This window comes from Pseudomonas sp. P5_152, assembly GCF_033989915.1.
Classification (GTDB): Bacteria; Pseudomonadota; Gammaproteobacteria; order Pseudomonadales; family Pseudomonadaceae; genus Aquipseudomonas.
In genome coordinates, this window is record NZ_JASFAH010000003.1 from 1 (window position 1) to 50744 (window position 50744).

At 52.4% G+C, this 50744-nt stretch carries 51 protein-coding genes; 19 read left to right on the forward strand and 32 right to left on the reverse strand.

What is annotated here, in order from left to right:
- The 11 genes from QMK50_RS27055 to QMK50_RS27105 form a co-directional block, all read left to right on the forward strand.
- Positions 1-193, forward strand: a 193-nt coding sequence (locus QMK50_RS27055) for a plasmid replication protein RepB (RefSeq protein WP_320334563.1), incomplete at its 5' end; no start/stop codon positions are given.
- A 185-nt stretch (positions 194-378) separates the two neighbouring features.
- Positions 379-1755, forward strand: coding sequence for a replication initiation protein (locus QMK50_RS27060; protein WP_413787333.1), 1377 nt, complete (start codon positions 379-381; stop codon positions 1753-1755).
- Between the two features lie 787 nt (positions 1756-2542).
- Positions 2543-3232 (forward strand): ParA family protein, encoded by a 690-nt coding sequence (locus tag QMK50_RS27065; protein WP_320334564.1) that lies wholly within the window; start codon positions 2543-2545, stop codon positions 3230-3232.
- On the forward strand, positions 3229-3594 hold the full coding sequence (locus tag QMK50_RS27070; RefSeq protein ID WP_320334565.1) for a stability/partitioning determinant: 366 nt from the start codon (positions 3229-3231) through the stop codon (positions 3592-3594). The genes QMK50_RS27065 and QMK50_RS27070 overlap by 4 nt, the downstream gene beginning before the upstream one ends.
- Before the next feature lie 623 nt (positions 3595-4217).
- A complete protein-coding gene (locus QMK50_RS27075) occupies positions 4218-4685 on the forward strand; it encodes a TrfB-related DNA-binding protein (RefSeq protein WP_320334566.1) in 468 nt (155 codons plus the stop codon).
- 100 nt (positions 4686-4785) lie between these two features.
- Positions 4786-5058 carry a hypothetical protein gene (locus QMK50_RS27080; protein WP_320334567.1) on the forward strand — a complete coding sequence of 91 codons (273 nt, stop codon included), beginning with the start codon at positions 4786-4788 and terminating at the stop codon, positions 5056-5058.
- Between the two features lie 1436 nt (positions 5059-6494).
- Positions 6495-6956 (forward strand): hypothetical protein, encoded by a 462-nt coding sequence (locus QMK50_RS27085; RefSeq protein ID WP_320334568.1) that lies wholly within the window; start codon positions 6495-6497, stop codon positions 6954-6956.
- 198 nt (positions 6957-7154) lie between these two features.
- Positions 7155-7334, forward strand: a complete 180-nt coding sequence (locus tag QMK50_RS27090; RefSeq protein WP_320334569.1) for a hypothetical protein — start codon at positions 7155-7157, stop codon at positions 7332-7334.
- A gap of 54 nt (positions 7335-7388) precedes the next feature.
- Positions 7389-8186 carry a DUF3560 domain-containing protein gene (locus tag QMK50_RS27095; protein WP_320334570.1) on the forward strand — a complete coding sequence of 266 codons (798 nt, stop codon included), beginning with the start codon at positions 7389-7391 and terminating at the stop codon, positions 8184-8186.
- 52 nt (positions 8187-8238) lie between these two features.
- Positions 8239-8430 (forward strand): hypothetical protein, encoded by a 192-nt coding sequence (locus QMK50_RS27100; protein ID WP_320334571.1) that lies wholly within the window; start codon positions 8239-8241, stop codon positions 8428-8430.
- 565 nt (positions 8431-8995) lie between these two features.
- A complete protein-coding gene (locus QMK50_RS27105; protein WP_320334572.1) occupies positions 8996-9307 on the forward strand; it encodes a helix-turn-helix transcriptional regulator in 312 nt (103 codons plus the stop codon).
- A gap of 50 nt (positions 9308-9357) precedes the next feature.
- On the opposite strand, the gene QMK50_RS27110 is transcribed toward QMK50_RS27105, so the two are convergent.
- Positions 9358-9747: a type II toxin-antitoxin system RelE/ParE family toxin gene (locus QMK50_RS27110; protein WP_320334573.1), complete on the reverse strand. Its 390-nt coding sequence runs from the start codon at positions 9745-9747 to the stop codon at positions 9358-9360.
- Positions 9748-10199: 452 nt separating this feature from the next.
- On the opposite strand from QMK50_RS27110, the gene QMK50_RS27115 reads away from it, so the two are divergent.
- A complete protein-coding gene (locus tag QMK50_RS27115) occupies positions 10200-10322 on the forward strand; it encodes a hypothetical protein (RefSeq protein WP_320334574.1) in 123 nt (40 codons plus the stop codon).
- A 180-nt stretch (positions 10323-10502) separates the two neighbouring features.
- On the opposite strand, the gene QMK50_RS27120 is transcribed toward QMK50_RS27115, so the two are convergent.
- Positions 10503-11465, reverse strand: coding sequence for a tyrosine-type recombinase/integrase (locus QMK50_RS27120; RefSeq protein ID WP_320334575.1), 963 nt, complete (start codon positions 11463-11465; stop codon positions 10503-10505).
- Between the two features lie 354 nt (positions 11466-11819).
- On the opposite strand from QMK50_RS27120, the gene QMK50_RS27125 reads away from it, so the two are divergent.
- Entirely contained in the window at positions 11820-12443 is a 624-nt protein-coding gene (locus QMK50_RS27125) for a hypothetical protein (protein ID WP_320334576.1), read from the forward strand.
- A 31-nt stretch (positions 12444-12474) separates the two neighbouring features.
- On the opposite strand, the gene QMK50_RS27130 is transcribed toward QMK50_RS27125, so the two are convergent.
- The 3 genes from QMK50_RS27130 to QMK50_RS27140 all read right to left on the reverse strand — a co-directional run bounded on the left by QMK50_RS27130 (position 12475) and on the right by QMK50_RS27140 (position 15301).
- Positions 12475-13146 carry an RES family NAD+ phosphorylase gene (locus QMK50_RS27130; RefSeq protein ID WP_320334577.1) on the reverse strand — a complete coding sequence of 224 codons (672 nt, stop codon included), beginning with the start codon at positions 13144-13146 and terminating at the stop codon, positions 12475-12477.
- Between the two features lie 459 nt (positions 13147-13605).
- Positions 13606-14883 carry a translesion error-prone DNA polymerase V subunit UmuC gene (umuC, locus tag QMK50_RS27135; RefSeq protein WP_320334578.1) on the reverse strand — a complete coding sequence of 426 codons (1278 nt, stop codon included), beginning with the start codon at positions 14881-14883 and terminating at the stop codon, positions 13606-13608.
- Positions 14876-15301: a S24 family peptidase gene (locus QMK50_RS27140; RefSeq protein ID WP_320334579.1), complete on the reverse strand. Its 426-nt coding sequence runs from the start codon at positions 15299-15301 to the stop codon at positions 14876-14878. The genes umuC and QMK50_RS27140 overlap by 8 nt, the downstream gene beginning before the upstream one ends.
- A gap of 143 nt (positions 15302-15444) precedes the next feature.
- Between QMK50_RS27140 and QMK50_RS27145 the strand changes: the two genes are divergently transcribed.
- Positions 15445-16080, forward strand: a complete 636-nt coding sequence (locus QMK50_RS27145; RefSeq protein ID WP_320334580.1) for an SOS response-associated peptidase — start codon at positions 15445-15447, stop codon at positions 16078-16080.
- An 87-nt stretch (positions 16081-16167) separates the two neighbouring features.
- On the opposite strand, the gene QMK50_RS27150 is transcribed toward QMK50_RS27145, so the two are convergent.
- Positions 16168-16938 carry a hypothetical protein gene (locus QMK50_RS27150; RefSeq protein ID WP_320334581.1) on the reverse strand — a complete coding sequence of 257 codons (771 nt, stop codon included), beginning with the start codon at positions 16936-16938 and terminating at the stop codon, positions 16168-16170.
- A gap of 800 nt (positions 16939-17738) precedes the next feature.
- On the opposite strand from QMK50_RS27150, the gene QMK50_RS27155 reads away from it, so the two are divergent.
- Entirely contained in the window at positions 17739-18272 is a 534-nt protein-coding gene (locus QMK50_RS27155; RefSeq protein WP_320334582.1) for a hypothetical protein, read from the forward strand.
- A gap of 50 nt (positions 18273-18322) precedes the next feature.
- Here QMK50_RS27155 and QMK50_RS27160 read toward each other — a convergent pair whose 3' ends face one another.
- The 4 genes from QMK50_RS27160 to QMK50_RS27175 form a co-directional block, all read right to left on the reverse strand.
- Positions 18323-18526: a hypothetical protein gene (locus tag QMK50_RS27160; protein ID WP_320334583.1), complete on the reverse strand. Its 204-nt coding sequence runs from the start codon at positions 18524-18526 to the stop codon at positions 18323-18325.
- A gap of 178 nt (positions 18527-18704) precedes the next feature.
- Positions 18705-19079, reverse strand: coding sequence for a histone-like nucleoid-structuring protein, MvaT/MvaU family (locus QMK50_RS27165; protein ID WP_320334584.1), 375 nt, complete (start codon positions 19077-19079; stop codon positions 18705-18707).
- A gap of 817 nt (positions 19080-19896) precedes the next feature.
- A complete protein-coding gene (locus QMK50_RS27170; RefSeq protein ID WP_320334585.1) occupies positions 19897-20190 on the reverse strand; it encodes an addiction module antidote protein in 294 nt (97 codons plus the stop codon).
- The gene (locus QMK50_RS27175) at positions 20187-20489 is read right to left on the reverse strand and encodes a type II toxin-antitoxin system RelE/ParE family toxin (protein WP_320334586.1); all 303 of its coding nucleotides are present in this window, start codon (positions 20487-20489) and stop codon (positions 20187-20189) included. Before QMK50_RS27175 ends, QMK50_RS27170 begins: the two co-directional genes overlap by 4 nt.
- 207 nt (positions 20490-20696) lie before the next feature.
- Here QMK50_RS27175 and QMK50_RS27180 point away from each other — a divergent pair, with 207 nt between their 5' ends.
- From QMK50_RS27180 to QMK50_RS27190, 3 genes are all read left to right on the forward strand, one after another.
- Complete coding sequence (locus tag QMK50_RS27180) at positions 20697-22577, forward strand: ParB/Srx family N-terminal domain-containing protein (RefSeq protein ID WP_320334587.1); 1881 nt, start codon at positions 20697-20699, stop codon at positions 22575-22577.
- 60 nt (positions 22578-22637) lie between these two features.
- The gene (locus QMK50_RS27185) at positions 22638-22937 is read left to right on the forward strand and encodes a hypothetical protein (protein ID WP_320334588.1); all 300 of its coding nucleotides are present in this window, start codon (positions 22638-22640) and stop codon (positions 22935-22937) included.
- Positions 22938-23016: 79 nt separating this feature from the next.
- On the forward strand, positions 23017-23334 hold the full coding sequence (locus QMK50_RS27190; RefSeq protein ID WP_320334589.1) for a TrfB-related DNA-binding protein: 318 nt from the start codon (positions 23017-23019) through the stop codon (positions 23332-23334).
- 17 nt (positions 23335-23351) lie between these two features.
- Here the strand turns inward: QMK50_RS27190 and QMK50_RS27195 are convergent, their stop codons facing one another.
- Complete coding sequence (locus QMK50_RS27195) at positions 23352-23873, reverse strand: lytic transglycosylase domain-containing protein (RefSeq protein WP_320334590.1); 522 nt, start codon at positions 23871-23873, stop codon at positions 23352-23354.
- Between the two features lie 564 nt (positions 23874-24437).
- On the opposite strand from QMK50_RS27195, the gene QMK50_RS27200 reads away from it, so the two are divergent.
- A complete protein-coding gene (locus QMK50_RS27200; RefSeq protein ID WP_320334591.1) occupies positions 24438-24785 on the forward strand; it encodes a hypothetical protein in 348 nt (115 codons plus the stop codon).
- A 55-nt stretch (positions 24786-24840) separates the two neighbouring features.
- On the opposite strand, the gene QMK50_RS27205 is transcribed toward QMK50_RS27200, so the two are convergent.
- The 21 genes from QMK50_RS27205 to QMK50_RS27475 all read right to left on the reverse strand — a co-directional run bounded on the left by QMK50_RS27205 (position 24841) and on the right by QMK50_RS27475 (position 49914).
- Positions 24841-25596, reverse strand: a complete 756-nt coding sequence (locus QMK50_RS27205) for a TraX family protein (protein WP_320334592.1) — start codon at positions 25594-25596, stop codon at positions 24841-24843.
- Complete coding sequence (gene traI / locus QMK50_RS27210) at positions 25593-30626, reverse strand: conjugative transfer relaxase/helicase TraI (RefSeq protein WP_320334593.1); 5034 nt, start codon at positions 30624-30626, stop codon at positions 25593-25595. The genes QMK50_RS27205 and traI overlap by 4 nt, the downstream gene beginning before the upstream one ends.
- The gene (gene traD / locus QMK50_RS27215; protein WP_320334594.1) at positions 30626-32863 is read right to left on the reverse strand and encodes a type IV conjugative transfer system coupling protein TraD; all 2238 of its coding nucleotides are present in this window, start codon (positions 32861-32863) and stop codon (positions 30626-30628) included. Before traD ends, traI begins: the two co-directional genes overlap by 1 nt.
- Positions 32864-32965: 102 nt before the next feature.
- Complete coding sequence (locus tag QMK50_RS27220) at positions 32966-33325, reverse strand: hypothetical protein (protein ID WP_320334595.1); 360 nt, start codon at positions 33323-33325, stop codon at positions 32966-32968.
- Positions 33326-36160 (reverse strand): conjugal transfer mating-pair stabilization protein TraG, encoded by a 2835-nt coding sequence (traG, locus tag QMK50_RS27225; protein ID WP_320334596.1) that lies wholly within the window; start codon positions 36158-36160, stop codon positions 33326-33328.
- Complete coding sequence (locus QMK50_RS27230) at positions 36160-37527, reverse strand: conjugal transfer protein TraH (protein WP_320334597.1); 1368 nt, start codon at positions 37525-37527, stop codon at positions 36160-36162. Before QMK50_RS27230 ends, traG begins: the two co-directional genes overlap by 1 nt.
- Positions 37527-38051 (reverse strand): conjugal transfer protein TraF, encoded by a 525-nt coding sequence (traF, locus tag QMK50_RS27235; RefSeq protein WP_320334598.1) that lies wholly within the window; start codon positions 38049-38051, stop codon positions 37527-37529. Before traF (QMK50_RS27235) ends, QMK50_RS27230 begins: the two co-directional genes overlap by 1 nt.
- 10 nt (positions 38052-38061) lie before the next feature.
- Complete coding sequence (gene traF, locus QMK50_RS27240) at positions 38062-38826, reverse strand: type-F conjugative transfer system pilin assembly protein TraF (RefSeq protein ID WP_320334599.1); 765 nt, start codon at positions 38824-38826, stop codon at positions 38062-38064.
- Positions 38823-40640 (reverse strand): conjugal transfer protein TraN, encoded by a 1818-nt coding sequence (locus QMK50_RS27245; protein WP_320334600.1) that lies wholly within the window; start codon positions 40638-40640, stop codon positions 38823-38825. The genes traF (QMK50_RS27240) and QMK50_RS27245 overlap by 4 nt, the downstream gene beginning before the upstream one ends.
- 38 nt (positions 40641-40678) lie before the next feature.
- Positions 40679-41311, reverse strand: coding sequence for a type-F conjugative transfer system pilin assembly protein TrbC (gene trbC / locus QMK50_RS27250; RefSeq protein ID WP_320334601.1), 633 nt, complete (start codon positions 41309-41311; stop codon positions 40679-40681).
- The gene (gene traU, locus QMK50_RS27255; RefSeq protein WP_413787334.1) at positions 41308-42279 is read right to left on the reverse strand and encodes a conjugal transfer pilus assembly protein TraU; all 972 of its coding nucleotides are present in this window, start codon (positions 42277-42279) and stop codon (positions 41308-41310) included. Before traU ends, trbC begins: the two co-directional genes overlap by 4 nt.
- 8 nt (positions 42280-42287) lie before the next feature.
- The gene (gene traW / locus QMK50_RS27260) at positions 42288-42926 is read right to left on the reverse strand and encodes a type-F conjugative transfer system protein TraW (protein WP_320334603.1); all 639 of its coding nucleotides are present in this window, start codon (positions 42924-42926) and stop codon (positions 42288-42290) included.
- Positions 42923-43279 carry a type-F conjugative transfer system protein TrbI gene (trbI, locus tag QMK50_RS27265; RefSeq protein ID WP_320334604.1) on the reverse strand — a complete coding sequence of 119 codons (357 nt, stop codon included), beginning with the start codon at positions 43277-43279 and terminating at the stop codon, positions 42923-42925. Before trbI ends, traW begins: the two co-directional genes overlap by 4 nt.
- The gene (gene traC / locus QMK50_RS27270) at positions 43266-45842 is read right to left on the reverse strand and encodes a type IV secretion system protein TraC (protein ID WP_320334605.1); all 2577 of its coding nucleotides are present in this window, start codon (positions 45840-45842) and stop codon (positions 43266-43268) included. The genes trbI and traC overlap by 14 nt, the downstream gene beginning before the upstream one ends.
- Entirely contained in the window at positions 45839-46432 is a 594-nt protein-coding gene (locus QMK50_RS27275) for a TraV family lipoprotein (protein WP_320334606.1), read from the reverse strand. The genes traC and QMK50_RS27275 overlap by 4 nt, the downstream gene beginning before the upstream one ends.
- Entirely contained in the window at positions 46429-47739 is a 1311-nt protein-coding gene (locus QMK50_RS27280; RefSeq protein ID WP_320334607.1) for a TrbI/VirB10 family protein, read from the reverse strand. Before QMK50_RS27280 ends, QMK50_RS27275 begins: the two co-directional genes overlap by 4 nt.
- A 1-nt stretch (position 47740) precedes the next feature.
- Complete coding sequence (locus QMK50_RS27285; protein ID WP_320334608.1) at positions 47741-48457, reverse strand: type-F conjugative transfer system secretin TraK; 717 nt, start codon at positions 48455-48457, stop codon at positions 47741-47743.
- Positions 48444-49010: a type IV conjugative transfer system protein TraE gene (gene traE / locus QMK50_RS27290; RefSeq protein ID WP_320334609.1), complete on the reverse strand. Its 567-nt coding sequence runs from the start codon at positions 49008-49010 to the stop codon at positions 48444-48446. The genes QMK50_RS27285 and traE overlap by 14 nt, the downstream gene beginning before the upstream one ends.
- A gap of 4 nt (positions 49011-49014) precedes the next feature.
- Positions 49015-49308: a type IV conjugative transfer system protein TraL gene (gene traL, locus QMK50_RS27295; RefSeq protein WP_320334611.1), complete on the reverse strand. Its 294-nt coding sequence runs from the start codon at positions 49306-49308 to the stop codon at positions 49015-49017.
- A gap of 22 nt (positions 49309-49330) precedes the next feature.
- Positions 49331-49651 carry a type IV conjugative transfer system pilin TraA gene (locus tag QMK50_RS27300; protein ID WP_320334610.1) on the reverse strand — a complete coding sequence of 107 codons (321 nt, stop codon included), beginning with the start codon at positions 49649-49651 and terminating at the stop codon, positions 49331-49333.
- A 56-nt stretch (positions 49652-49707) separates the two neighbouring features.
- Positions 49708-49914, reverse strand: coding sequence for a TraY domain-containing protein (locus QMK50_RS27475; protein WP_413787335.1), 207 nt, complete (start codon positions 49912-49914; stop codon positions 49708-49710).
- Positions 49915-50744 lie beyond the last annotated feature (830 nt).

Consider the following 50744-nt stretch of genomic DNA (forward strand, 5'->3'; position numbering starts at 1 on the left):
CGTAGCCCCTGCTCCGATGCAAAGTGGGTGGGAACTGATCGTCGTTCGAACTGACGGCACGCTTGATTATATGACTGTCGCACGGTCGGATCGGCGCAAGGTCTACAAGAGCCTTGAGGCAATAACCCTCGATGCTAAACGAGTGGGATTTGACGAAGTGACAACTCAACTGGGGGCGCTTCACGTGGCATAGCCAAACCGCAGAAACCAAAAAGCCCGGCTGGTACCGGGCTTTTTGGAAAATTAGAACAGGCCTTTCTTTTCGACGGGACGGGCCTGCTCTACACCACAAACGTGAGCTGATTATGGCTGTCGCGGGGAACTCTTGCAAGTTCTGAAATGCGATTTCCATAAAGCTCACCGCTAGACGGCGGACATATGGATTTCGCAATATCAGCTACAGACAGCGGGTACTCACCTTCTTCGCGGTTTTTTGAGAACGACACGGCACTCGGCAGATTACTGTCAGAAGCCCCATACCTTTCGCGCTGTAGCGATAACAAAACCGCTGCCCGGGTTCGCCCCCGTGAGTACGCCATCCGCCATCCCTATATGCAGGTCAACCGGTACGGGATGGTGTCGTGGTTGATTTTCGACCTCGATCACTCAAATTCCCTGATTTGGGATGATGAGGGACTGCCGGCTCCCAACCTTGTCGTGCGCAACCGAACCAACGGTCATTCGCATCTTTACTACGCCATTCACACCGTCTGCACGACAGACAACGCGCGCTCGAAACCAATCAACTACATGAAGGCGATCTACGCGGCCTTCGCCGCCCGTCTCGTCGCTGACCCTGCGTATAGCGGCCCTGTTGCCAAGACTCCTGGGCACCCCTGGTGGGATACGGCCGAACTTCACAACCACGTTTACGAACTGGGTGATCTGGCCGACTACGTCGATCTTGCCGTGACACCTTGGCGCAGCGCTCCGAAGCTCGACGACGTTTCCCACTCACGACACTGCATCCTGTTTGAGCAGATGCGCTTCTTTGCGTACAGCATCGTGAACCAGCAGCGAGACACAGGCTCTTTCGGAGCCTTTATGCGCTTGCTGGAGGCTTTTGCGCATAACCACAACAGCTTCCATAAGCACGGATTCACTGAGAATTTACCGCTCTCATCGCTCAGGGCAACCATACGTTCGATCGCTCGATGGACATGGGACCGTTACCAGGGCGGGGGCAGCTGCCACCGTGGGGTTATGCAACTCGACAAGGATCTGCCCCTGGCTGAGCGCCAAAGCCTGGCTGCCAAGCGCACACATGAAGTCCGCAACAAAGCCACTGAGTCAAAGATACGTGCAGCCTGTGCGGAGCTCCGGGCTCGAGGTGAACGTCTTCGGCAGACGGCGATTGCACTGATTGCCAAAGTCTCCAGGCAGACGGTGGCCACATATGCCCACGTACTTAAAGAGCCCCTGAGAGCCGCGGTGACAGCACTGCGAGGCTCCGTCGCCGGCACGGATCTAGATGTTAAGCATGGTGTACATCAGATACCTGCGGCTCGGTCCGCTGCTCTTGATCTTTGTCTTAAAGGCAACAATCAAGCTTTTGATGGGGAGTGCGGTACTTCTGATCACCTTGTGTCTATTGCTCTAGGTATTGGTACCGGACTAATTCCCGCTGTTCAGGGGAGCTTCCTAGGTGCTTCTGTTGCTCAAGTCGGGTGTTCTGACTTCAGCCTATTTGGTGCTGATCCTGAGGCTATCCCCTCCCCTTCTTGGTTTTTAGATGTCCCTGAACCTGGTAAGTAGGGCTGGCTTGGGTCCGTTGTGGTCCAACACTGGGTATTCCGTTTGACGGGATAATGCGTGTGATTTTCGATATACAAGGCGCTCATGGTTGAAATCTGGGGCACCGCTGGGGGATTGGCTCGCCACATTTTGCGTACGGGCCTGATTATTTAGGCCATTGCGCCGAACGTGGTAACTCCCCTCACAGACATCTAGGAATCGAGTCTGGCTGCCCAGGTGGCTTGCTGACAGTAAGGTCGACAAATCACCTGTCCATTCCTAACTCCACGAACGGCAGATATTGAGATGACCATCTACGATGAAATGCGTGCTCAGCTCCAGGAACTAATAGATCTGATTGAACAGGATGTTCAGTACACCTCTGCTGTTGCACACGGTGTGTTTGTGCCCAACCAAGACACTGCGCAAGCGCACCAACAGCGCACTACTCGCATTGTCGAACTTAAGCGCATGTATGGGCTTCGGTGAGCCCTCAATGACCCTGGGAGTAACGCCCAGGAGGTTACAGGTCGCGATCAGCCGCTCCCCTGGCATACTTGAGATACCAAAGGATATCATTTAGATATCGCTGCTTTATCTGCGTTACGCGATATCATAAAGATATCCAATGCGGATGATATCCTTTAGATACCTGAAATTCGTGCCGGCTATCTTTATGCTTTCTTTGGGATACCTTTGGATATCTTCAAGATACCATAAGATACCTGTTGAGTTTCTTTTTGATAGGCGTATTATCCGTGGATATCTTTTGATATCTATGGATATCATTTTTTGACGGAGAGACGGGATGCCGACGACCGCTTTTATAAGCCCAAAAGGGGGGGTGGGTAAGACTACTTCCGCATTGACCCTCGGCACACAGCTTGCCGCCAACGGCGCCAAGGTAACGATTATCGATGCGGACCCTAACTACCCTATTAAAAAGTGGGCAGCGGGTGGGCATTGCCCGGACAACCTCCGGGTGATTTCGGATGTCACAGAGAACAATATTGCAACCAAGATCCGTGAAGCAGCGTCACTTGATCCGTTTGTGATCGTCGATCTTGAAGGCACCGCCGCTAAGATCGTCGTCCTTGCATTGCAAGAGGCTGATTATGTGATAGTCCCAATGCAAGGTTCTTTGCTGGATGCCGAGCAGGCGGGTAGGGCGGTTGCGCTGATTCACGATCAAGAGCTGGCTGTGAAACGACATAAGCCGGACTACAAACTGCCTTATTCGATCCTGCTAACGCGAACCCCTCCGGCCTATCAGACGCGCAATATGGCTAGTCTGCGTAAAAGCCTTGAAGACAAAAATATTCCAGTGTTTGAGACTGTACTCACTGAGCGTGAAGCTTTCCGATCGATGTTTTTCTTCCAGAAACCATTGGAAACCTTGAGCGCTTCGGAAGCGCCTGGAATTGCTAAGGCGATAGCTAATGCCAGTGCATTCGCAGCAGAATTAATCACCAAGCTATCTGCTGGAGACAAGCAATGAGTGACGGGGATACTAGAGTCGATCCGTTTGCTAGCTTGGGTCAGTTCAAAGCCAAGCCCAAGGTATCGGAATCCGAACAAAATTTAGTGCAGGAGGATATCGAAAAGATATCAAAAGATAACGGATTTCCTTCGAGAGAGCCCCAGCCAGCCGAAGAAAAACCAGCTAAACGCGCACGGCGTAAGTTTGCAGAGCCTCGAGTCCAGCTAAATATCAAGGCCACACAAGAAGGTTATGACCGCTTCTACGAAATGGCGAACGAGCGTGGGATTCGACTTGGCGATCTACTAGACCAGGCTTTGGATGCCCTAGTGTTTGTTGAGAAAAAACGGAAAGCGAAACACGACTCAGGTGAAGCATGAGTCAGAGCTGATGGCCAAATTTGAGGACCGTCTTAATGCAGCTCAAGCAGACCGAATCAGGTGAAAGGGTAGGGGGCTGAGCTGGCTAACCTCAGGCAAGAAAATCCCGTGCAGAGGAATGACAATCCAGAACCACTTGCTGCTGTAAATCGCAGGCATAAAAAAGGTCGAGAGCCCGGCAAGGCTTTCGACCTGGTGCTTCCATAACCCTTGCAGGAGTTTAGGAGAATAGCGGGGTCATGATACAGCTCCCGAAGACTATGCAGCAAGAAGCTATATTGTGTTTACTAGTGTTTTCATTTTATTTCGTGATTGATATGCTGAAGGCTCACCGGGAAAGCGCCGGCAACCGTGCGGCTAGCCTTGCAGGATGTAAATTATGACCGTTAACTGTGAAACAGTTTGAGATCGGAACCCACCTTAGTTGCCCCTCCCTTATGTCGTGAGCGTGGCAACCTGGACACGGTCAGCGTGCCAGGCACGTCCGACAGGCTGCACCAACTTATCCGGCGAACCCTGTATCGCACACGCGGCTAAAGCTGCCCACGGTGCCTGCTAGGGTAAGCCCCATTTGGGGGCTTTGGCTCTGGTATCTAAACTTACGCAATAGCCTGGGAACCACCATGACCGAAACGAGCAGCAACGAGGACAAGCTGGTAAATATGGCAGCCAAGATCAAAGAAGCCTTTGAGCCGGCTGAAATTGCACAGCTTGTTCGTCTCATCGGCCCAACGCCCAGTACAGGGGAAATGAGCCCTGAGGAATTCGAACGTTTGATGACCGAGCTGCAGGCTAAAAGCACCCGCCGCGGCTTCAGTGATAAGTCTATTCAGGCAGCTCGGCTGGTGCTGGTTATGGGCGCCAGTATCCCTGAGGCGGCAGCGGACACCAATCTAACGCGGCAGGCTGTAAATCAGTTGATGCAACGTATCCGGCGGCGCATGGAGTCTTTGCCTGATGGCTGGGTCCGTGTTACAGATTGGTTCCCGGTAGAAGTAGCTAAACAGCTTGAGGATATCGCGGAAACGCTGAAGGCAGCCCACGGTGCAGGTGACGTGCTGGACGGCCAAACTTTCAAAATTTGCATTTAACTTGGGTTCAATCCGTACCGCATAAGCAACAGCAGATGTGGGGTCGAGGACGTAGAAGGACGCCCTATTTCGCATTCACGAAACTCAACGGAAAAGTATCATGGACTATATGGGACCCATCGACGTGACACTGATCTACAGCGCCCCCGGCCGCGAAATGCAAAACACCCACCCTGATGTCACTGCTAGCCTGTTTTACAACGCGCCGCAACGCACCTGGTCAGTGATGATAGACCATCCGGTCAATCTTATCGGCAACGGGCTGATCCGTGCAGAGGTGATCCTGTCCGATGGCCGCCGGCTCGCCGGCGCCGTGCGCTACCCGTCCGCCCTGGGCAATGCCTTCGAACTGGTCGAGGATGGCCAGCCGTGATTGCAATCAGGACAGAGCTAGAGAAGGTGGCCCTTGCGTGCCGAGTTGGGCTCATTAGCCTCGTGGATGCAAAGGGCTCAACCTTTAACGGGTTTCCCTCAGGCGCGTGCGGGGTCGCTTCCGATATCGTGGGTCGAGTAGTTTGGGAAACTCTTCAATATGAAGGGGAGTACGTCTGTGGTAAACGTCACCCGAAGCTGGAAGGCGGAGCGACCCACGCTTGGTTTGAGGTCGGTGATTTTATCATCGATATCACATACGACCAGTTTCAAGCTACTGGGCTATTCGGCTGGGTATTCGACCGAAACGATGGATGGCATGCTCTGTTCCGTTCCCAGGATCGACGTCAGGGTTTTTGCATGCCCTCCGGGTGGCCTGCATACCCGTGGGATGGTTACAAGGCCGCCCGCGAAGAGGCCAAAAAAGTAGGCCTGATCAGTAAGCCGGATTAAGAATCACGATGAACAATACTGAAAAATGGGTTATCCAGAACTCCCATGAGCAACTGCTTAAGAGCTTTGAGATTGACCCTGAAAAGATGCGTATCAACTGGTATCTACCGAATCAAAAGCGAAGGTTCTGTTAATGGCTCTTGTGTCCCAGATTCCGACACAATTTGCTGGGGCAAAAATCGTGAGACAGGCCCAGGCCCTTCGCACGATTAGCACCTTCAGCCGCTAAGGGAAAAGAACCAATAAGCAAGATTAAACGAGGGTACGTGGCCGCGCAGTAATCCGGGAAAAAACTACTGCCGTAAAACGGTAGTCTAAGAGAGAAATGGCCACTCGGCTTGCTTGAGTGGTTTTTTGCCCGGGCGATTCCCCTGGCCCCAGCCTGGACGTGTTCGGCTTTGCCGAAACGGCTCTTGTGAACCAAGCCCCGGCCAGAAGCACGCCAGGTCTTGGCCCTTCGGGCTTCGAACCTCACGCCTCCGGCCGTCCCGGCCTGCGCGCTCCGCTTGCCACCTTGCGCGCCGAACTGGCGATCGAAGGTTTCAGGTGGCCACGTCCAGCCCTCAACCTACCGCATTCTCCGGCTTATGCGGCCAAGGGGCTTTCGCGGCATATCCTCACTCGCTACGCTCTCTGTGGTATTCCACGTCCCCTTGACCGCGCCGGAGAGTGCGTCAGGCCGGGCCGACCGCGACCCCCCGAAACCGTCTGGCATCACCAGGAGAGAATCCAAGCGCTGCAGGCGAAGGATAGGAAGCGGCCTCCCGGCCGAGCTGAAAAGCGTTTATTGACCGCTCTCCACCCTCGCCATCCAGCATCGCGCCAAAGCGCTGGAGTCAATTCGAGTGGAGTTTAGTGGAATTGGTTTTAGTGTTTACTAGTGTTTACGTTTGAGTTATAATAACTGCATCGACGCCACAGTGGGTCGACGCCCGAAACGAGCGGCGGCAACCGCTCCGGGCCAATCTTGCAGGAGTTCACACGATGGAAATGGAAAACGTATTCTATGTACCTGGTCAACGCTGGGTGATCGACTTCGCCATTGTGCTCGCCGATGGCGCCACCGTGACACAGCAACAGGGCCACACGTTGGAGGAAGTTCAAGCCCGCTGCCCCGGCGCGATCCTGACGACCTATCAGGAAGCCGTCGAGCAGATCGAAACCTGTTGTAAGACCGTGCCGCGCCAGATCGACGCAGATCACTTCGACTATGCGCTAAACGTCCTGCCGCCCATGCGGTGGGTGAGCGGCGGCGATACCGAATCATTCTTGATGAGCGAGCGTACAATTGGCCGTGTTACAGGGATTTATGCCCGTATCGGGAACACCTATTGGACGTTTGAGGACGTTTGCACCCTACTGCACGCCGAGATTATCGCCAAGGTACGTAAGGCTCAGGAAAGCCAACGGGATGCAGCTGTGACCGAGATTGTAGCCAGTGACTAAGGAGAGCTGCACGAAGTCGTAAACCGTTTTCCAGAGAGGCCCGCCGAGCGCGGGTTTTTCTTTGTGTTTTATTAGTGTTTACAAGTGTTGACGTTATACATGTAAAAGTGGATAATACATACATCGGCACCGCATTGGAGCCGATGCCCGAAACGAGCGGCGGCAACCGCTCCGGGTCAACCTTGCAGGAGATACACCATGAAAAACCAAGCTTCTAAAACACCTCGTTCTAACTCCCTTGTGAATGTTGATTTCTCCGTGCTGGAGAGCGTGCCGGCCTATGTGCGCAAAGGCGTAGTGGTCACTGAAAACGGTCAGGTAATCACCGCCAATCGCCCAGCGACAGGCGCCGTTACCCATACCGTTCTCGCCGCTTAATCAATCCAACAGGAGCCCGGCCCGCCGGGCTCCACCCTCACAAGGAACGAGAAAATGAACGACTACGAACGGAAGCAAGCTGACCGCCGCGACCGCTACGAGGATCGCGCCGTAAAAGCCGCGACCCAATCCGACGCCCTGTATTCCGCAGCCCGCAAGCGCGGCGAGGCTATCCCTTTCGGTCAACCTATTCTGATCGGGCACCACAGCGAACGCCGCGACCGCAACTTTCGCGCTGGTATCAACCGCATGCACGAAAAGTCTTTCGAGTTGAGCGACAAGGCCAAGTATTACGAGCAGAAGGCCGCGAGCGTAGGTACTGGCGGCATTTCCAGCGACGACCCGGACGCGCTTGTAAAGCTGCGCGCCGAGCTGGCCGAGTGTGAAGCCAACCAAGACCGGATGAAGGCTGCGAACAAGGCAATTCGAACCGGTAAGACTCCAGACAAACAAGTCCCGGCCCTTGTGACGTTGGGCTTCAGCGAAGCGGATGCGCAAAGCCTCATCAAAGGCGATTTTTGCGGCCGTGTGGGGTTCGCGGGCTACCAGCTCAGCAACAACAACGCCAATATGACCCGAATCAAAAAACGAATCCAGGAACTGGAAGTCCGCCGCAGCCGGGAGGCGGTCGAAGTCGAAACCGAGGGTTACAAGTACCGCGAAGACGTTGAAGAAAACCGCGTTATGTTCGTGTTCGACGGCAAGCCCGCGCCAGAAATACGCGACTTGCTCAAACGTAACGCCTTCAAATGGTCGCCCAGCCGTGGCGCGTGGGTTCGCCACCTGACCGGCTCCGGCATTTACGCTGGGCAGGTAGTACGCGAAGGGCTTGCAAAGCTCCAAGCTGAATAAAGCCAAGGCCGGGGCTTGTGCTCCGGCCGTCCCACCGAAGGGAGTACGGCCGATGGAAACCGAACTGACCGCAACACAGCGCGAAGCGTTGGTACGTTTCAAGAGCAAGAAGGGCCGCTGCTGGAAATCGTGCCTTATGACAATGTGGAGCAGGGGCCAAGACGACCGCGCCGAGGACGGGGCTTTGTTGCGTCAGGTGCGCAACTCCCTGGGCGTTGGGGGCCTGGCAAAGGTGAAAATTTGAGCCTCACTGCAACGGATGGCTGACGCGCTTTTTACCTTGCGCGGTGCCGGTCCCTCAGCATTCCAAATTGCGAGAGTACCTTGGCTGCGCACCAGGTCGAGACAATGCTTGAACCAAAGGGTCTCACAATAGGCCCGCCAGGCGGCGCGCGATTCGGCGTCTGCTAGGGTTCAAAAGGGGGCAAAGGTTTGGCCACGCGGCACCTGAATAACTGTGTATGCGTACAGGTTTACTATAGCTTTTCTCACTGTCCGGGTGGGTATCGATTGTCATAAATGCTTTGCCCGGGCGCTGGCCGGTCCACAAAAAGCACCTGCACCATTTAATTCAATGTTGATTTATAAGGGTTTTTTGGTTTTGCGCGCTAAAGCGGCGCGCATTCTAGCGGCCGTCGGTCGACAAAATCAAATGGTTTTACTTGCAAATGCTTGCACAATTTATCAGAACTGATAATCTCCGCATAACCCGACATCGTAAATAATGATTATCCACAAATTATTCGATTGAATTTGCATATCAATTACTCAAGAGACATAACCTCCCCTTATGTTGGAGGACTACCGAAATGAGCCAAAATATATTTGAGCTGTTCACGGCTGATCCCGTGGAATACAACATGAAGCATCTAAAAGTTCAGCTGTTCGCGGCGCTGACAAAACTGATACGTGAAAAACGGTGGACCCAAACCGAGGCCGCCCAGGAACTCAACGTCAGTCCGCCAAGAATGAGTAACCTGTTCAAAGGTCACTTAGAAAAATTCTCCATCGACGCGCTGATCGAGATGCTGGTACGCATCGGCTATAAGCTGGATGTGGATTTCGATCCCGAAAATCGGCAGCAACCGCTGACGATGAACGTAAAAAAGGCGACGCTGTGAAGCGTCGCCTTCTGGATAGATTGCCCTGCCGCGCTCTATTTTCCCGCCTGTTACTCATCGCCTGCTTTGATCGCCGCTATCAAAGCCTTTAGCCGTTGCTCAACGGTTGACATCAAATGCCTGTCTACACCGTTCGTTGTTTTCTCTCCCACATACAACACGTAGATAACGCCTTTGACACCCGTGTAGTACACGCACCGCCATGCTGGCCGGCCGTTTTCCTTGAGTTCGTACACGTTGGGGCCCAGTGCTCGCAAAGGGTTCACGGTACAAGTTGCTTCCATGTTGTTGCTTAGGTTGGTCAAGCTGAGCACGAATCTTAGCTGCTCTCTTTCTGGTACTGCCGCCATTTCCTTGCCTGCCGCCTTTGCAGGGTAGAATTTGACGATGCGACGGTTATTACTTGCGGTGTCGGGGTTTTCGTTTTTGTGGTGTTGCATGAGATACCTCGTAGTTGTGGGAAGCTGGTCTATAGCTGGTCATTTTTTAAAATCCTTTCAGGGTTGGTTTAACTGGCACAATCGTTGGCTAAGGGCTAAAAATCGCCGGAATTAAGCGCCGTCGTCGTAGACGGTATTATGCCAGTGCGGCTACCTTATCAGAATTGATAAGGTTCACAAACTGTTTCTCTCTTGTTACGGTGTTTATTTAATTGACGTCAAATTAGTTGCTGAATGATTGCCCGCCCGCATCCTGGTTAAGGGATGGTCATGCGAATGGCCACGGCAAAAAATGGCCATTTCGATGCGTGCCCCAATCCGTCAGAGCGAGGTGGGACAGATCGTGGTGATCGACCAGATACAATTCCTTCGAGCTGTTGCGCCGGGTTTTGCTCCATCGGCAAGCTGTAAATGACCGGCCAACACAAGAGCCGGATTAGGAGCAAAAAAGCATGACCGAGGACCTGATTTTTCTAAAAGCGGCCGCCTGCCTGACTCTGGCATTTTTGGTGTTTATGACCTGGCGAGCCTGCCGTAACGAACCGGAGGCTTGGCCACCTGGCGGCGACTACTAACCCCGAGCCCAAGCCGGGTGCATAAGGAAACCCCAGCGGATTCGGTGGGGGTTTTGTGTTACCAGTGGTGATGGGCAACGACCACAGCAACCGCTAGGCCGGCCACTGCAATGACCAAACTGAGGAGGGCGGTCAATGGAAGGCGCGCAACTATGAATGCTAACTCGCGACCCCCCTTCGTTAATACTTCACCTTATAAGTAGGTGAGTCCTCAGGCCTGTTCTCCCTTCGATCGTAGATCTTGGTCGTGCTGATGTTGGCATGACCGAGCCAGGACTGGACCTTGGCAATGTCGGCTTCATGCTCCAGGGCATTGGTAGCCGCCGTAGCCCTGAGTCCATGAACCCCCAGGCCGGCAACTTCAATACCTGCCTTCTTCGCATACGCCGAGACCACGGTATAGATTCCGTTGGCCGTGATGCCGGCACCCGTCAGCTTGCCGCGCAACGGGATGAATAGCGGAACCTTCCTGTCCGCCAAATGATGCCCTGAGCTTTCCAGGTACTGATAAATACGCCCGGCCGCCATTGGATGCAGAGGCAGGTAGCGCACCTTGCCGCCCTTGCCGTGGACCTTCAAATGCTGGATCCCACGGCGTTCCTGGATGTCGCTCACCTGCAGCAATGCCGCTTCTTCACGGCGCAGCCCGTGATAGAGAAGAACAGCCAATAGCGCCCGGTCCCGCTGCCCTTTAAGCGTTGTTTCATCCGGCGCGTCGAGCATCGCTTTCGCCTGATGATCGCCCAGTGCTGGCGTCTTACCTTCGTTGCTTTCAATCTTCGGTCGTTTCACTCCGTGCACGGGATTGCCGCCGGCGATGGCATTGCTTTCCAGGAGGTGATCAAAGAGGCTGGCCAGCGCGGCCAATTTGCGCCGGATCGTCGCTCCCGCGAGGCCCCGTTGTTCGAGCTGGGCCCGCCAGGCCAGAACATGTGATCGGGTGACCACGCGAAACTCATCCGCCGAAGCCAACCCGACAAACCCACAGAAGTCTTCCAGGTCATTTCGGTAGGCTCGTCGTGTACGGGGGTTGTCCAGGTTGGCAAACCACTCGACTGCTGCCGGAACCTGGGCCAGTGTCTGAAATTCGACCGAAGTGAGCCGACGCTGATCGTTCTGGTGGGCTTTCGTCAGTTCCTGCATATAGTTCTCATAATTGGCTCACTCGCGATCATCGGCCATAGTTCCAGCCGAAAAAGCAACGTGGAATGCGGCTGCGGTAGCTGAAAACGACAAGCGGTGATAATTGGTGATAACGTATTTTATCACCAATTATTCGCTAACGCCTTCAACCGTCCTAGAGACCCCTGTAAAGCAGGTTGACGATTGGATAAGTAGACGAGTGGACAGGTTGACAAGTTGACATGCGTGTCAACTCCCGTTAACCTGATCCTTACAGATACACCGCACACCAGAATCACCGCACATCAGCAAGACCGAAAGACCGAAAGACCGAAAGACTGTAATGGCAGAAAGAAAGTAAGGGCAGGAGGAAGCATGTCAGTAGCGATCCACGAGAGAACTCAGTTCACCGTCGAGGCGGCCAAGGCAGAATTGCGGAGGCGCTTTGAGATAAGACTCGATTCTGCTTCGGAATCCGTTGTGTTGAAGGCTGTGGCCCTCCCGGATGAAAAAGCCTTTACTGCAGTCTCCAAAGTGGACTCTGACAAGAAGCTAAGCATCGAAACGCGCAATCAAAAGGCCGTGGCTAATATGCGCGCACGTGCATTTGAACGGGTAAGCAGCCGGTGTGAATTGCTTACAGCCCAAGAAGCCCACGATATTCTGGGTATATCCAAACAAGCGTTAAGTCAAAAAACTAAAGCTGGTTTGGTGTTGGCATATACAAACACCAGTAATCGCCGGAAATACTATCCCTCGTTTCAATTTTCAGAGAATAAAACGAAGCCGGTGATTGCAAAATTGATCAATGAACTTAAGATTGATCCAGTTAATACAGAGGCTATGAATTTTCTGGTTCAGCATCTGGTTAGTAAAATGGACTTCTCAAGCCCAGGCGAGCCAGAAAATGTGCTACCTCGTTATGAGCTTCTAGATAACAGCGCTGCCGTTGAAATTATCAAGCGTGACTTTATAAACGCGTTTGAGCCGGGGCAGTGAACCGAGCCTCCAATTGGAGGCCCGGTTTTTATCACTCTAGGGCAACACCTAGGCTATCCAAAAACTCTACGGCTATATCCCCATTCGACAACACAACCTCTGTTACAGGTATATGGTCGATCGGTTCAACTTGGGTGCCACGTCCTGCGAAGAGAACAAGATTGCATCCATCCATTGAGCCGGTAACAGAGTAGACTGCAGACGGGTAGAGGATTCCATCAATCTTCATACCCAACTGCATGCACGCCCGGCTGAATTCCCGGGTTAGCGCATAGCCCTCTTTACCTTGTCCCTTAGCCTGAACGATATCCCGAAGCTTGTGGTGCGTCATACGGTTTGCCAGACCGGCTACGTCCACAACGTACAGAATACGAGCTGTCCTCAGCTGATGCAGTGAACTGCTCGCCAATGCGGAGAGGGTCACTGGTTGGTCGTCAACGCCTTGGCCGGCCTGAAAGGACTCGGCGAGCGCGACTTCCTTGCTGAAGCCCAAATACATAACCCCTACTTTTTTCTCTGAGTCAGAATAACGAGTATCTGAATCAGGATTATAGTAAACGGGGCTGTCATCGTGCTCGGAAGGTTGCTTACGGTGTAGTATCACACCCGCGGCTATTTCCCGTATCAACTCTGGATATTTGGCTAGCGTCGCTGCTGCTTGCTTAAGTACATCGTCTTTGTGCTGCTTTACCACTGTGGTCATATAAAAGTCTCCGGTAAATCATTTTCAGGCTCATGGCATATAATCCAAAGCATGTGGGTTTTGCCTCGCCACGACTGTGGGTTGGCAGCGTTGGGCCGAAGCCCGCGATGAATATATAAAAGAGCCTTGGGAAAAACCAGATTTTTCTCACATGAAAAATAATTTTTTGGCTGTTTTGTAGGCGTAAGGTTTTTTCTAAGTCAATCCAAATATTTGAAATTAAGATAGGCGTGGATAAGTGCGGAACTTTTGATACTTTTTTGTGATTCGTCTAAATGACGACCGAAAGACTGTTGCAGGCCTCAGAATCATTTAAAAAGTTGTTATGCTAAGTTTTTTCCGCGCGAAGCGAGCTCTTTCAGCTGCGAAAATTGGCTGCTTCAGCTTTGGTTGATACGGTTTCAATTACCCATAAAACAGGCAGCAGCGGAGGCAGTCAATGCCAACCCATCAGAGCTTTTACTGACAGCGAACGCGCCATAACTGATCCAGCCTGGTCGTGTAACTTTGGCTCATCAAGTTTCGTTGCATAGCCCATTCCGGAGTGCTTGGCACACTTGCCACCCGTAACGTGCCGCGGCCCCATCGGCCGTTGATGGCATCGAGTACCGACATCAGCTTGGTAGCCTCACCTGGTTGGGACCTGGAAAACAGATCTTCGGTGAACTCACCTGGTTTGCACAAATTCAGTAGCATCACTTCTGCTTTGCTGTATCGGTATCCTGGACGGAACACCTTCTCTACGGCCTCGGTCGCAGCCTTGGTAAGCACCCGCACGTCATCAGTAGGGTAGGGTAGGTCAACCACGACACCGTTGGCATAATGAGCTTCAGACGGATTAAACATGCCCGTGCGGATGCTGATGCGGATCTTCCTGCAGAGCGAATGTTGAGCGCGCAGTTTTTCCGAGGCTCGCATCATGTAAGTAGCTACGGCTTCTTTTATCGCTGGTAGCTCCGTCATGCGTTTGCCAAAAGCCCGGCTGCAACATATTTCCTGTTTAGGTGGGTCCGGCTCATCCAGTTCTAGGCATGAGGTGCCAGCCAGCTCTCTTGCCGTCTTCTCAATAACAACACTGAATTTTTTACGCAGTGTCCAGGGATCGGCCTTTGCCAGGTCCATTGCGGTTTTGATGCCCATCACATCTAGGTGAGCTTTCATCCGTCGGCCAACTCCCCAAACTTCTGACACATCAGTGTTGCGTAACACCCAGTCGCGCTTGAAGGTATCGCAGATGTCGACTACTCCCCCAGTTTGCGCTTGCAGTCTTTTGGCTGTGTGGTTGGCCAGCTTGGCTAGGGTTTTTGTGTGGGCAATGCCTACCCCAACTGGGATGCCGGTGCAGCGAAGAACTTGAGTCCGGATTTTGCGGCCAAGTACTTCCGGATCGGGCACGCCGCGCAGATCCGTGAAGGACTCATCGATGCTGTAGACCTCAACGGCGGGCACCATTGATTCAATTATGCTCATCACTCGCTGGCTCATATCACCGTACAGCGCGTAATTGGACGAGAAGGCTACGATGCCGTGACGGCGTAGCTTGTCTTTGATTTGGAAGTACGGCTCGCCCATTTTCACGAATGGTTTCGCATCGTAGCTACGCGCGATCACGCAACCATCGTTGTTACTGAGAACGACGATCGGGACCTTGGCCAAATCCGGGCGAAACACACGCTCGCAGCTCGCATAAAAACTGTTGCAATCAATCAAGCCGAATATCGGTGGCAATTCAGACATGACTTCGCACGCTGCTGGTAATGACCCCCCAAATAGCCAGATCGTCACCTTCCAGAACGTAGCGCGGTGGGTATTTTGGGTTTTCCGAGAGCAGGATTACTTCTCGACCGCGCACGCATAGGCGCTTACAGACAGGCTCATTGTTGAGTAAGGCCACCACAATGTGACCATGGACTGGCTCAATCGAGCGATCCACCACTGCAAGGTCGCCGTCGAAGATGCCGGCCCCTTGCATGCTGTCGCCACTGATCGAGGCCAGGTACACATGAGGGGCCCGGATGTTTAGTACTTCATCCAGGGAGATTTGCTGCTCGATATGATCAGCCGCCGGCGACGGAAACCCTGCGGGGATCCGAAACGAACAAAGCGGCAGCGGAACACCGCCTATGGCTACTCGGCCTAAGATGAAATAGCTCATGACGCACGCTTTCCGTATACTGTACAAATATACAGTTAACTTTGTTAGCTTGTTGCGGTCAATTTTTTTGTAGATGAAACAGATAGGCGGGTTACGCGCTAGAGCAGCGCCGCGGTGACTTGACGACTGATGGAGAGCGTTGAATGTGCAGTCATTATGAAGCTCCAACTGCAGAGCAGCTTGGCTTGGCGTTCACCACAGAGCCTTTTGTGCAGGGCAGGTTGGACCTTTGGCCTGGTTACATCGGTCCTTTTATCCGCCGGGCAAATGAAGCTAACGACGAGGGTGAATTTGTCCCTCGCGTAGAAGTTTTACAGGGCTCCTTCGGCCTGATTCCTGGATGGAGCAAGGACACAAAAATTGCACGGCGCACGTATAACGCTAGGTCAGAAACAGCTGCTGAAAAACCATCATTTCGCAATGCCTGGAAACACGCTCAGCATTGCATTATCCCTGCTGCAGCGATCTTCGAACCCGACTGGCGTAGCGGCAAAGCCATTGCAACCCGAATCAGTCGAACTGATGGTGAACCTATGGGGATCGCGGGACTATGGGAGAGCTGGAAGAATGCATCCGGAGACATACTTTTCAGTTATTCGATGTTGACGATCAACGCGGATGATCATGCTTTTATGAGGAATTACCATCGAGCAGAGGATGAGAAACGAATGGTCGTGATTCTGCCGAAGGGGCTATATCACGATTGGTTGAGCGCACCTGCAGAGGAGAGCATGAAATTTATGCGTCAGTACCCTGCCGATCGACTGACCGCGCACTAAAACAATCTGTTCGCGCACCCAAGTGGCCACGGGTACACCTGATAGTTTGTGCGCGGCGCTCAGAAGTTGAATCGATTGATAGCTTGGTCACTTGGCTATGAACTCATTAGCGGCAGCGATTTTGGCCTTGCTCGGTCCACTTGATCTACCGCTGGACCGCTCGGGATTGAATGCCGGCCACCTGTCGCCCAAGCCACGGATCAAGTAGCGGTTGGTCCGATCCTGTTCGGCATTTCCGGGCTCGTAATAGTCGGCCTGCTTATAGGAAATCAACTCCAGATGGTACAGACGGTTCAACGAGGCTGGAATTTGATATATAGGCACCCCCGCCAGCCGTGAAATTGTCGCGTAATTGATTGTCGCGATATTGAAGTTTTTCCTGTCTCTGAATGCGCAGATGACAAGATAGACCTTCAAGGCGTAAAGGCTCAACGCGCTGAACTCAAACTGATGCAAGACGAGCAGTTGGGTTCTGCTTCCATCGTAGAGTCTGGACTTAGGCAGCTTCCCGTGAAAGCGATCCTCCCACCCAGCCATCTGTAAAATGGTGCCCTGCCGAATGGGCTTGTCCACCTTATGCAACATCCCCTCCAGCACCAAGCGCTTAAGTGCCCGGGCAACAATCGGACGGCTCAATCCTGAAAGAGCAATCAGCTTTGGGTATGTCGTTTTGACCTGCCCACTCTGATAGTCAGCAATCATGCACAAGCTAACGAATAGTCTCAGTGCAGCAATACTAGAGTTTTGCTGAGGGCGATTTCTAGCTTCATCCCCCACACGACTATCGTACGCCGCAACTCCACCGCCTTGAATCCATTTAATCGGAAGCCTTGCGAAATCTGTCGTCTCGTTGCTCATAAATCAACCCCGTTTCCAAACTATAGCTACGACCGAAATCGAGAGGATCATTACTGCACACAGGGCAAGGTTGAGCGGGTCTGCCGTGAGTGCTGCTGAAAAAAAATTGATCAGTGAATCCATGTTCGTAGGCTCCGAAACCGATGATGGAGCCATTCTTCATTTCTCCCGCTCCCGTATCTAGATGATCGATTATTCGAAAATGGCCTGCAAGCCCTTGATTCACGTGGCTTAGGACTATTTTTGATTAGTTAATTCTAGAAAGCCTTACAACGCAAAATAAGTCATCAATAATGCTAAAATGAATCAAAATACGGATGCTGATGAGGGCTTATGCTGGGGTTCGTTGAGCTGAATTTGCATGAACATTTGAGGGAGCGGGGAGCCGTCCCTTATGCTCGCCGAAAACGCGACGGTCACTTCCTCTTGGAAATCTCGACACCAGCGGGGGTATACATCCTGCAACGCCAAAGAGGCGGTGCCAGGGAATTTAAGACGTTTGAGGCGCTGCTAAAGCTGCTTGAGGGGCATAGGGTTGTAGAGTTTGCAGTTGTCTTGGATGACGCTAAAGTGAGATCTGGAGAGCGTATTTCACCCTGGGGTCCACCACTAAAGCATGATGTATCTCTCGCTTTTTGGCGGCATGACTTCGACTTGCCGTTCTAAACGGTACATGATTAAAAAATTGGCTATTCGGAATGCATACGTCGTGGTCAATACCTGGACGGTTTAACCGCTTTCATAGAGGCTAAACATTTCCATGGTGAATTTTCTACTTACCACTGCATAGGAGTATCTAGATGAGCGCGCTGAGCAGCTATAAGGGTCAAATCCATCTGATGCGGCAGATTCACGAAGCCAGCTACTACATCGGTAAAGCCGTAGACCTAGGCCATCCTCATCTCTGGGATTCATACCCACCGCTCCTCGACTTCTTGGGGAACTTCAAAAGTGCGCTCAACTCGTATGCGAAGTGTTTTGTGAGTGCTGGGAAAGGTCGGAATAGGCTTGAACCTTCTTCGATTTTTAGATCTGAAGCTGTATATCTGGAGCACCACAAAGTTCTGATGGAATTGCGCCATAAGTACGTGGCACATAATGACGAAAATGAGTTTGAGTCGGTGTCCGCAAATGAGGAGGATACGCCAGGAGAGCTAATTCTCCGTTTGCGTTACCAAATATCTTTCCCTTTTGATCGTCTTTACGAGCTACGTAAGCTGATCCGGATAGTTGAACTGTATATTGTTGAACGTCAAAAGGTCCATCTAGCTGCAATAGAGCGCGAGGTGGGAAAATCAGTGAGAGTTCTTGAAGGAAGTATAGGTAATGACTAAGTCCAGATATAGACAACTTTAAAGTGCCGATTTTTTGCCTTAACTTCCAATCACTCTTGCTTCTTTGACCCTTCCCTGTCATCCATATGTTCCGGTGATAGGAGTAATAAAATTTCCGGCTCGTTCAGATGCGACTTTACTAGCTTTCTAATAATTTGAGAAACGGTCTGATCAGATTTATCAGCAAGAGTTTCTAGTTTCTGTTTGGTTATAGGGTTAATTAATATCGTCAAGCGAGAGATATTTTCAGACATTTAGACTTCCTTCCCTAAATTCTCGCAAGTGAGAGGCACACCCACAACAGCATTGGTCATCTGATGGTGGTTCTGCATCAGATAATTCTGCAATGCAGCGCGAAAAGTCTGAAGTTTCTACTTTATGGAATCCAAAAAAAGGGCCTTTCAAGGGCCCTTTATTGTACTCAGCTGAAGCTCAATTCGTCAGCCAAGAATCGACAGTTTCAGAACCATGCTCGGCTTTCCACTCTTTCAGAACTTTGTGATTGCCGCCTTTAGTTTCAACGACTTCACCGGTCTGAGGGTGTTTGTAGATTTTTACCTGGCGTGGTTTGCGCGCCTTCGGTAAGCGGGTCGTAGATGCAGTTGATGGAGCACGACGCCGGGCCTGAGGATCGAGCAAGGTTATGACGTTCGGCAAGCTATACCCATACTGAGCGAGCAGGGCACGCAGTTTTGTTTCGAATTCGAGCTCCCGTTTAAGGCCCGAGTCATCCTTCATCGCCTCAAAGGCTTTCATTTTCTCAGCTAGGTGTTGTTCTAGTTGACGAAATTCAGCGAGCTTAGACATGAAAATCTCCGAAAAAAAATTGTAAGAACAACAGAGGCACGACGTATTAGAGCTGCGTACTCAAGGATAATTCGATACGACGATGCCAGAATGTTGCAAATAAAAACTAGCGCTGAGGTTGCGATATCTCAGGCTCATTAAATATGTCTAAACCAAGATTATGATTTAGAACAAAGCGAAGCCCACTGTGCAGCAACACAGTGGGCCTCATAGGGAGTTCGGTTGGAGTCCCTGCCGGTATCATAAGCGGAAGCAGATCGCGGACTCAAGGATACTTGATGTGGCACCTGGGCACCTGTGCGAGCCCTTCGGTACGGCTGTCGTGAACCAAGCCCGTCGTTCCTCCGGTCTCGGCCCTTTGGGCTTCCATCCTCTCGCCTACGCGCTTTCAGCGCTACGCGTTCCACTTGTTCTTCGCGCCGGTGGCGCTGCGCGGCCCCCTTTGGGTGACCTTGCCTTCCTTACGCGGTTCCTGGCGGGCATGTCGGCTTCGGCGGTCGCGTGCAGCCCTATTCGTCTACCCTGTGCTGATCCGCTAGCAAGGGGCTTTCGCGGCATAGCCTTGATGCTGCGCACCTGCGTTATTCCACGGTCCCCTTGATAGCGGCCCAGCGTCGGGTATCCGGGGCTTACCGCGACCGCCGAAGCCGACATGCAGACCCAACCAGGTCGAAATTGCTGCTCCAGGCGCGAGTAATGAGGCGCCCACGAGTGGACGCGCTGTGAAGCGTTTATTCCCGCTCACGACCTCTACAACTAGCAGGCCAACCATGCCGCGGGCCGTGTTAAGTGCTTTGCCAGATTTTCGCTTGAGAAGTCAGGGCTGGACGTGCTGACGTGTTGTTAGATCAAGGCCGATGGCTCGCATAACTTTTAAAAGGTTTTTCAGGGTCGGATTGCCGTTTTCACTGAACGAGCGGTAAAGCTGTTCGCGGGATAAGCCAGACTCTTTTGCCAGTTCGGCCATACCCTTAGCGCGAGCCACTATGCCAATTGCTTTAGCGATGTGTGCAGGATCCCCAGTTTCAAAAGCATCGTTCATAAAAATAGCGATGGTTTCGGGGTCGGTCAGTGCTGCTGCTGGATCATATTCATAAATTACTTCTTTCATTTTTCCTCACTCCACTGGCTGGCAAGCATCTTGGCGGTTTCAATATCACGGGCTTGACTGCCTTTGTCGCCGCCGCATAACAACAAAACAAGTTCATTGCCGCGCTGCTGGAAATAGACACGATAACCGGGCCCGTAGTGGATACGTAACTCGCTAACGCCTTGACCCACCGGCTCTACATCACCCATCAGGCCATTAGCTACTCGGAAGACACGAGCTGCAATGATCGCTTTCGCGCGCTGGTCTTTTAGCTTGCGTTCCCAAGTCATAAAAGTAGCGGTTTGTTTGATCGTTCTCATGTGTCAATTGTAGTTTATAAACTACAAGATTGCAACAGCTGAAGCCTCGCCTGAGTGTAAAAGTAAATGACAAATATTCATAAGCGCAATCAAACGTTTACAAATCTAGTGATGTTTGAGATAATAAGTTCATTGAAGCACTACTGCTTCGATACCTGGGTTCAGCGGCAGCAACCGCTCCAGGGATAATCGGTTGGAGATATCGCAATGAATGGATTGGACCACCAGAAGCACGTTGACGAAGGCGAGTGGCGCTTAATTCCGCTGAATAAGCTTCGCCGTGCTGCGGGTAACGTTCGCAAGGTTAAAGCCAACCTGCATCAGCTGCGCGACGTAGATTCGGCGCTGACCCCTATGCAACACAGCATCATGGCCCAAGGGCTACTGCAGAACCTGATAGTCGTGGAAGCGATCGATGGCGGCTTCGACGTGTGGGGAGGGGGAGAGCGACTTGCAAACTTGAATGATTTACTCGCCAAAGAAATGATCAAGGAAGATCACAAGGTCATGTGTCGGGTGATGGCAGAAGAATTGGCACGGATAGCCAGCTTGTCCGAGAACACGCACCGTTCCCCCATGCATCCTGCAGATGAATTCGATGCAATGAGTCTGATGGTCAACGATGAAGGCCGCTCTGTAGAGGATGTAGCAGCTATTTTCGGGTTTACCCCGGGAGTAATAAAACGTCGACTTCGGCTTGCCAGTCTTTCCCCAAAGGTCATGACTGAGTTCCGTGAGGGGCGGGCCGATTTGGAGCAAATGATGGCCTTGACCCTTGCATCAGATCATTGCGTGCAGGAAGACATTTACTTCAATTTGCCCGAGGGGCGTCGCTGGGCAAGCTCGTTGCGGGAGCTTGCAACAAGAGGGGAAATCAACCTCAGACAAAGCAACCTTGCGGCTTTTGTCACTCTGGAAACCTACGAAGCTGCGGGTGGAGTCAGCCGGCAAGACATGTTCGATGACAAAAATATCTTCCTTGAGGATGCTTTGTTGGTCCAGAAGCTTGCCACCGAGAAGCTGGAAGGGGCGGCCGAGCAGGTGCGTGCAGAAGGCTGGTCCTGGGTGGAGGTCGTACAGGAATGTAAGTACGAAACCCTTCAACCATTCTCGCGAATTTATCCAGTTAGACGTGAACTGACTGCTGGTGAAACGTCAGCTGCGGCTGCGCTCGATGCCGAGATAATCGCGATGGAAACGCGGCTTTTAGAGTTAGAGGAAACCGATGATTCAGCGGAGGCTGAAAGCGTCCGTGAGTGCTTGGAGCAAATTGAGGAAGCGCGTGAGGCCATAGATTTTGAAGCTACTGAATTCTTGACCGAGCATTACTCGACAGCTGGTGCCATTGTGACCATCCAGCGGGGGAAACTGGAAATCATCCGTGGTCTTCAAAAGGGCACTGGTCGCGGGAAGGTAGAAACCGCCGGCGCCGAAGCTCCAGCTAAGCTATCTGAACGTATGGCACGGCAGCTTACTGCGCACAAAACAGCAGCGTTGCAGGTGGCTATAGCGAGCGATCCGAAACTAGCACTGGCAAGCACTCTGCATCGCTTGGTTATGTCTGTATTTCACAATCAGCGTTGGTACGCAGGCGCCTTACCAGTTAACGTTTCAATTGAGCAAACGCCTAATCTTGAAGAATACGCTACAGACGTTGGAAACTCATCAGCGTGCAAGAATTTTGAGAAGTTGGTTTCGCCGTGGCGTAAACGTTTGCCGAATGACCCTGCAAAGCTTTTTACTGTACTGTTGAAACTGAGCATGACCGACCTGAACCAGTTGCTTGCTGTGTGTGTGGCGCTCTCTACGAATGTAATCGCTAGCCGTGCAACAGATGGAACAACTGGATCTGATGCGCTTGCCAGAACATGCAAACTGGACATGAGTAAATCCTGGGTGGCAACGGCAGAAAGCTATTTCTCGCAGGTACCAAAAAGACTGGTATTAGAAGCGGTGAAGGAATTCGCGCCGGACCAAGTTGAGCGGCTATCAAATCTTCGCAAAGGGGAAATTTCCATAGAGGCAGAAAAGCTGGCTAAGGGTAAAGATTGGTTACCACTGATCTTGCATACCAATTCGGCCAAGTAAAGGGACGCACTTTTTCTGAACGAATGACGCCCAGCTAGGCTGGGCTTCACTGGAGCCTCTATGCAAAAATTAATCAAAGTAGCGCGTTGTCGTTATCATGAACTATGCGCGGGATGGTGCGAGACGTTTGAACAAGGTAAAGCAGGCGTATGTGAGAATTGCCTTGACGAAACTCCACAACGTGCTGAACTGAAGCGAAGAATTATTCTTGCTCTTGCCCATCTCAAGGAACTGATAGATCACGATCTGATAGACAAGCGTGATAAAGTAGTGGTCGCAGCCTTAGTCGGACAGTTGTTGACTCTGGGTCACATAGATGTGCGTGCAGCTTCAAAGCTAATCGCGCGATTAACAGACTAATGGTAGAAGCCCAGTTTTCCTGTGAAGAGCAGGAACTGGGCAACCATTGTGCCAGTCACTCTAGGAAAAGGGTTATTTCATGTCGCAAATCTACACAGCTGAACAATGGGACAAATTGGAGCCTGTTCTTAGACGATTGGCTCATGGCTCAGTTTTGATGGCCCGTGAGGTTTTAGTCGAAGGGCTTAGGCCGGCTGAAGTAGCCAGACGACACGAAATGTCGCGTCAAAGTGTAAGCCAGATTGTTAGCCGTATACGCAAAATACTTAAGGATGAGGGGCGCCCTGGTTTGGTGCCTGTTGTCCTATGGATTCCTCAAGAATTGGAGAATCAACTGGAAAGCCTAGACCAGGATTACGTTGTGATGGCGATTAGAAAGCTAATAGCTGAAGGGTAGGCGTCTAGTGCTGTACTCTATTTTTCGCTTGGTGCGTGAGCCATAGAAAGTGGAAGCCAACCTGTAGGTTGTTGAATGGATGGCATCCTAGCAGCGCGTACAGCTCTTAACTTTTCATTTATCTTGCTAGCATAAATCACTCTGTTTTTAATCGTAGTGATTTTTTTTGTGCCTGGTCCTGCGTTGTATATTCCTACCGAATTCCAGTTCATTCCATGTTTTTTGAAAATTTCGGCAAGAATGAATGTTCCGACAAACACGTTAAGACAACCATTCGATGCTAGGTCGCTTTGCTGAATACCCATTGCAGAAAGCCGGTCGTAGTGAATTCCATTAATTTGCATCACCCCTAAGTCAGTGGAGCCATTCTTATTTACATTCTTGGCGTCGATACGAAAATTTGATTCCTGCCATGCAATTGCTCTGATTAAATTTGCATCGATGTTGTAAGCCTTGGCCGATGACTCAAAGCATCTGTCTGATGCGAATGAAAGCCCCTGTACGAGCACCAGGGCAATTCCTAAGAATTTCTTTATCATTGCTACTCCTTAGCTCTTAACGTGTCCATAAGGTGCGTGAGGCGCTTTAAACTCCAGTTTCGCAAAACCCCCGTGATGGATCAAATAAACTTTTGGTCGAGCAGTTTGTATGCGCTTCGTATAGTGTTTGTCACACCCCACGCAAGGTTTGAAACCTTGCATGATCCGTTCAGAAACAATGACTTACGGCAGACTATAATAATATATCACTAAAATAAAAGTGCACCTGCTGCAGCTGTGCAGCAAGTTGCTGCACAGCTGCATAAGCCATTTAGGATAAGGCTTGCAGAGCATTGCTGCAGTGGTGCAGCATGGTTTATGCAGTGTTGTAGCAACCCGGCATAAAATCTGAGTGATGTTTGCTGCACAGCTGCTGCAGAGCTCATCAATTCTGCTGCAGCTGTGCAGCAGGAATGAAAAATGAATTATTGATTTGTGAAAGAGATTTCGGAACTATTTAGAGTCGCTTCGTAAAGCGGATTCTATTATAAGATATTTGGGTTGGTTGCTCTAAGGGAATTCAAAGAGGGATAAAAATTAAGTATGCCTAGGCATTCAGTTTACATGTCGGAAGCGACCGAGAAGCAGATCAAGGAATGTGTCAGGGCTATGCGAGAAGATGGCGTTATCGGAGGCGAGGCAACTATTTCAGGATTTGCGGGAAAGATTATTGAGTTGGGTCTTCGTGTTTATCTTAATCAACAAAATAGCGAAGATGATGTATTGGATGTTGAACGATTAATATTGCGTGAGGCTATTATCACACGTCACATGCTTGAGGCAAACTTTCGAACATTGCTCAAGCTACCAGACATTCGAAAAGAACTTCCTATCAGCCCTGACGATATGGTGAGGGTAGTTCACTCAAAGGCTCAAAAGGAGTTAGCAGAGCTGTACAATGACGAGGAGTAGAAAGTGAAATGCCCGCAATGCGGGCATTCAGCGTCTAGTCTTTTTGGCCTATAGATCAATGATTTATGGTAGTTGCAATCAAGGTCAAAACTACGAGGTGGCCGGCATATGCATAATAGAATAACTGTGACGGGAGGTACCGCCGGGATACCAGAACCGAAAAGAGTAAAACCAAAAACATAGAAATAAGCGGTAAGAATGCGCTTGCTAAAGCAAACGTTGGTCGCTGAAAATTTAGCGAATATGCACAGCACAAAACCAATGTTCCGGTAGTAATTAGAATTGCCTTATTGCCTTTTAGCGAATAGAAAGTGTAGCAAGCGAGTAAGAAAAGCATACCCCAAGCACCATACTCTCTAGCTTCCGTGAGGGTGATCGTTATTAAGACCAAGATGGCTGCGAGTGGAGTCATTAGAACCACTGGGCTTCTCAGCCAAATAGCTACTTGGCTAGCGGTGGCAAAACAGAACAAAATGTTTGCGTCGTGCCAAGTCCAGCCTTTATCGGCGAGGGCATATACATAAAATGGTTGAGTGATGAGTGACCAAATCCACATGCGATTTACCGCTTTTTGTCGATTAGGCTTGTGCTCATTCATTACCCAGTTGTGTGCCCATATCAGCCCAAACAATGGGAAGGCTGTTCGGCCGATGATACGAAGGTAGTCATGATGTAAGCTGAGTATTGTATTGGTATGGTCGATTAGCATTGCAAACAGTGCTATCAATTTCAGGGTGTCAATTGCCCAGGGATTTAGTTGATAGACACGATTTGAGAACCCCATTGTCCGAATTACCGTATTGCTCATCATAGTGTCTTCTCCTTGATCCGATCTGGGGTCGTTATGATTTCTCGCTCTGTGGTTTGTAGGTCCTCTTTGGACAGATCGACCGAGAGCTTATGAATCCTCTTATCTAGCTTTTTACTTTCCTCTGCTTGCTGACGGACAATCTCTTTAATTTCTAGTTCGGTCATAGTTGGTTTTTTGTCTTTTTCGCGCTGCAGAAATTCGCGAGCTACTGCTAAACCTGCTGTCACTTCGTTGCGGCGTTGTTTTTCTATCTCCCGTGCAATTTCCTGGGCTTGTCTATCGCTTATCTCGATAGTACCGCCTGACATGCGCTTAACATTTAGTGGTTCTGCGTTACCGTGGAGCCTGACAATTACACCAGTATTCTTATGTTCTTGCGTGAACTGGTGAGCTTGGGAGAGGCTTTCAAAGAGTTCGGTCTTGCCGTCCTTGCTAGTACGCAGCAGGACAAAGTCGCCCCGCTCAGCACCTAATTGGCGATGCTTCTGTTCGGGACTGAAGTTGTTCATTTCACTTGGTTTGATGTCATAGAGCAGTACACCTACCTGGTGCCCTGCACGGTTGAAAGTAGGTATCAAGAGACTGGGTTGCGGATGTTTTTCGGTACTGCCTATCCACCGTGCATTGAGGTCACTGGAGTTCTCCAGCCGAGTCTGATCAAGCGGTGTTGCGCCTGACCACAGTTGCACCGCAACAGCAGCTTTGCGATCGTCTTGTAAGTGCACCAGGTCATGAGCCGTTGCGCGCTCCGCGCTTGCACTGACCTTGCGCGCCCAGGCGTCGGGGTTGTCGCTGTAGACCTGCACGTGCTCCTTGGCCCGAGAGAACGCTACGTAGGCATCTTGCAGGGTGGCCAGGTTCTTACGACCACCCTCAATACCCTCCAGGGCAATCACATAGCGATGGCTGGCTCCTTGGGCGCCGTAGGCAGTCACTGCATAGGCATAGTCGAAGTGCTGGTGCTTGAGGTCTTGGGGTTGGACCGTCAGGCGTTCACCGTCGCGATCCTGCAGAATGAGCGACTTGTCCGGGCTTATTTCAACAACCGTGTACGGCCGATTGGCAAAGATCCCTTCATCCTTGTTGGTAGCTGTGAAGCGAATTTTCTCGCCTTCGCTGATGCGTAGGTTTTCCTGGCGATACAGGGCAATGTCGCTGGTACGGTGTTCTGCCGGCGAAATAATCACGCTGCCACCTTCTACTTTGCCGGTGGTACTGTCGTAAGCACGAAGGGCCACAGTTTTCGCCTGCGTATCGACCCCTTCAATGGCGTAATAGCTGTCGCGCATCAGCAGGATTTGGCCGACGTGCTCCAGGTAATTGGCGGAGTTGTTCAGCTGACTTCCGATGGTTTTTTCGCGCACGAGGATCGGAACGCCGACGTCGGTTGTGCCTAGATCACCGTTAGCTTTTAGTGCCTGGTGTATCTCATTGTTGATTGCGGTGCGGTCTGCGTTGGTATGGGCAATTACTAACGTCGCATCACGCACGGGGACGGTGCGCCCTGCGTAATCCTGGGCGATTGCCCGGAGCAGGCTAGGGTTGTCGGGGATTGTCATCACCGATCGTTCGGGCACGTAGGCGCCCGGCTGGCGATCGACTTGTTCAGGGCTCAAGCTGTCGATGGTTTTCAGGGCGCCGTGCACATCTTTGTCGATCATGCTGTATACCGCCGGCAGCAGCTCCGGGGTCTGACGCACGATTTCCTTCATGATCGCGAAGTCTGCCGCACTGCGTTGTTGCATCAGCCGGAATGGAGAGCCTGCGTCGATCGCTTGGAGCTGGGCTGTATCACCACTGGAGACAGCTCGGCCGCCACCTGCAGCAATCTGGTCGTATAACCTTGAGAGGTGATCGTTGCCCGTCATCGACTGCTCATCGATCAGGAACACGGTGTTCTTGAAGTCCGGGGTCTCACCGGTACCCTGCAAGCGTTCCTGCTCGACCAGGAAGGACGAGATGGTCTGCGCCTGAACACCGATGCTCTGCAGTTCGTTTACCGCTTGGTGCGTCGGTGCAAGGCCAATCACTGTGGGTTTACTTTGGCCCAGGGTCTCTAACGCCTGAATCACGGCGCGGTATTGGGTGGTTTTACCTACACCGGCATACCCTTGGATGCCGACAAACCGATCCTCGGTAGTGAGTATCATTGACGTAGCTTCTTGCTGGCCGGCAGTTAGGCCAGCCGCTAACTGGACGTGTGCGCTCATCAGCGGTTCAACTGCACCCTTACCTTGGACGATGTGGGCCAGAATGTTTTTCTCGTTCAGGTACGTGTTGCGCTCGATAAACAACTGCCCGGCATGAGGGGTGTCCACCTGCATCAACTCGCCGGTTTTTTGTAGCTTGTCCAACTCCTGACGAACGTCCTTGAGCTGGTAAGTGTGATTGGCGCTGAGCACCGCTTTGGTCAAGTCACCAAGGTTGAAGGCGACTTCGCTGCCTCGGGCGGATTTCATGCCGTCTCGAACATCGCGCTCAAGCTCGGTATAGAGCTGGCTATTGGCTTGCTCAATGGCCTGTTCTGGCTGCGTTTGGCCGACCTGGGCGCGTAGCGTGTTGATCACCGGCAGGTAACGTGGAATGTCGGCAATTCTGTTGCGGGCTCGCCCCGGATTTTCGGCGGTGAAGAGTTCGATGCGTTCGCCGCTGCGGGCTACGGTATTTAGGGTTTCAGCGTTAAGAGAGTTGATCGGTAGCGAGGCCAGTACGGTACCGCTCTCTTTAACTTGGCCACCCAACGACTGGACGTAGTTGTAGCCAATCTTGACCGAATCGCCATCCTGCAGACGGACCTTCACGGCATCACCCTCCAGCGTGACTTTGCCGTCTTTTACCTTGGTAACTATCAGTTCCTCACGGGCCTCCAAGCCGCGTTGACGATCCTTGCCGTAAGTGCGCAACCGGTCACCTTCGGCGACCTCGATCTTCGCACTGTTGTACAGCGACCAACTGTTATCGAACTGGTTGGGTTTCATGGCCCGACGGCTGCCGTCGGCGGCTTGTATCAATATCTTGTTGGCGCGGTCGCTGACCTTGATGACCTGGAAGCGCGTGACGGATTTAGTGGCGTGGTCCCATTGCTCCAAAACCTGGCCATCGCGGTAGCTGTTGCGCTGCTTGCGGGTTTCGGCCGTGAGGAAGACCGGTTCGAGCGATTCGATGCTGGCCCCAGGGCCGCGCACTATGCCTTCAGCCAGCAAGGCGCCGCGGATGGCCTGGCTCAACTGTTTGCGCTCAGGGACCGTGCCCGCCTGGGCAATGACTTCCTGCCCATCTTTGTGGTTTTTTACGTAACTTTGCGCGATGGCCTGCAAACGCTCATTACGGGCTGGAATGCTGTTAATACCAACGGGGATGTCGATCTGGCCGTTATTGGAGTAGACGGAGATGCCCGCTTCCTTGAGCACGCCCAGGGCATTGCCATGGCCGCGACGACCTTCGGTATCGACTAACAGGACCTGGCTGTTGGCTTTCAGCGCGGCGTCAAGCAAGTCCTTGGATTCAGCCAAGCTGAGTTTCTGCGCGTCGGAAACAATCACCACGCCATTGCGCTGCAGTTCAAGATCCAGAGCAATGTCACTGCGGTCGGCCATCTTGACTCTTACGGTAGTCATGGCGGAAAAACGTTCGGCCATAGGCTTGTCTGCACCGATCACTGTCACGTTACGCCGGCCAGTACTCGCTTCCCGGGCCAGCTCATCGAGGAAGGTCAGCTGACGATCGGCGCCGCCTATCGAGCTGAGCACCGCGATGCTTTCGTTTCGAGCAAACGCCTCGCGGATGGCGGGTTGTTGGCTGGATACTGGCGTGCTTCGTAACTTGATCAGTACGTCGCCCTGAATCTGCTGACCCAGGCTATGTACCTCAAGCTCGGTTTGGATGTGTACACGTGAGGAGAAGCTGCTCTTATTCTCATCCAGGGCGACTAGATTATTGTTGGCAATGGCCGCTTCTATCTCGTTGCGGATCGCCGGAATGATCCCCTGGGCCACCGGGACACGGTTGAGGGCCAGGTTCAGCAGTTCGCTGTAGGTGAACCGTGAGCGATTGCCGGCAGCAATCGAAATAGCTGACTGGACGGCCTCGTGAACCGCTGGCTGGTTCACTGTGCTCGGATCAGAGAGCTGTTGACTTGCTGATTCGCGTTCGGCAATAAAGCCCTTGATATCAAACCCAATGCCGTCGAGCTTTTCGTTCCAGTTCTGCCGCACCTCTGCCGCGTCCAGTTCTTCCTTCCCGCGGCGGGTTTCCAGAGTCACATAATCTTTAGTTTTGTCACTGGCGTGCTGACCCGCCAATTCCATGATTTCGCTGCGGCGGGTGGAGAAAGGCTCGGTCGGCACTCCCTTAATTTCCCACAGTCCATTCCGTCCGGTGGTGACGGTCTCAAAACCCATCCCCTCGATGGATTGACGCAGGTGGTTACGGTAAATCAAGCCAACCCCGACTTGGGCTGAAAACATCGTTTCAATAAAACCGTTTTTGGCCACTGTGCTGCTGCTTAAGGAACGCCAGGCGTCGTCGTGCTGCGTGGCATTGGCGACGAGAGCGTGAGTGTGCAACTGAGGGTCGAGATTGCGCGAGGTGTCGTGGGTGAACGTCGCTGCGATGAGGTTGCCGGTGGGAACCACTTTGCCGACCTTGTCGGTGGTGATTCGGGTGGAGGCCAGATGCTCTAACTCGGTCAGCGTGTCTTTGACGGCTTGGTTATGTGCATCCAGGAATCGCTTGTCTTCACCGATAAGGGCCAGCATCGACACGCTTTTTGGCGCGGAAAACGTCAGGTCGTAACCTGCACGGTGGATATTCCGGCCATCCCTCATCCGCGTCAGGTCGCCACCATCCGGCAGACGTCCCTCAAGTACGGCGGTGAGCTCAGCGGGCTCAATCCGTCCTTGCAGGCCGAGCTCTTCGGCACCTTTACCGTGCCAACTGGCGTCCAGCTCGCCAGAGAACTGATAGTTTTCGTCAGCACTGTAATACTGAGCTGCGCTAGAGGCAGAGCCAATGGGGGCAAGCGATAGCATTAGCGCTCACCCCTATCTGGCATGTCCGACATGTCGTAAACGTCCGGCATCCAATTTGGTTCGGGTGCGGACCAATTGATGTTGGTTTCCTCGCTCATGAAGCGGTCGAACTCATCGACGATAACTTCACCGGTGTGAGATTCCACCTTGTGCTCACCGACCTGGATAAAGTCGACGTTTTCAGGGGCCGGAAACTCGACTTGGTTGCCGTCACTCGCATCTGCCGTTGCTGCCGTTGCTGCCGTTGCTGCCGCTGTTGCGGCAGAAGACGCTGTAGAGGTCGTTGAGGCAGCAGCGTGGGACTCAGCAATTGCGGATGCCGGAACGACTGAATTTGGCAAAGGGTAGGGACTGGGAACAAGCGTTTCGGCTACTACAACACCCGCCACACCAATGGCGGCCATCAGTTGTTTGGCTTCGGGCGGTGCTTCGCGATCACGTAGCGTTTCTTCGACCAAAGGGTCTAACAGTTCGTTGACGCTACGCTCCAGGAACGGCTCGGCGACACTCTTGTATTCCTTACGCTTCAATTCGAGTTGGGTTACTGGGTAGCCTCCTGGCAAGGTTACATAGCAGTGCAAATCGGGCAGGTTCTGGATGTCCGAGTAGCTGACGATGCGTTCGTTTTCCTGCCGCTTGTTGAAGGTCACACCATCGCGAACCGATTCGAGACCGTAGCTGTACTGGTCGGAGAAGCGCTTGAGGCGTGTCTCGCCCAATTCCTTGGCCACAAACTCGGCGACCTCGGCCGAAGGTGAACGGAAGAAAAAGCGGGTATTGAGCAGGTCGACCATCGCGGCGGCTGATTTGGGGCCCCAGATATCTTGCAGTTGAGGGTTACTCTGGAAACCCAGCAGGAAACAGCCGCCGAATTTGCGTGCTTCCGCGAGGATTTCCGGTAGGCCAGGCAGTTTGTGCAAGCTGGGCAGCTCATCGAGCAGGAACCAGATTCGCCGGTGTCGGTTTTCCTGCATCGACAGTAGGGTGGTTGCGGCCACGTACAGCCACATCGAGATAACCGGCTTGAGCGAGGTGTGCAGGGCACCGTTACTGGTGACAAACAGCCAACCGTTGTTTTCAGGGCTCTCGTTGTGCATCCAGTCGCGAATCGCAAACTTCGGTTTGCCGGACGCTTCCAGGCCCTGCAGGTAACGCATGGATTTGACGTAGTTGGTGAGTACGGAGCGGATCGAGATAGCAGTTTTCTCGATTTTCTCATCCACCAGGCTCGCGGCCTCGGTGCCCGCGAGGTAGGTGCGAAGGGCCGGTAAGTCGATGGCCAGCAGAGTCCGCAGGAGTTTGTTGATGCTACGTTCGGGGTCTTTCCCCATCTGGTTGGCCACGGCGGCGAAAATGGTCCGTGCCGAACCCTGCCAGAAGGGGTCATCATTGGAGCCCATGGGGATTAGGGTATTGGCCACGTTGTCGAAGTCGGCCAACGAACGGCATTCCTCCCAGAGGTCCCAGTTTGCGCACCGCACATCGACTGGGTTGAGTACCTTGTCACGGCTCGCATCGTAGAATTTCTCGATGAAGGTCGTGCCCTTGTCGTAGATGATCACTCGCTCGCCGCGCGCTCTTATCTGTTCCAGGAACAGGTTCAGGGCCGTGGTTTTACCGGTACCGACCGTGCCGTGAAAGGCGAAATTCTGAATCTCGCCGTTCTTTTTCATAGGCAGGTCGCCAATCTTGATCGTCGAGGCGTCATCCTTCGCCTTCATCAGCTTGGCCACGTCCTTGGGACTCGCTGCGAGGGTGCGACCACCCAGCACCTCATCTTCACTCTGCTCTCGACCGCGATTGCCCAACCACCAAAAGGCGTAACAACCCAGAGCAACCACGACGGCACCGCCGGCGACCAGCCCTAACATAAGCTCGCGGCGCAGCATTGAGCCCATGCTGATGAAGTAGGGATCATTTAGCAGCTTGGTGCCTGTCAATTTCGCGGTGTAGACGACGCCTTTGGCGTCGGTGAAGCTGATTGAGTACAGTTGTTCGGAGTTGGTCAGTTCATACAACGAGGACAGCGAGTCGACGTACCAATAAAGAACGCCGTGGTGCAGTTGCTGATAGGTGTTGCGGACAAATACCCAAACAAGAATCAACAAGACCCACAGCAAAAGCAGGTAGTAGGCGATCATGTTGTTTATCTGTACAAACATGCGGATCATGTACGCAGTGACCTGACCGCCCTGCGTTACGTTTTTCGCACTAAAACTGTCGCGCTCAAATTTCATGCCGTTATTCCCCATGGCAATCAGAAAAAATCCAGGCAATAAATGGCCAAACGGGCACACCTAGGCGTGCCCGTTTGGGGTGGAAAGGTAGTTAGGCGGGCGTCAGTCTTTGCCTTTCATGATCATGCTGGAATACAGCTCATGCAGCGGATGGCTGGGATTGCTGAGAATCTGATGGCGCATCCATAGATGACCGACACCGATGTAGGTAGCCAGGTTTGTCATTAGAAGTACGAAGTAGATTCCGACCCGCCATGGGGTGGACATACCGAATATGCAAAGGATGGTTAATAAACCTCCCAACCCACAGGCCCAATTGACCTTTCTGGTCGCATGTGTGGGACGTTTATTTTTGTACTCGCGATAAGCTTTGGGTAAGAACCATAGATAATTAACCAAAAGCAGGCTTAGATACCCGTAAAAAGTGATCGTGGTATAGAGGTTATAATCTGCATTCGTCATTTATTTATCCTCAGCCTTTTTCATCAGGTTCATCTTTTCAATGGCCTCAGCTTCCTGTTGAAGCTCCATGATCCCGCCGTATTTGAGTACGTTCCTGTCATCGATTGCCGTATTGGTCGCCTCGATATCGCCTCGAGTGTCAGCTTTTCTATCCGTGTGCTGTTGCTGTAAATCGGCCTTGGTCTGTTGCAGCTTTGTGCCTTGGTCACCCATGAGTGCCTGTCGGCTCTCTTGATCCAGCCTGATTCCGACAGAAGTTGAGTTGTCGCTCTTGATACCGGCTTCGTCAGCCATTGCTTGGGTTAGCTCGCGGCCCTGGTCGAAGTGAGCGGCTGGACTTGGTGTACTGGGATTGCTGGATACGCTGGGGAGATCAGCGCCGAGGTTGGCCATGTTAGTTTGGTGGGTGGCGGCCAATTCTTTCTCAATACGCTGGCCGATGAACTCCTGGGCAAGTTGCTCTCGCTCGCGGCGAGCCAGTGTGCTTTCGGTGTCGGTCAGAATCTCGGTCGAATGGGCAGGGACTTTGTCCTGCACAAAGCGGACGAATTCTTGATTTACGTTGCTGTGCTGGTTGACGTTCATCGACTCAGAAGTACGGGCCATCTGTTCCAAGCCATGGGTGCGCGATTCGTTTGCACGATACTCATCGAACGTGTTGTGGGCTTCGGATAGCGAAGCGCTGGCTTGAACTAGATGGCTGTTATTTTCGCTGTTAGATAAATTGCCGCTGGTACTCAGACGGGTCGATTTGGCGATGTCGTAGTTTTCTCGGAAGTCTCGCTCGGCGTTTCGGGATTCCTCCGAACGCTTACTGTCTTCGACGCTGATGTTTTTTGACTTCTGGTCATTCCAGCGTAGCGAGGCATCACCGCCGGCAGAGGCAGCAACACGGCCTTCTGCGTTAAAGCCAAACATGCTCACGCCCTTGCCAGCCGAAAGCGTGCCTGTCAGGGATGCAGATGCACCGCGACCGAAGTTCATCAGCTCTTGATAAGCATCCTGGGTCGACATGCCATTGGTTTTGCCATAGCGCTCGGCAGCGCTGACCATGTTGGCCTGGGCCATTAGGTGGTTCATAGACTGGGAGTCCTCACCCGCAACCGACTTGATCGCATCCTTGCCATGTTGCTGGGTGAACTGACTAAAGCCGTTGATGCCACTGCTAAGCTGATTGGAATAGCCGCTGGCCAACGACTCAGAACGCTGGTGACCCTCGGACGCTTGGCGCGAAGCTTCGGTGCTCTGCAACTTGCCAAAGTTGATGTCCAGCGGCGTTCGCGAAATGGCCGAACTGGTATCCAGCACCGTACCACCGGCTGCCGTCTGGGTTTGGGTGGCATTGTTGCTCAGCTGCTGAGTTTTCGAGCCGTCTCGATAGGACATGTTGGTGTCGTGCTTGAAACCGTTAACATTATCGACCTGCATGTTGTTGTAGGCCCAATTACCGTCGGTGGCCTGAGCAGCTGAGGCCGAGGCACTGCTTTGCATGGCGCTGCCCATATAGGCCCCAGCTTGTGACACTGCTGAATTCAGACCCTTGATGATGCCGGCGGCAAGGAATGGGATCGAGAGCGAAAGCCATCCTGCAACCCCGGCAAGGTCTGATCGGGTCAACATGGCCATGTCGGCGTTGCTCAGGGTCAGATCAGCCCCTGAAAGCTTCACTCGCGTATAGACGTTCATCGCATGGTTCAAAATTGTGAACATGATCGGCCAGGACATCAGATAAGCGATGGAATAGATGTAACCACTGATAATCTTCCATGAATAAATATGTATTGTGGCCAGCATAATAATCAGGGGGAACAATCCAAGAATTAGGCTCATCAAGATTGTGTGCAACAGCGGTAATAGCGTCGTTGCGATTTCCCAACCAGTGCGGTGCGACATACGCATTTTTGCCATTGCTGTCTCGGATGAAAGTGCAACCAAACCGGCACTGTCGCTACTACTTGCCGAAAAATTCACAATGCCTTGGCGTATCAACCGCATCGTGACATTTTTCTTCATGACGTCGCTGGCAGATTCGCCACCCTGTAGGAAGTAGTTATAGCTGCTACCAAGCATGTCACGTAGATACAGTTCTGGATTTGGACGGTCCTTGAACATAACCATAGAATAATATTTAAACGTTTTTCCGCCGATCGTTACTTCGGGGTTCATCATTTTTTTTATTTCTTCGGCGGCACTTTTACACACCAGGAATCCGTCATTTTCTCCAGGTGTAATAATGTGACGCAGGGGGCTAGGTTTACTAAATATCAATGCGTACGGATCTTTGCTGTGCATCAATTCTTCAAATGAGTATTTATGGTTCAACGAGATGTCAGGGATCATGCAGCTTTTTACGTATTCAACCATGTAGCGGTTAAGCCTGCCGTTTTGCGACTGGAAACTGTGTGCACGGACCAGCAAGTTGGAACCGAACATCATTCCGGTTTTGTTATAGGCCATAGAGTCTGGAAGACTGAAAAACTTGTCGTAAGCGGTCGCGATACCGTGACCCATACCCGTGATGATTGATGCTGGTCCGGCAATGCCAAGCGGCACGTTGCTCACCTGATAGACCATGGCCGGGTTACTAATATCGATGATTTGCACATCACGTTTGATTCCTAGCATCACGTTGGTTACCAATGCGAAGGTCACCAACCATTTGACCAATCCCATAATTTCGTGATCGCGGATATAAGCAATGGCAGAGGCAACAACGCCAAGTAATATGAAACTTCTGGCCAAGGTCCGCCAACTGCTTGAGCCAACAAAAGAAACGACAGCGTTAAGCTCCTCTCTGAATAGTTCACCTCCATTCAATACATAAATAACGTCCATCACTTGGCCTCGAATGAGTAGTTTTCTTGATATTTGGATAGCATTCCGGTCGACAATTGCTGACGGGTATAGCCTATGCTTTTATCCATGCTCATCAAGGCATCTTCGCGATACTTAACCGCTGCTTGCAGTTCGTTGAGCTGACGGTACGCAGTTTTTAAGTTGTTTCTTACTAGTCCGCGCTGTTCTTCAGGAAAATTTTTGATACTCAATCCTACTTCAACCTGGTCTAGCATGTCTCGTAAATATTTAAGTAAAATATCAAAGGCGATGTAATCGCTTAGCATCACCAGCTGCGACTCCATAATACCGACGGATTGTGCATCGATGACATAACGTAAAATTTTCACGTTGGTACTATTAATGAAGCTTTGCTCCATTGCGGTGAGGTTGGTGTCACTAATTGCTTTAGAAACGATCGAATCGATCAGTTTGTTCACGCGAGCTTGCAGACTCTGATTATTCGCTAGTTGTAACTTCCCTACGGTAATTTTCAAACAATCCTTGGTACTTCCGCAGGTGTACATAAGCGACTGCCCCCCCTTGAGCAGGATGTGCACCAGGTCATCGCGGCTGGCCATCGGTGGCACCACGGTGACGTTTCCTGCGTCATCGAAAATGACCGTGCCAGTCAATGTCATCACGTACTGCTTGGTGACGGTGTCATCAGCGAACATCAAGGCGCGATTGCTGAGGATTTGCCACATCAGGTTGGTGCTTCGCAGCACCTGGTCTTTTTGCGCACCCTTGGCCTTACCTAGCACCTTCCCGGCATCACCATCGATGGTGCAGCCTTGGCGGGAGGAGGCCCAGTCAGAGAACAAGTTTTGCTCACCGGAGATGTCCTGGCAGATCTTGCGCTGGCTTACCTGGGTGGTTGGCCACAGACCACCGACGATTCCTTCGGCAGCCTGGCACGAAGACATGTTCATGCTGTTCATGTCCGCGGCCAGTTTTTGTAGGAAGTCTTTAGCGGTCTTCATTTCGGGGATGGCGGTTTGTAAGGCCAGATCGAAGGCGTAACCCCCGGCGTTGCTCATGATCTGTTTAACCATGCGCTGAATTTCGTCGCCGCTGATGAACGAGAAGCTGCCCAAATAGGCATCGATCCCACCGCAGCCACTTTTGACGTCAGGGAGTTGTAACGACACCAGTTGGACGTTACGCACGCCGGTGCGGGCAAACAGTGATCCGCCCGTCAGGTATCCAGCTGATTGACCCTTCCAAGCTTTTGGGGAAGTGACGTTGCCGTCGTAGCTCAGACCGTCGAAGTATTTGCCCAAGTCAGTACTCGGCGAAGCGTTCGTAAGCCCACCTGTGCTACTGAGTACCAACCCAAGTGTTAGAGCCTTGACCAGATGGCGCATTACATCACTCCACTGTCATAAGCTGCCTGCAGGCTCATACTGATCCTTGCCTTGAAGTTGCTGCCATCGGTATTGCCCTGGTACACGGGCACAGTGACCATATTGTCGACGTTGACCAAAAAGGTGGTGGGGGTCGCGATCGGCAGTTCAGCGAAAAAGGTTTGCACAATGTCTGGGAGCGCCGGCGCTACGGGCCCCAACTGACTGTCGTCTTTGCCATCGAAGGAGTAGATGAACACTTTCAATCCCAGCTCCTGACTGACATCCCGTAGCACCGGCGCGAACAGGTGGCAGTACTTGCAGTCAGAGCGAGTGAAGGTCACAAACTGCCAACGGCTAAGGTCCACTTTGACGCCACTTGGCAAGGTGTAGAGGCTCTGCTGTTTCCCTTTTACTATCTGTTGTTGAAGCACGGGACTGCCTTTTTGGTGCTCGAGCGCTGCTATCTCAGCTACGGTCGAAGAAAAGGCACTGCTACTGATTACCAGCATCCAAAGCGCAAGCGGAAGACGAACAACGGTCATAGGGAGCTCCTTAGAAGTTGGGCTTGAAATCAGTAGCGATGTTGAGAAAACGGCGTGCAAGGTCGTCTTGGCTGATGAAGCCGTAGGCCAGCGGCTTGTATTCACGAGTGTTGGGCGACACGAGGAAAACGGCGGGGAAATTGCGGATATTCATCGCGACTGATTGACCCGCATCGGGCGAACTTCCAGGCAACGAAGGAGCCTCGATTCCATCGACGTACACCGGAATGATGGCCAGGCCGTAGTTCGCGGCGAACGAACTAACGACCTCGGCGGTCCTGACATCGATAGGCTCATTGCCCCGATAGAACACAAATAGGCCGTATTCCTGACTCAGGTCATTGATGGCCTGGTTCGCCTCTCGCTTGTCCTTGTCGCGCTGCAGTGAGGCGATGTTGTTGTAGTGGCTGTACTGCAGGTTGTAGTCCAGCTCGGGAAATTGCAGTTGAGCGCGCTGAAACGCCTGACTGAACAGGCTGGCCTGGTTGGTGAAGTAGTTTTGAGCACGCTGGTAGGCCGCAAGGTTTTCCGTAGTCGGATAGAGAATTGCGGTATCCAGGCGGCTTTTGATGACTTGCTGCAGGAACCGCATTTGCTGAGAGGGTAGCAATGCCTCAAACGCTGGAGCCTGTTCAGGGGCTGCAGGTTCTTCATCACTAATTTTGGGCGGCTCGTTGTACCAGTGCCAGCCGATAACCTCAGGCGGCTCCTGAGCGGCAGTGATGCCGGCGGCCAAGGCAAGCACGATGCCGGCCAGTAGTTTTATGGTCGTCATTGGCCCAGCCTCTCTGCTTCGGCGGCGATTTGGTTTTTGATTTGCTCGGTCAGCGCCTCGATGTCTGGCAGCTTCAGGTTGTTCTGCAGGTCCTCGTAAAAGTCCTTGAAATCCAGCTTCGAGAAGTCAATCTGCTGTAACTCCTCAATGGTGATCGCCCGACAGTTAGGGCGCTTTCCGCTTCCAAAACCGATCCCCAGTTGCCAGGCCCTACCCTGCTCCTGGAGGATTTTCGCGAGCTTAGATTCGAACACGCAGTAACTGCGTTTCTTCTGGATGCAAACCCCTAGAACTTTCTTGGCGCAGAACTCACCTACAGAAATGGCAAGCTTGCGTTCCTTGGCGGTGCCGAGGTTCTTTTCCTCTGAGCTGCAGTGCGCAAACCCCGCGCTGGCCCCCCAGCCCCCGTTTGCACAGCAGTTGTTGAACCCAGCAGCGGCCTTTCGGCATTGCATGCCTTGTCCGGTGAAGGCTCCTACCTGGATGTCGATCTGGTCGACCGCAGTCTCTGCCGCCGCTGAAACAGTAGCCAATTGCGAGATGGCATGGGCAAATGAACTGTTTTTATTGTTGGCCATCGTGTCGCAGGCACCATCGGTGCAGTAGAAGTCCCCACCGCAGAGCTGGCCAGATGCGGAGGCCGTGGTCTGACATTGGTAGGTGACTTTTTCACTGACACACACGCCTTCCTCATCGCTCATTTCGCAGTTCCGAGCTGCAAGGGTGCAGTTTTTGTTGTTGTCATATTCGGCGCAGGCTTGATCATCGGCCTCCTGCTCACGAATCTGCGTGGTGTACTCCCAGCAGTCGCTATGAATGCTGTAGGTCTTGCCCTCCATGACTATGGAGCGGGTTTCCGGCCCCTGAGTACAGGTAACGTCTGCGGTGACGACCTCGGAGGGGCAAAAGTTTTGCCAAATGACTTCGGGGACGAATTGGCGCTCATCGACAGCCAGGTTCAGGTACAGCCTGAAATCACCTGGATTATTGGCGTCGCCTTGTGCGTCTGGAATTTTGGTGATGGTTAGCTCGATCAGCGTGCCTTCGTTGTAGGCACTGGGGTAAAAAGTCGAAAATGCGGGCATACCAGGTTGGTAGAACGTTGGTTTGACGTAGCCATTGGGTGCCTTGATGGACCAAAACCGGGCAGAGCCTAACAATTGAATCGACTGCGCCAGGATCTGCCCAGACAACGGCAGCGCATAGACGCCGCGAAAGGCTGGCAGAAGCAGGGTTCCACCAGGGTGCGTCGATTGTGTGCGGGTCCAGGCAAAGTCTGCCGGCGTGAGAATTAGGTATTTTGGTACGGGTTGGGTGTTGGTCCAATTGCCACCGACCGTTGCAATTTTTTTGCACGAACTGGTGATCGAAGGATCGCGGATGCAGTAATAGTTGTCGTAACTAGTCTTCTGCAGGGTCTGGCTAGTGCACTGCTGGCTGCCATCCAGAACCTTTTCGGCATTGGCCTGAGCCTCCCAGCCGGGCTTGAGAAAGTCCGCGTCCATGGAGAGAGTGGGCTTAGGATTCTGGGTATAGGCTTCAAGAGCCGCTTTGCCATGCTCAGTGCCCAGCAACGCTGACATGCCTTCGTTCTGTAGGTTGGTGTTGGAGCTGGTTACACCGCCGTAAAAGCGCGTTTCAGGAGGGGAGCCGGTCGTACCGGGAATCACCCCCTGAGCTTGCCCGCTGTTCAGGGCTGAGTTGGCATTGCCTCTTATCGCGTTGCCAAAATCACGGCCCGCCGAATAGCCGTCGTCCGGAGCAGCATGGGACAGGGTCGACAAGGCGGATAGACACGCAATGGCCATCGCCATTGCGCACCATTTTCGATAGTTGACCCAACCCGGTTGTTTCACGTGCGTTCGCCCAGGTAACGGGTGGCCACATCTTTGCATTCGCCGTCTTCGGCGATAATTTCCAAGGCGCGATCCAACTTCACGTTGCCAATCAGGCGGTCGGACCTGGCTCCGCAACTCACCACCAGTGCCGGCACAACGTTTACCCCGTATTGCTTGAATAGGGTTGGATCGACCTGCACACCACCGACGTTTTCAGGCTGGGCCAGATCCATGAGGTAGGCAGCAGTACGTCGGAAGTCATTACCGATAAGCCCGCGCATGACCACCGGAATGCCCAGCCGGTCCGCATCGCGAATAATCTTGTGCATGCCCTCAGTGGGGATTGAGGACGAAACGAAGTAGATGACGTCCGGTTTTACCTTCTCCGCACCCTGCGCACCGGCAGCCTCCTGCTGCTTTTGAGCCAACTGGTCGATCCAGAGCTGATCGAATGTCTGCGTGGTACCACCGAGCTGCAGCGGTGCCTTTAGTTGCCGCAGGATTTGCTCCTTGGCTTGCTGCTGGTCGATGAATGCGCGCTTTTCTTCAAGACTGTCGGCATTGGAGGTAAGCGCCAAACTGAGCAGTACAACAGCCTGTAGAGAACGGAGTTTTAAGGACAACATATCAATCCCTTTGATCGTCATAGGATTACGCAGTTACGTTTGCGCCAGAGGAGGTAGCCGTAGTTTTTTCGCGAGTTCGGTGGGTTGCGACCGGCTTCCCAGCGCAATACAGAGGCCCCCAAGGGATGACAGGCGGTGCTATCGGGGAACATGTTCACCATCTGATAGCGATAGCGTTCCTTGGGAATAATCGGAGAGGGGTACTCGAAGCAGACGGCCGTATCGGCACCAACGGAGTTCACGATCATGCCCTGGCGATGGAGCTTGAAAGCCATGCGCTCCGAAAGAAGGATCGAGGACATGATCGGGTTGAATTCGTTGGAAACCGACCCGGTGAAGGGGTACATCGAACCATGCGCACCTGCACACCAGAACAGTGTGCTCAGTGGTAAATAGGTACTGGCAGCCACGGCATCGACAGCGCACGCAGACTGAGCAATGAGATTGCCGAACAGCAAAGCTTCCGGCTGGATCATCAGCGACAGGTTGCTGTCATTCCACAAGGGATCAAGTTCGGACAGGTAGCCAATGTCCATGTCGCCGCCTTGCATACAAGCGACGTCGGTGATGATGTTGAGCCAGTTGATCAGCGGATATTTGTACCAGTGAACGTGGTAAAAGCCGCGAGACGCCTCAAGTTCTGACTGACCACCGGTGCCGGTACCGATCTTGCCCGCGTTGAGCGAGAACCCCCCCATATTCACCATACACATAGGTGATCGGCTGACGTCGGTCATTGCGAAAGGCTCCCAAAAGCCGATCGCGATGCCAATCCGCCAGAAAATACCCATAGGACAAACTTGAATAGGCGAAGCGGGGTTGGGCGGGTCAGGATATTTCCCGACGGATACCTTCGCGGATCCAATGGAAATAGGGAAAATACAATCCCAGCACACGTCGGTGATGGGGTTGACCCAGCGACCTTCACATTCAACATCTGCTGCGCTGGCACTTAGGGATATCCCTAGGAACAGGGCAAGGATGGTCATCCGACGGATCATGATTCATCCCCCGCAACGAACTGTTCAACGATCAGATGGGACTTGTCGAGACCGGCAGTTACACGTGCCGGTACCGCTTTGATGCCTAAGCGCTGGACCAGAGTGCCGCCTTGATCGAAGTACATCCGTACACCCACGGCATCGCTGGCATCCTTCACATTGCCATTCACCAGAATCACTTTGTATTCGAGCGTGGACGGTTGCTGGGCCTTGATCCATTTGATCTGAGCCGGATCGTCGGCATCAATGAAGTACAACGTCTGGTTGAAGCTGGTGTAGGTCAGCGGGTTGACCACCACACCCTTGCGGACAAATATCCGGCCGTTGGTATCGCGCTTGTCGTCATCGACGACAAAGGAGGGGTTGAAAGTAGTCCGGGTGTACTCGGTGGCACGGGTTATGCCTTCCACGGGTGGAGGTCTTAGGGTGTTATCAATGACACGTTGCTTGAATCTTTCCTGTTCACGCGCCAGGGTGCCGTTGGCCTCCAACTGGCCGAGACGGCCATGGATGAAATCGAGAAAGTCGGTTTCCGCGATCGGAAAAGCATCACCGATTACACCTAGGTCTGTAGCAGGAACCGACGGCAAGTAGAAAGCTAAAAGCAAAGCAAAGCTGCGGGCAATTGAGGTCATGGCTCAGTCACCTGACGCATCTTGGCCGATACGCTTTGCTGTATCTGCGGCGTAATGTCCTTTGTGCCGCTAATAACAGCTGCTTTGACCAGAATGATGACGCGATGCTTGGTTTGATACTCCTGGAGGCTGGCATCTAAAGCTTGGCTAAAACGCTCAGCAAGCTGCTCCCGCTGTGTATTGGAGATCTTTTGTTCCGCGCTTTGCTTGGTGAAGGCATCGATAGTGCTTCGCACATCCACGCTGACTATGCTGGGATCGGCATAACGCTGGATGGCAACCGAAGCTCCTATGGTGGCGACCCAGAGCAACAAAGCCAACAATGCGTACAGGTCGTGTTTATGCGATCGCATTTTCTAACCTCTCCATTTCTTCCGGATAACGAAGCAGAGCTAGCTCGTAGATCGCTTGTTCTGCGCTGGCACCCTCGCCAGTGCGTTTCTCGCGGTACTCGAAATCGGCACCGGAGGACGAAAACATCACCCGGCTGACTGGATCGACCAGCAGGCGGTGGAACGACGTGCTGTCATCGATCTTGAGCATCAAGCTGCTGAACCAGTTGTCCTTGGCCGAACCGAATCGGCTAATCACCCGCTGCTCCAGTTCGGTGAACTGGCCCTCATTACGGCGGTTGTATTGCTTGAACTCGCTGGAGTCCTGCTTGAGGGTGCACTTGGTCGAAGAGTTACCCCAAGCTGCCTGGGCAGCCTTCGAGGCTTCGAAATCTTTGATGTTTTGAGTTATGGTGAGGAAGGCGCCGCGATGGCGGCGAACGGTGCGATAGCCCTTCTCGATGAAGTGCTCAGTCTTCTCATTGCCGCCAGAAATCAGGGCCCAACCTTCGTCGATGACGCAGAGTTTTTTCTGGCTACGCGGGGAGCGGTACATCTTCCCTTCGATGTAAATCATCAGTGAGAACATGACAGCCGCCAGGAGGTCGGGTTTGTCACTTAAGCCACCCAGTTCCAGGACCACATACTTGGCATCACTGGTCAGTGAGGGGGTGCTGCTGTTGAAGTACTCCCCGTAAATTCCATAGCTGCAGTATTTCTCCAGCAGCTTGACGATCTCATCGATACGGCCAACGATTGAACTGCCAGCGCTGTAATGCTTGCCCTCACGAGCTCCGTTGAGAAAATCCACCACATCGTCGATGCGGGCATCGTTTTCTTTGGCTTTCCAGGCCTGCTGTACCGCATCGAGCAGCACCGCTTCATGCACCTTGTCGAGCATGCCGTCGGGGTCGGCGAGTACCGCCAGTTGGTCACGAATTCGCTCAGCGTCATGGCTGATGTCGGAGACGTTGGCAAATGGGTTGAATTTCAGGGCCTGGCCGTCGAGGTAAACCCCTCCGACGTTGGCACAGAAACTCTTGTAGGAATCGCCCATATCGATGGTCCAGGCGATACCCCCACTGTCGAGCACCTGCCGGATAATGCCTTGGACCAACACTGACTTGCCGGCGCCGGAGGTACCAGTTACCGCCATGTTGTAGTTGGTGTTCCCCAAACCGTCACTGAACATGTCGTAGAACGCTGTTTGTCCACGATAGGAGGGGATCAGAAGCCCTTCATTGCAGAGTCGAGAGTCCGCCATGATCGGGAACAGGTTGGCCGCTTGCCAGCTTTCAGCGCGGCAAGTTGCCCCGGTTTTGCGCAGGTCATCCCACAACCCTTCGGTGGCCACAAAAGGAAACATGGACAGGTAATTGCGCAGTTGCATGTAGGTGGGGGCGTACATGCTTAGGCCATTTTTCTTGAAGGTATTTTGCAGCGCACGCTCACACGACAACGCGGCCTCATCATCGTCTGGCGTGAACAGGCTGACGTTAAAGTAAAAGTAGGCCAGGGCTGATTCGTTACTGAGTAAGCGGCCGCGAATATCTCCCCACTCCTTGGCCTGCGTCACTGTACTAGGCAAGAATTTGGCGAAGGTGGAGTTCGCTTTTTTGTCCATGTCGAAGAACTTGCGAGTCGCCTCACCCTGAGACGAGGGCTGATCCTGGACCTCAACGATGTAAGTCATCACAAAGGGGCAAGGGATGGTATTTTCCGGCTGCAGCAGGTTGCTGATATTGTCACCGGCCTGCCACAGGTAGAACGTCTCGGGGTTGCTCTCCAGCATGAAGTTCTGGATGCGTGTACGGATCTGTCGTCCCAAAACATCCTTGCGCTCGGTCAGGATGTAGTCGGGCATCACCTTGAGGGTCAGGTCGCGCTCGACGATTTGATGGTGAATTTCTTCTGCAGGGTTGTAGTGGTCGGGATATGGGTCGATTTGGTCAGGATCGTGGTTAACCAACTCACGTAAGGTCGAAAGCAACCCTTGCATGTTGACCGTTTGGGTTTTCAACTGGGCACCTTCCAGTGCCGATCGGAGAACCTTTTTAAGGTTGGCCAGCTCATGCAGCCGCGCCGTGGTAGGGCGTTTGCAGGACTCTCCGTAGGTGAAATACAGCTTGAAGTCGCGAAGCGACAACGGCAGACCAGGTCGATTGTTGAAGACGTCCCGGGCAGCCTGGCGGTAGTAGGCACGGGTGATACCGTTAAATTTCTCGGCGTGCTCACCGGTCCAACTGAAATTGCTGAGACCTTGATCGATGATGCCTCCCACGGCCTTGCTGGAGACCAATGTCACCATCAACGGCGTCCCACGAGGCAATTTCGCTAACAACAATTCATTGATTGCTTCGACGATCGATTCGTTGGCACCAATCAATGGCTCAGCTTCGAGAATGAAGCCGATACTGCCCTCGTTGATCATCAAGTCACCCCCATTCTCTTGCAGCCGGTACGGCAGCAAGCTGGAAAGCGACGGGAAATCCAGCTCTTTCAGGGCATCGTTAGCCTTTTGAGCACCGTCCTTGCCATTGACCGCGCTGAACAGGTCAGCAACCGTGCGCAGGAAATCGTTCATGGCTCGTACCTATCGCGCCAAGTCGTTGGGTTTCTCACGAAATACAGCTCGGCGGGAGCGTGTACGGCATCAATGCCATCGATGTAGGGGGCAACCCAAAGGCTTACAACGGATTCAATCTCGCGCTGCGGAGCACGCATCGACGGTGGACAATCAGCCAGTGTGCAGGTCTGTGAAGGCTTGATAGGGCCAGACGTAACAGGTGTGGCCGGAGCGGAAACGCCAGGAAGGACATCAACGGGGATTAACGAAACCGGCGTAAACGGAACCGAAGGCGCATAACGGAGCACCTGAGTAGGCATCAACGAAATTCGGTTCATCCGAACAGGCACTAAAGAACGGGACATGTCGATCAAACTGGGCAGTCGTGCGCGGCCAGTCCCCTCCCCTTTTCCTGAGGATTGACTGCGGGTCGACGAGTACTCGCGCTTCTCTGTTTGGTCCTTTTCCTTGGCCATTTCATCGGCCTGACGCATCGTCATACAGCTATCGCTGGCCACTGCCTTACAATCGAAATCGTCCTTCATGCCCGCGCAGCCCGTTAAAGTGAGGGTGATGCAGGCGATCAGATACCGGCGATAACTCATCATTGAGAGGCTCCTGGTAAGAATTCGCCGAGTTGGACTTTTGCTTGGTTGAGCATGTCGGCAGGTACATTCGAAAGGGGTTGGGCGACAGTCGATTTGGCGAGGTCGTTGTTGCCCGCCGCTTTGGCCTCTTCATCCTCGACGTACTCGATTCGAAAACCTTTCTGAAACACGATGGTGACGGGTGTACCTGCACCAATTGGGATGACTGGGTGGTACTGTTCAGCGCGTTTGATGTAGTAATCGGAGAGCATGCGGCCGGAGCTGCCGATGCCACCCCCTACCCCGCTCTTGCCAACCTGGCTGGCAGACACATCAGCGGTAGCACCTATGCCCACACTGGTTTGGCCCATTTGTTTAAAGCCTTCACCAATGCCCTCCAGCCCTCCGCCAAGAAATGCCAGGCCGAGGATTTTCCCGCTGCGCATGACTGGAGTGCCCTTGATACCGTTCTTACCGTAGAAGTTCGCGTGCCCTTCGACGCGCATGTCGATAGATTTACCTTCTAGCGCGCAGGACAGTCGATGGGTGCGAACTTCAACACGCTCGCTCGAGATGTCGCCGTAGGCTTCAGCCGTGACGAAGCAGCCAGACAAGTCGTACTCTGCTTGGTTGGGCATGCGCAGTTTTCCGGTCAGGCGAAACTGCATGGGCGCCGTGTCTTCAGCTCCAGTTACTGAGGCATTTGCGTCAGCCCCTTCGATCACAGTTGCTTCGCTGTAGCTGCCGCTGAGGATCAGTTGGCCCTTGGGCTTGGATTTTTGCGCATAGCTGAAATTGGTTCGCTCAATTTGGCCTTTCACGGGCGGTGGCGGCTGGATAGCGTATTCGGGCCGTGGTAACGGTGCCCCGGGCTGACCAAAGTTAAATTGGTTGTAGGCCGAGGCTGGATCGGGGATAGATCCGCCCGGCATCAGTTGGCTGGATTCAGTTGATTGGCTGGAAAAGTCCGGTGTCAGAGTTGCAGCTTCTTGCACTGCCTGCTGGTTTGCCCGCAGCAATAGGTTCTCAGCCTTAAGATCCAGGGTTTGCGTTTCCAGCTCATCGAGTCGGTCATAAACGGTCTTAAGTGATTTCTGGTTGTCGCGGTCATTGGCTTGGTGGTCGGCAATCAGTGATTGGGTCAACTTTTCATCGAAGGAGTTGGTAACCACACCGGTCATATCGATGTTTTCCGGGGCAACCACCTGCTCCTCGGGCTCTGACTGTGTCAGCCACCAAATACCACCGCCGCCGAGCGTTAGGATTCCACCGATGAAGCCCGCAATGATCCATTGCTGCTTACCAACTTTCTTGTTCAGGTTCTCCATATCAGCGATCGCTCCGTGACGTAGTCAGAGTGATCATCAGCGTCGCCTCACGCTCAGGGCCAAGAGACCGCATATTTCGGTCGATGTAGACGCTACGGACACCACGGGCCCAGAACATGCCGCCATTGAGTTCAATGTCGTAGGGTGACGTATTACGCACAGTGAGCTTGAGCACGCGCACCTCATCACCAACCCAGGCTTCCAGAGGAATGACTTTTAGGAAGGTGGAAGCATTGCCTGCAGGGGCATAGTCGAAGTTTTTGGAGGCAACGAAGCCGGCCGGTATTAGGCCATTGAGTAGCTGTTTGTTCAGCTCAACTAGCATTTCCTCGTAGTTGAGGCTTTTCTCCCAAGTTGCAGCCGCGGCACTCCCGCGAGCCAACTTGTTGCTGACCTCATATGTCCTACCAGGCCCAGCGATAGGACTGGCTAACACCGAGAAGAAAAAGCCTTTCTCCGTTTCCACGAAGAATGTGATTGGCTTCTCTACGGTCGTGCTGAAGACCATGGCGCCATTGGGCGTGTTTTCCTTACTGGTGATACTGCCCATATTGCTCTGAAGCACTGTAATGCGGTCGTCATGCACAGCAATGGCGTTGGGGCTCTCATTACTCACCTGAATCGTGATGTTGCTGTTCGGGGTGATGACGAAGGCGTTGTCAGCTTGAGCGCAAGTGGTCGCAAGAAACACCAACAGTGCAGCACTAGTCTTTCGCATCGGTGACCTCCAGGAAGTGTTTGAGAGAGGCGACACCGTTGTCGAAGGTGAACTGCAGCTGATAATGCTTACTGCTCGGTTCAAGTGGCCGTTCGCCGGAGAAATACCGGATGGTTCCACGGATATCCACTAAGCCACGGCTAGGGTCTATAGCCACTTTGTTCTGAAAGAACGCTGAAGTAATTTCGTTGCGCTGAATCTTTCTTGCTTCGTCAAAAAGTACCGCTGCGAGGCCAGGCCGTGCTTCTTCCGCCACGTAGGACAACAGCATCTTGTGCTGACCCTCAATGGTTTCTGGGCTAACGTTAAGGCGCAGTAAGATAAAACTCATACCAAGCATCTGTAGATAGTTTGAATCAGCTCCGGTGGAGCTAATAGAGAAAGGTTTATCCAGCAACATCGGCACTAAGTGGCGAGGTTGTTCAAGGCGCAAAGCACGGTTATCAAGGGCAAGAATGATCGTGCCGATCATGCTGGTGCCTAACAGTACCAACAAACCGATATACAGAAACGCAACGACCTTGGATTGCCGTTGTTTGGCAGAATATTCCATCTCACTATCTCAACCAGTGCCGGTAACAGGAGTCGGGTAGTCTTTTGAAGAAACCACGGAATAAAGTGGTTGGTAAATACCAATAGGCTACGTTGTACAGCCACATGGACCCCTTACCCTTTTTAACGTGGCGTATGGAGACCCAAACAAGAGTGGCGATCACCAGGAAAATAAGAGGCTTTGACGTCGCCATGCCGATTAGAGCAATAGGTAATGTCGTCAAAGCCTCTTCAAGAGGTAAACCAAAAATTCTGGTTTGCTCATTCAGCGTCTTGGGGAAACGGTATTTGTCACGCATTTTATCCAAGACACTGCTTCCTTTACTTAGCCAGACCGAAGCCAACTGAGGTGAATACAACCACAACAATGGCGCCCATCAGTAGCATCATGTTCTTCGTCTTGATGTACATAATGGTGCCCACGATAACTTCCGCCAGGATCAACCATTTGGCCATGGTCGAACCTGCGCCAAAGGTCTTGCTCACCGGAGCCGCAGCACTGGAAAGCATATCAGTACCGCCAGTGGCGTGCGCAACGCCAATCACACCTAGGCTCAGTAGAAAAGCCAACAATACTTTGGTTGCGCGAAGCTCAGCTACATAGTTGCGAGGTTTGGAAAACATCGTATGAATTTTTTTCACGGCTATGTCCTAAATTATTAATTGATCGTTAAATATTAGGTGTTTCTACTGGCAGCTCAATCGTCGTTTTCGATTGCTAAAAACGTTACCCCTTTTTTGGTAATGATATTGTGGTTGGAAGCTTTAAACCTATTAAGGTGATCTATTACCCGTACTTCGATTTCAGCTTTTCTAGATCGACCTGACCTTTGTGCACATATAGACGCTTGATCAGCAATTTCAGGTGGCAAGTGGATAAGGATTCCGACCCTGGTTTCCGCCATTGAAATTTACCTCCATATCAATATATTCAGGCAAAGCTAGCCTGCGGTATTCAGTTTACCGTCGCGAATATGGAGGGTGCTAAAATCATTCACAAGCGATTTTTACTCAAGTGCTGAGTAATGACTCTGTTGCTTGCGGGTTGTAATAATTAACTTATATATAAATATAGATAAACTGCATATCAGAAATTTCCCAATACCGTTCTAGAAACTTCCTACTTGTCAGTAGAAAAATCCCAAACTCTTTTTGAGAACTAATTTAGTTGAAAAACATTTTGGTTTATGGCCTTTTAGCCGCGTTCTTGATTTGGAAACACCAGGGCTAAGCCCTGTCACCAAGGCCAGTGAAAAAAGCGGGCAGACTCCACTAGCCCCCGTTTTTCACCGGCTAGATTTACAGCAATCGTTGAGCTTGGATGGGTTTAACCGTCGAGCATCCAGGTGCAGTGTTGCTGCATGTGCTGTGGGAACCACTCCAATCTGCGAGGGAATACGTCTGCAGTCAGCGATACCCTCAGCTGGCCAGCAAAGTGACTCACGTATGGATTGCTGTCGGCGATTGCATCATGGACACCAGGTTGCAGTTACCAGGGCTCACTGCTTTCCCAGCTTGAGTCGAGTAGCGCGAATCTGGATAAACATGCTCAAATTTCAGTGTAAAACCTGAAAAATGAGCCGTTTGAGGACATTGGTGGTGCATGAATTTGCTTTTTCATGCTTTGACGATTAGTCTCTGCTAACGATTACCAAACCGATTCGAGGGGCGTGATGGCCGTGGATCTCTCAGCGATGCGCAAGTTGTTCAAGGATGGGGGCCTTAAGACCGCCAT

Coding starts and splice junctions, on each gene's coding strand:
- QMK50_RS27085 (WP_320334568.1), top strand. CDS start 6,495: ATGGAAATGGAAAACGTATTCTATGTACCTGGTCAACGCTGGGTGATC.
- QMK50_RS27185 (WP_320334588.1), top strand. CDS start 22,638: ATGCAAAAATTAATCAAAGTAGCGCGTTGTCGTTATCATGAACTATGC.
- traL (WP_320334611.1), bottom strand. CDS start 49,308: ATGCGTGACAAATACCGTTTCCCCAAGACGCTGAATGAGCAAACCAGA.
- QMK50_RS27140 (WP_320334579.1), bottom strand. CDS start 15,301: ATGAGCTATTTCATCTTAGGCCGAGTAGCCATAGGCGGTGTTCCGCTG.
- umuC (WP_320334578.1), bottom strand. CDS start 14,883: ATGTCTGAATTGCCACCGATATTCGGCTTGATTGATTGCAACAGTTTT.
- traF (WP_320334599.1), bottom strand. CDS start 38,826: ATGACGACCATAAAACTACTGGCCGGCATCGTGCTTGCCTTGGCCGCC.
- QMK50_RS27280 (WP_320334607.1), bottom strand. CDS start 47,739: ATGGAGAACCTGAACAAGAAAGTTGGTAAGCAGCAATGGATCATTGCG.
- QMK50_RS27075 (WP_320334566.1), top strand. CDS start 4,218: ATGACCGAAACGAGCAGCAACGAGGACAAGCTGGTAAATATGGCAGCC.
- QMK50_RS27100 (WP_320334571.1), top strand. CDS start 8,239: ATGGAAACCGAACTGACCGCAACACAGCGCGAAGCGTTGGTACGTTTC.
- QMK50_RS27220 (WP_320334595.1), bottom strand. CDS start 33,325: ATGACGAATGCAGATTATAACCTCTATACCACGATCACTTTTTACGGG.
- QMK50_RS27155 (WP_320334582.1), top strand. CDS start 17,739: ATGAGCGCGCTGAGCAGCTATAAGGGTCAAATCCATCTGATGCGGCAG.
- QMK50_RS27060 (WP_413787333.1), top strand. CDS start 379: ATGGATTTCGCAATATCAGCTACAGACAGCGGGTACTCACCTTCTTCG.
- traI (WP_320334593.1), bottom strand. CDS start 30,626: ATGCTATCGCTTGCCCCCATTGGCTCTGCCTCTAGCGCAGCTCAGTAT.
- trbC (WP_320334601.1), bottom strand. CDS start 41,311: ATGACGATCAAAGGGATTGATATGTTGTCCTTAAAACTCCGTTCTCTA.
- QMK50_RS27080 (WP_320334567.1), top strand. CDS start 4,786: ATGGACTATATGGGACCCATCGACGTGACACTGATCTACAGCGCCCCC.
- QMK50_RS27110 (WP_320334573.1), bottom strand. CDS start 9,747: ATGCAACACCACAAAAACGAAAACCCCGACACCGCAAGTAATAACCGT.
- QMK50_RS27095 (WP_320334570.1), top strand. CDS start 7,389: ATGAACGACTACGAACGGAAGCAAGCTGACCGCCGCGACCGCTACGAG.
- traD (WP_320334594.1), bottom strand. CDS start 32,863: ATGAAATTTGAGCGCGACAGTTTTAGTGCGAAAAACGTAACGCAGGGC.
- QMK50_RS27170 (WP_320334585.1), bottom strand. CDS start 20,190: ATGAAAGAAGTAATTTATGAATATGATCCAGCAGCAGCACTGACCGAC.
- traW (WP_320334603.1), bottom strand. CDS start 42,926: ATGACCTCAATTGCCCGCAGCTTTGCTTTGCTTTTAGCTTTCTACTTG.
- QMK50_RS27180 (WP_320334587.1), top strand. CDS start 20,697: ATGAATGGATTGGACCACCAGAAGCACGTTGACGAAGGCGAGTGGCGC.
- QMK50_RS27200 (WP_320334591.1), top strand. CDS start 24,438: ATGTCGGAAGCGACCGAGAAGCAGATCAAGGAATGTGTCAGGGCTATG.
- QMK50_RS27090 (WP_320334569.1), top strand. CDS start 7,155: ATGAAAAACCAAGCTTCTAAAACACCTCGTTCTAACTCCCTTGTGAAT.
- traF (WP_320334598.1), bottom strand. CDS start 38,051: ATGACCGTTGTTCGTCTTCCGCTTGCGCTTTGGATGCTGGTAATCAGT.
- QMK50_RS27120 (WP_320334575.1), bottom strand. CDS start 11,465: ATGCAGGAACTGACGAAAGCCCACCAGAACGATCAGCGTCGGCTCACT.
- QMK50_RS27165 (WP_320334584.1), bottom strand. CDS start 19,079: ATGTCTAAGCTCGCTGAATTTCGTCAACTAGAACAACACCTAGCTGAG.
- QMK50_RS27175 (WP_320334586.1), bottom strand. CDS start 20,489: ATGAGAACGATCAAACAAACCGCTACTTTTATGACTTGGGAACGCAAG.
- traU (WP_413787334.1), bottom strand. CDS start 42,279: ATGACCATCCTTGCCCTGTTCCTAGGGATATCCCTAAGTGCCAGCGCA.
- traC (WP_320334605.1), bottom strand. CDS start 45,842: ATGAACGATTTCCTGCGCACGGTTGCTGACCTGTTCAGCGCGGTCAAT.
- QMK50_RS27205 (WP_320334592.1), bottom strand. CDS start 25,596: ATGATGAGCAATACGGTAATTCGGACAATGGGGTTCTCAAATCGTGTC.
- QMK50_RS27195 (WP_320334590.1), bottom strand. CDS start 23,873: ATGATAAAGAAATTCTTAGGAATTGCCCTGGTGCTCGTACAGGGGCTT.
- QMK50_RS27160 (WP_320334583.1), bottom strand. CDS start 18,526: ATGTCTGAAAATATCTCTCGCTTGACGATATTAATTAACCCTATAACC.
- QMK50_RS27150 (WP_320334581.1), bottom strand. CDS start 16,938: ATGAGCAACGAGACGACAGATTTCGCAAGGCTTCCGATTAAATGGATT.
- traG (WP_320334596.1), bottom strand. CDS start 36,160: ATGGACGTTATTTATGTATTGAATGGAGGTGAACTATTCAGAGAGGAG.
- QMK50_RS27115 (WP_320334574.1), top strand. CDS start 10,200: ATGACCGAGGACCTGATTTTTCTAAAAGCGGCCGCCTGCCTGACTCTG.
- QMK50_RS27245 (WP_320334600.1), bottom strand. CDS start 40,640: ATGGCGATGGCCATTGCGTGTCTATCCGCCTTGTCGACCCTGTCCCAT.
- QMK50_RS27190 (WP_320334589.1), top strand. CDS start 23,017: ATGTCGCAAATCTACACAGCTGAACAATGGGACAAATTGGAGCCTGTT.
- QMK50_RS27230 (WP_320334597.1), bottom strand. CDS start 37,527: ATGCGCCATCTGGTCAAGGCTCTAACACTTGGGTTGGTACTCAGTAGC.
- QMK50_RS27130 (WP_320334577.1), bottom strand. CDS start 13,146: ATGACCACAGTGGTAAAGCAGCACAAAGACGATGTACTTAAGCAAGCA.
- QMK50_RS27475 (WP_413787335.1), bottom strand. CDS start 49,914: ATGGCGGAAACCAGGGTCGGAATCCTTATCCACTTGCCACCTGAAATT.
- QMK50_RS27125 (WP_320334576.1), top strand. CDS start 11,820: ATGTCAGTAGCGATCCACGAGAGAACTCAGTTCACCGTCGAGGCGGCC.
- QMK50_RS27285 (WP_320334608.1), bottom strand. CDS start 48,457: ATGCGAAAGACTAGTGCTGCACTGTTGGTGTTTCTTGCGACCACTTGC.
- QMK50_RS27065 (WP_320334564.1), top strand. CDS start 2,543: ATGCCGACGACCGCTTTTATAAGCCCAAAAGGGGGGGTGGGTAAGACT.
- QMK50_RS27070 (WP_320334565.1), top strand. CDS start 3,229: ATGAGTGACGGGGATACTAGAGTCGATCCGTTTGCTAGCTTGGGTCAG.
- QMK50_RS27105 (WP_320334572.1), top strand. CDS start 8,996: ATGAGCCAAAATATATTTGAGCTGTTCACGGCTGATCCCGTGGAATAC.
- QMK50_RS27145 (WP_320334580.1), top strand. CDS start 15,445: ATGTGCAGTCATTATGAAGCTCCAACTGCAGAGCAGCTTGGCTTGGCG.
- traE (WP_320334609.1), bottom strand. CDS start 49,010: ATGGAATATTCTGCCAAACAACGGCAATCCAAGGTCGTTGCGTTTCTG.
- QMK50_RS27275 (WP_320334606.1), bottom strand. CDS start 46,432: ATGATGAGTTATCGCCGGTATCTGATCGCCTGCATCACCCTCACTTTA.
- trbI (WP_320334604.1), bottom strand. CDS start 43,279: ATGCGATCGCATAAACACGACCTGTACGCATTGTTGGCTTTGTTGCTC.